51 protein-coding genes and 1 tRNA gene (2 of these 52 running past the window's edge) are annotated in these 57671 nt (G+C 51.6%); 36 read left to right on the top strand and 16 right to left on the bottom strand.

What is annotated here, in order from left to right:
• Positions 1-115 carry the start of a 4'-phosphopantetheinyl transferase family protein gene (locus tag G5306_RS04965; protein WP_158112381.1) on the bottom strand. 605 nt of this gene lie to the left of the window's left edge, so the window shows 115 of its 720 coding nt (coding positions 1-115); the start codon lies at positions 113-115; its stop codon lies beyond the left edge, outside the window.
• A gap of 275 nt (positions 116-390) precedes the next feature.
• Between G5306_RS04965 and G5306_RS04970 the strand changes: the two genes are divergently transcribed.
• The 4 genes from G5306_RS04970 to G5306_RS04985 all read left to right on the top strand — a co-directional run bounded on the left by G5306_RS04970 (position 391) and on the right by G5306_RS04985 (position 4631).
• Positions 391-879 carry a C40 family peptidase gene (locus G5306_RS04970; RefSeq protein ID WP_421172010.1) on the top strand — a complete coding sequence of 163 codons (489 nt, stop codon included), beginning with the start codon at positions 391-393 and terminating at the stop codon, positions 877-879.
• 148 nt (positions 880-1027) lie between these two features.
• Entirely contained in the window at positions 1028-1999 is a 972-nt protein-coding gene (rlmF, locus tag G5306_RS04975) for a 23S rRNA (adenine(1618)-N(6))-methyltransferase RlmF (RefSeq protein ID WP_421312483.1), read from the top strand.
• Positions 2000-2244: 245 nt separating this feature from the next.
• On the top strand, positions 2245-2970 hold the full coding sequence (locus G5306_RS04980) for a MaoC family dehydratase (RefSeq protein WP_204483864.1): 726 nt from the start codon (positions 2245-2247) through the stop codon (positions 2968-2970).
• Between the two features lie 245 nt (positions 2971-3215).
• Entirely contained in the window at positions 3216-4631 is a 1416-nt protein-coding gene (locus G5306_RS04985) for an SLC13 family permease (RefSeq protein ID WP_204481267.1), read from the top strand.
• A 66-nt stretch (positions 4632-4697) separates the two neighbouring features.
• Here the strand turns inward: G5306_RS04985 and G5306_RS04990 are convergent, their stop codons facing one another.
• Both G5306_RS04990 and G5306_RS04995 read right to left on the bottom strand, forming a co-directional pair.
• Entirely contained in the window at positions 4698-5687 is a 990-nt protein-coding gene (locus G5306_RS04990; protein WP_421172008.1) for a DUF481 domain-containing protein, read from the bottom strand.
• Positions 5688-5726: 39 nt separating this feature from the next.
• Entirely contained in the window at positions 5727-6683 is a 957-nt protein-coding gene (locus G5306_RS04995; protein WP_421222146.1) for a L,D-transpeptidase family protein, read from the bottom strand.
• Between the two features lie 391 nt (positions 6684-7074).
• On the opposite strand from G5306_RS04995, the gene G5306_RS05000 reads away from it, so the two are divergent.
• The 4 genes from G5306_RS05000 to tsgA all read left to right on the top strand — a co-directional run bounded on the left by G5306_RS05000 (position 7075) and on the right by tsgA (position 10356).
• A tRNA-Ser gene (locus tag G5306_RS05000) sits at positions 7075-7164 on the top strand.
• Positions 7165-7529: 365 nt separating this feature from the next.
• A complete protein-coding gene (locus G5306_RS05005) occupies positions 7530-8111 on the top strand; it encodes a DUF1349 domain-containing protein (protein ID WP_421205832.1) in 582 nt (193 codons plus the stop codon).
• Between the two features lie 326 nt (positions 8112-8437).
• On the top strand, positions 8438-9139 hold the full coding sequence (gene deoD / locus G5306_RS05010) for a purine-nucleoside phosphorylase (RefSeq protein ID WP_421205831.1): 702 nt from the start codon (positions 8438-8440) through the stop codon (positions 9137-9139).
• A gap of 53 nt (positions 9140-9192) precedes the next feature.
• A complete protein-coding gene (tsgA, locus tag G5306_RS05015; RefSeq protein ID WP_421312484.1) occupies positions 9193-10356 on the top strand; it encodes an MFS transporter TsgA in 1164 nt (387 codons plus the stop codon).
• A gap of 97 nt (positions 10357-10453) precedes the next feature.
• On the opposite strand, the gene G5306_RS05020 is transcribed toward tsgA, so the two are convergent.
• Positions 10454-11131 (bottom strand): Crp/Fnr family transcriptional regulator, encoded by a 678-nt coding sequence (locus tag G5306_RS05020; protein WP_216951704.1) that lies wholly within the window; start codon positions 11129-11131, stop codon positions 10454-10456.
• A gap of 163 nt (positions 11132-11294) precedes the next feature.
• A complete protein-coding gene (gene rimO, locus G5306_RS05025) occupies positions 11295-12623 on the bottom strand; it encodes a 30S ribosomal protein S12 methylthiotransferase RimO (protein WP_421312485.1) in 1329 nt (442 codons plus the stop codon).
• 293 nt (positions 12624-12916) lie between these two features.
• On the opposite strand from rimO, the gene G5306_RS05030 reads away from it, so the two are divergent.
• Positions 12917-14041: an HD domain-containing phosphohydrolase gene (locus G5306_RS05030; RefSeq protein WP_421312486.1), complete on the top strand. Its 1125-nt coding sequence runs from the start codon at positions 12917-12919 to the stop codon at positions 14039-14041.
• 163 nt (positions 14042-14204) lie between these two features.
• Here the strand turns inward: G5306_RS05030 and G5306_RS05035 are convergent, their stop codons facing one another.
• The 6 genes from G5306_RS05035 to G5306_RS05060 form a co-directional block, all read right to left on the bottom strand.
• A complete protein-coding gene (locus G5306_RS05035) occupies positions 14205-14390 on the bottom strand; it encodes a hypothetical protein (protein ID WP_421312487.1) in 186 nt (61 codons plus the stop codon).
• A 42-nt stretch (positions 14391-14432) separates the two neighbouring features.
• Positions 14433-15014, bottom strand: coding sequence for a NifB/NifX family molybdenum-iron cluster-binding protein (locus G5306_RS05040; protein ID WP_421312488.1), 582 nt, complete (start codon positions 15012-15014; stop codon positions 14433-14435).
• Entirely contained in the window at positions 15011-15325 is a 315-nt protein-coding gene (locus G5306_RS05045; RefSeq protein WP_076492301.1) for a DUF134 domain-containing protein, read from the bottom strand. Before G5306_RS05045 ends, G5306_RS05040 begins: the two co-directional genes overlap by 4 nt.
• Positions 15326-15548: 223 nt before the next feature.
• Positions 15549-16730 (bottom strand): dicarboxylate/amino acid:cation symporter, encoded by a 1182-nt coding sequence (locus G5306_RS05050; protein ID WP_005359180.1) that lies wholly within the window; start codon positions 16728-16730, stop codon positions 15549-15551.
• A 192-nt stretch (positions 16731-16922) separates the two neighbouring features.
• The gene (locus G5306_RS05055; protein ID WP_421208002.1) at positions 16923-17474 is read right to left on the bottom strand and encodes a hypothetical protein; all 552 of its coding nucleotides are present in this window, start codon (positions 17472-17474) and stop codon (positions 16923-16925) included.
• Between the two features lie 105 nt (positions 17475-17579).
• Positions 17580-18218, bottom strand: coding sequence for a TetR family transcriptional regulator (locus G5306_RS05060; RefSeq protein WP_421208003.1), 639 nt, complete (start codon positions 18216-18218; stop codon positions 17580-17582).
• 140 nt (positions 18219-18358) lie between these two features.
• On the opposite strand from G5306_RS05060, the gene G5306_RS05065 reads away from it, so the two are divergent.
• The 27 genes from G5306_RS05065 to G5306_RS05195 all read left to right on the top strand — a co-directional run bounded on the left by G5306_RS05065 (position 18359) and on the right by G5306_RS05195 (position 50842).
• Complete coding sequence (locus tag G5306_RS05065; protein WP_421312489.1) at positions 18359-19552, top strand: efflux RND transporter periplasmic adaptor subunit; 1194 nt, start codon at positions 18359-18361, stop codon at positions 19550-19552.
• A gap of 17 nt (positions 19553-19569) precedes the next feature.
• Positions 19570-22719, top strand: a complete 3150-nt coding sequence (locus tag G5306_RS05070) for an efflux RND transporter permease subunit (RefSeq protein ID WP_181222115.1) — start codon at positions 19570-19572, stop codon at positions 22717-22719.
• 589 nt (positions 22720-23308) lie between these two features.
• Positions 23309-24415 carry a dTDP-glucose 4,6-dehydratase gene (rfbB, locus tag G5306_RS05075; protein WP_421312490.1) on the top strand — a complete coding sequence of 369 codons (1107 nt, stop codon included), beginning with the start codon at positions 23309-23311 and terminating at the stop codon, positions 24413-24415.
• A complete protein-coding gene (gene rfbD, locus G5306_RS05080; RefSeq protein ID WP_421312491.1) occupies positions 24415-25302 on the top strand; it encodes a dTDP-4-dehydrorhamnose reductase in 888 nt (295 codons plus the stop codon). The genes rfbB and rfbD overlap by 1 nt, the downstream gene beginning before the upstream one ends.
• A gap of 99 nt (positions 25303-25401) precedes the next feature.
• Positions 25402-26280, top strand: a complete 879-nt coding sequence (gene rfbA, locus G5306_RS05085; RefSeq protein ID WP_216954298.1) for a glucose-1-phosphate thymidylyltransferase RfbA — start codon at positions 25402-25404, stop codon at positions 26278-26280.
• 62 nt (positions 26281-26342) lie between these two features.
• Positions 26343-26888 (top strand): dTDP-4-dehydrorhamnose 3,5-epimerase, encoded by a 546-nt coding sequence (gene rfbC, locus G5306_RS05090; RefSeq protein ID WP_421312492.1) that lies wholly within the window; start codon positions 26343-26345, stop codon positions 26886-26888.
• 38 nt (positions 26889-26926) lie between these two features.
• Positions 26927-28324, top strand: a complete 1398-nt coding sequence (locus G5306_RS05095) for a mannose-1-phosphate guanylyltransferase/mannose-6-phosphate isomerase (protein ID WP_108540002.1) — start codon at positions 26927-26929, stop codon at positions 28322-28324.
• On the top strand, positions 28305-29714 hold the full coding sequence (locus tag G5306_RS05100) for a phosphomannomutase CpsG (protein ID WP_302055988.1): 1410 nt from the start codon (positions 28305-28307) through the stop codon (positions 29712-29714). Before G5306_RS05095 ends, G5306_RS05100 begins: the two co-directional genes overlap by 20 nt.
• 14 nt (positions 29715-29728) lie before the next feature.
• Positions 29729-30850, top strand: coding sequence for a GDP-mannose 4,6-dehydratase (gmd, locus tag G5306_RS05105; RefSeq protein WP_108540000.1), 1122 nt, complete (start codon positions 29729-29731; stop codon positions 30848-30850).
• A 2-nt stretch (positions 30851-30852) separates the two neighbouring features.
• Positions 30853-31941, top strand: coding sequence for a DegT/DnrJ/EryC1/StrS family aminotransferase (locus tag G5306_RS05110; protein ID WP_421208008.1), 1089 nt, complete (start codon positions 30853-30855; stop codon positions 31939-31941).
• Between the two features lie 63 nt (positions 31942-32004).
• The gene (locus tag G5306_RS05115) at positions 32005-32790 is read left to right on the top strand and encodes an ABC transporter permease (protein WP_213386863.1); all 786 of its coding nucleotides are present in this window, start codon (positions 32005-32007) and stop codon (positions 32788-32790) included.
• Positions 32787-33542, top strand: a complete 756-nt coding sequence (locus tag G5306_RS05120) for an ABC transporter ATP-binding protein (protein WP_421312493.1) — start codon at positions 32787-32789, stop codon at positions 33540-33542. The genes G5306_RS05115 and G5306_RS05120 overlap by 4 nt, the downstream gene beginning before the upstream one ends.
• Positions 33539-34795, top strand: a complete 1257-nt coding sequence (locus G5306_RS05125; RefSeq protein WP_421222168.1) for a glycosyltransferase — start codon at positions 33539-33541, stop codon at positions 34793-34795. Before G5306_RS05120 ends, G5306_RS05125 begins: the two co-directional genes overlap by 4 nt.
• Positions 34795-36432 (top strand): glycosyltransferase, encoded by a 1638-nt coding sequence (locus tag G5306_RS05130; RefSeq protein ID WP_421312541.1) that lies wholly within the window; start codon positions 34795-34797, stop codon positions 36430-36432. The genes G5306_RS05125 and G5306_RS05130 overlap by 1 nt, the downstream gene beginning before the upstream one ends.
• 1 nt (position 36433) lies before the next feature.
• On the top strand, positions 36434-37054 hold the full coding sequence (locus G5306_RS05135; protein WP_421312494.1) for an acetyltransferase: 621 nt from the start codon (positions 36434-36436) through the stop codon (positions 37052-37054).
• A 16-nt stretch (positions 37055-37070) separates the two neighbouring features.
• A complete protein-coding gene (locus G5306_RS05140) occupies positions 37071-37559 on the top strand; it encodes a GDP-mannose mannosyl hydrolase (protein ID WP_421255282.1) in 489 nt (162 codons plus the stop codon).
• The gene (locus G5306_RS05145; protein WP_421208013.1) at positions 37537-38661 is read left to right on the top strand and encodes a glycosyltransferase family 4 protein; all 1125 of its coding nucleotides are present in this window, start codon (positions 37537-37539) and stop codon (positions 38659-38661) included. The genes G5306_RS05140 and G5306_RS05145 overlap by 23 nt, the downstream gene beginning before the upstream one ends.
• Before the next feature lie 19 nt (positions 38662-38680).
• Positions 38681-39631: a UDP-glucose 4-epimerase family protein gene (locus tag G5306_RS05150; RefSeq protein ID WP_421312542.1), complete on the top strand. Its 951-nt coding sequence runs from the start codon at positions 38681-38683 to the stop codon at positions 39629-39631.
• Positions 39631-40656, top strand: a complete 1026-nt coding sequence (locus G5306_RS05155) for an MraY family glycosyltransferase (RefSeq protein WP_216954282.1) — start codon at positions 39631-39633, stop codon at positions 40654-40656. Before G5306_RS05150 ends, G5306_RS05155 begins: the two co-directional genes overlap by 1 nt.
• On the top strand, positions 40653-42635 hold the full coding sequence (locus tag G5306_RS05160; protein ID WP_421312495.1) for a polysaccharide biosynthesis protein: 1983 nt from the start codon (positions 40653-40655) through the stop codon (positions 42633-42635). The genes G5306_RS05155 and G5306_RS05160 overlap by 4 nt, the downstream gene beginning before the upstream one ends.
• Positions 42636-42665: 30 nt before the next feature.
• Positions 42666-43922, top strand: a complete 1257-nt coding sequence (locus tag G5306_RS05165; RefSeq protein WP_421312496.1) for a lipopolysaccharide biosynthesis protein — start codon at positions 42666-42668, stop codon at positions 43920-43922.
• 8 nt (positions 43923-43930) lie between these two features.
• Entirely contained in the window at positions 43931-44698 is a 768-nt protein-coding gene (locus G5306_RS05170) for a glycosyltransferase family A protein (RefSeq protein ID WP_421222175.1), read from the top strand.
• Between the two features lies 1 nt (position 44699).
• The gene (locus G5306_RS05175; protein WP_227340921.1) at positions 44700-45794 is read left to right on the top strand and encodes a glycosyltransferase; all 1095 of its coding nucleotides are present in this window, start codon (positions 44700-44702) and stop codon (positions 45792-45794) included.
• The gene (locus G5306_RS05180) at positions 45791-46924 is read left to right on the top strand and encodes a glycosyltransferase family 4 protein (RefSeq protein ID WP_227340920.1); all 1134 of its coding nucleotides are present in this window, start codon (positions 45791-45793) and stop codon (positions 46922-46924) included. Before G5306_RS05175 ends, G5306_RS05180 begins: the two co-directional genes overlap by 4 nt.
• Positions 46925-46942: 18 nt before the next feature.
• On the top strand, positions 46943-48223 hold the full coding sequence (locus tag G5306_RS05185) for a sugar transferase (RefSeq protein ID WP_421312497.1): 1281 nt from the start codon (positions 46943-46945) through the stop codon (positions 48221-48223).
• A gap of 17 nt (positions 48224-48240) precedes the next feature.
• Positions 48241-49968: a Wzy polymerase domain-containing protein gene (locus tag G5306_RS05190; RefSeq protein ID WP_421312498.1), complete on the top strand. Its 1728-nt coding sequence runs from the start codon at positions 48241-48243 to the stop codon at positions 49966-49968.
• A gap of 463 nt (positions 49969-50431) precedes the next feature.
• A complete protein-coding gene (locus tag G5306_RS05195) occupies positions 50432-50842 on the top strand; it encodes an H-NS family nucleoid-associated regulatory protein (protein WP_216954269.1) in 411 nt (136 codons plus the stop codon).
• Positions 50843-51404: 562 nt separating this feature from the next.
• On the opposite strand, the gene G5306_RS05200 is transcribed toward G5306_RS05195, so the two are convergent.
• The 5 genes from G5306_RS05200 to recN all read right to left on the bottom strand — a co-directional run.
• Positions 51405-52769, bottom strand: coding sequence for an efflux transporter outer membrane subunit (locus G5306_RS05200; RefSeq protein ID WP_421312499.1), 1365 nt, complete (start codon positions 52767-52769; stop codon positions 51405-51407).
• Between the two features lie 2 nt (positions 52770-52771).
• The gene (locus G5306_RS05205) at positions 52772-54745 is read right to left on the bottom strand and encodes a MacB family efflux pump subunit (RefSeq protein ID WP_421312500.1); all 1974 of its coding nucleotides are present in this window, start codon (positions 54743-54745) and stop codon (positions 52772-52774) included.
• On the bottom strand, positions 54742-55905 hold the full coding sequence (macA, locus tag G5306_RS05210; RefSeq protein ID WP_421258157.1) for a macrolide transporter subunit MacA: 1164 nt from the start codon (positions 55903-55905) through the stop codon (positions 54742-54744). Before macA ends, G5306_RS05205 begins: the two co-directional genes overlap by 4 nt.
• 250 nt (positions 55906-56155) lie before the next feature.
• Positions 56156-57046 (bottom strand): manganese-dependent inorganic pyrophosphatase, encoded by an 891-nt coding sequence (locus G5306_RS05215; protein ID WP_323874835.1) that lies wholly within the window; start codon positions 57044-57046, stop codon positions 56156-56158.
• A 348-nt stretch (positions 57047-57394) separates the two neighbouring features.
• Positions 57395-57671, bottom strand: partial view of a DNA repair protein RecN gene (gene recN / locus G5306_RS05220; RefSeq protein ID WP_421235746.1) — the final stretch only. It continues 1388 nt past the right edge of the window; 277 of the gene's 1665 nt are visible here — the last part of the coding sequence; its start codon lies beyond the right edge, outside the window — the gene reads right to left on this strand; it ends in the stop codon at positions 57395-57397.

Below are 57671 nucleotides of genomic sequence, written 5' to 3' on the forward strand. Positions count from 1 at the left end.
GGGTCATGGTTTGCCAGATATGCAGCTCATCGGTTGACAGCCATTCAGGCAATTGAGCAAGCAGTGCCTGGCATACCCTGGCTGGTTTTAACAAAAAAAGATCGGTTTCGATCATGATTTTTCACTTTAAAAAGGTGCTGAAGCAGGGATAAAAGCCAGTTATCTATGAGGCCAAAGGTCCTTTTTGCGATTGTATATTGTTTGGGCATGATCACATTAATTATGAAAAATCGTGCATTTCCTTGCAAAAATGTGAGCTTGATAGGGATTTTCACTTGCCTCGATAGAATTCTTGGATATAGTCGGGTGCTGTTGCCTTATAAATTGCCCTTTGGGGCCGTATTTTAACAAGATTTACTATTTTGCGGGGATAAAGGATTGCGCTACCTGATGCTACTGCTGGTCGCGCTCGGAATGGCGGGTTGTGCTTCGGCACCCCAACCCGAGGTCGCGAGCAAGATCGAAGTTTCCATGATGGAACCCGTTATTGAACCGGAAGCTTCGCAGACACCCGATGTGAATGAAATCCTGACAGTATACAAAGAGTGGCGCGGTACCCCTTACCGCTACGGTGGTACAACCGAACGTGGTATCGATTGTTCCGCCTTCGCCCGTGAAGTGTTTCGCAATGCGGTCGGTATTGAACTTCCCCGCGATACCCGCTCTCAAGTTCACGAAGGGACGCGCGTTTCCAAGCAGGATCTGGTCGAAGGTGATCTGGTCTTCTTCAAAATCAATCGTCGTCTCAACCACGTTGGTATCTATGTCGGGAATGGCGAATTCATTCACGCCTCGACTCGAGCCGGTGTGACCCGCTCCAAGCTGGACAGCCAATACTGGCGCAGCAAGTTCTGGCAAGCTCGCCGGATCGATATCTGAGTCAGGCTGGACAAACGGCTCGCAGTACGGACTGTTTTTCCAACCTCACTTGAACCGGGCTCGATAGCCCGGTTTTTTATTGCCCTCGTTTAGACTTTCCCGAGTCAAATCACTATAGTGTGGGCCCGTTTTCTTCGGCAGGCTCAGCATGAAACCCCGCATCCCATCAGCTGGTGGCCCCAAGTCGGGCGACCGTAAATCCGGACTTCACTCCCGTAATCGCCATGAGGCGGGTTACGACTTTGAGGCGCTCTGCCTGCGAACTCCCGAGTTGGCCGTCCACGTATTTATCAATGACTACGGTACCCGCACCATCGATTTTGCCAATCCCGATGCAGTGAAGTCCCTCAATCGCGCCCTGCTGGCCCATCACTACGGGATTGCCCATTGGGACTTGCCTACCGGTTACCTCTGCCCGCCTATCCCGGGACGGGTGGACTACCTGCACTGGGCGGCCGATCTGTTGGCCGAGAGCGCAGGCCAGCTCCCTACCGGCAAGGGGGTGAGGGTGCTGGATATCGGGGTGGGGGCAAACTGCATCTATCCGTTGCTGGGGGCCCGCGAATATGGCTGGCGTTTTGTGGGATCGGATATCGATCCGGTCTCGGTCAAGGCGGCCACCCTGCTGGCCAAGAGCAACGGACTCGGCAACCAGATTGAGTGTCGCCTGCAGGGCAACCCCAACCATGTGTTTCGCGGCATCATAGGGCCAAAGGAGCGCTTTGCCCTGACGCTGTGCAATCCGCCGTTCCACGCGTCGCTGGAAGAGGCGAGCAAGGGGACGGAGCGCAAGCTGCGCAATCTGGGCAAGGAGGTGACAGGCGCTCCTGTGCTTAATTTTGGCGGCCAGAAGGCCGAGCTCTGGTGCGAAGGGGGCGAGGCGGCGTTTCTGGCCAACATGATTGCCCAGAGCAAGGAGTTTGCCACTCAGTGCCTCTGGTTCAGCTCGCTGGTGTCGAAAAAAGAGAACCTGCCGGGGGCGAAAAAGGCGTTGAGCCGGGTGGGGGCGCGTCAGGTACGGGTGATCGACATGGCGCAGGGCAACAAGGTGAGCCGGATCCTCGCCTGGTCCTTTCTGGATGAAGAGGGATTGCGTCGCGGCTGGTCGAGCGCGCGCTGAGTCCCCACCACAAGGCCCGATGAGGGCCTTTTTTCATGATGAGCCCCGCGAATTTCCCCTGCTGGCGGCATCTTTGGCAATCGATTTCCTCATTGGCAGATCGTGCTGGTTTACATGGTGTAAGTAGTTACTTCCGCCTTGGTACAGGTGTACGCCGAGATTTTTTTGCACTTACAGCTGAAACTTTAATAAAATAGGACTGGTTAGACCTCTTTACAGGCAATGAATCACATAGGGATCGGAACATGAAAGTTGTCGATTTTCTGAAGCGCAAGCGCGAAATTTTGGCGCAGCACCCCTTTGAGCTCAAGGATTGGCTCTCACCGGCGATCCGCGACTACTGGCGTGAGTTTCAGCAAAAGGCACATCTTCACCCTTTGCTGGGTCGTGTACTGGACTTGCAAACCGAGACCCAGAGCGAGCAGCAACAGGATGCAGCAACCGTGGCACGGGTGGCCAACGGTCAGCCTGCCGTGGCTCAGGAACCCGCTGTGGAGCTGGGAGCCGAGGCTGCCGAGCTCTATGCCGCCCTGCAGGCTCGCATTGGTGAAGAGACCCATGTGGGCGAGTGGCTGCACGTCAGCCAGCAGATGATCGATCAGTTTGCTGCCGTGACCGGGGATCATCAGTGGATCCACACCGATCCGGAGCGCGCGGCCGCCGAGTCGCCTTTCAAGACCACCATCGCCCACGGCTTCCTGACCCTGGCGCTGCTGCCGCAGCTGACCGGCTCGGTCGATGAGGCCACCCCCGAGTTCCCGACCGCCCGCATGGTGGTGAACTTTGGGCTGGATCAGGTACGTTTCCCGTACCCCATCAAGGTGGACAGCAACATCCGCGCCCGCACCAAGCTGGCCCGGGTCACCCCCATCAAGGGTGGGCTGGAGTTGCTCAAAGAGATCAAGGTCGAGATTGAAGGGATCCGCCGCCCGGGTTGCGTCATCGAGTCGGTGACCCGCATCTACTTCTGAGCTCTCTCATCGGCATGAATGGTGAAACGGGCCCGCTGTCGTGTGCAACGAACAGCGGGCCCGTTTTTTTGCCTGTTTGTTGCAAGGGTTGAGGCGTCAGCCATAGCGCGCCGACCCCAGCTTGATATGACTCACAAAACGGTGCGCCGTGCAGTTAGCCAGCTCTCATTTTGGCGAGTTGGCCGCGTGAGGCGATAGCATGTTATGCCACTATTGGCTTCTTACTCCCGATCCTGGAGACAATAGTGCCCATCAATAACAAGATTATTCTGCCACTGCTGCTGAGCCTCACCATCCTGCTGATCCCGACCCACTGGATCCCGCTGGAGGGGATCACCGTCATCGAGCAGCGGGTCGTGGCCATTTTCGTGCTGGCCGCCCTCTGCTGGATCCTGGAGCCCATCCCTATCTTTGCTACCTCGGTGCTGATTATCGTGCTTGAGCTGCTGCTGCTCTCCGACAAGGGGCTCTGGTTCATGACTGCCGACAAGGCTGAACCGGGGTTTGGTGAGCTGCTCAAGTCCACCGAGGTGATGGCGACCTTTGCCTCGCCGGTTATCATGCTGTTTCTCGGTGGTTTTTTCCTCGCCATTGCGGCGACCAAGTACCATCTGGACGTCAATCTGGCGCGGGTGCTGCTGCGCCCGTTCGGTCAGGATCCCCGGATCGTCATGCTGGGGCTGATGTTGATCACCGCCACCTTCTCCATGTTTATGAGCAATACCGCCACCACCGCCATGATGCTGGCCATCCTTACCCCTGTGCTGGCGGCATTTCCCGACAAGGACCCGGCCAAAATCGGCTTTGTGCTGGCCATTCCGCTGGCGGCCAACCTCGGCGGGATCGGCACTCCCATCGGTACTCCGCCCAACGCAGTGGCCCTCAAATACCTGACCGGCGAGCATGCCATCTCGTTCGGTCAGTGGATGGGATTTGCGGTGCCCTTTGTGGTGTTGCTGTTGCTGCTTGGCTGGTTCCTGCTGGGGCGCTTCTTCCCGAGTTCCCTCAAGCGGATGGATCTCAAGATTGAGGGGCGCTTTATGCAGACCCCCCGCGCCTGGGTGGTCTACCTCACCTTTATCACCACCATAGTACTCTGGCTGCTGGGGGATCTGCACGGCATGAGCTCCTACGTGGTCGCCATGATCCCGGTGGCAGTGTTCCTGACCACCGGCATCATCACCAAGGACGATCTGCACAAGATCTCCCTCGATGTGCTCTGGCTGGTCTCGGGTGGTATCGCGCTGGGGCTGGCGCTGGAGGACTCCGGGTTGGCCGAGCGGCTCATCACCCACATTCCGTTCCACGAATACTCCACGCTGGCGGTGCTGATTGGTGCCTGTCTGCTGGCAGTGGTGATGGCCAACTTCATGTCCAACACCGCAACCGCCAATCTGTTGCTGCCACTGGTGGCGGCACTGGCGGTCAGCATGCCGGAGCTGGCCGAGTGGGGCGGCAGCCACACCTTGATCCTGGCGGTCACCATTTCGGTTTCGCTCGGGATGTCGCTGCCCATCAGTACCCCGCCCAATGCGCTGGCCCACGCCACCGGTCTGGTGGAGAGTCACCAGATGGTGCGCATCGGCGTCATCATGGGGTTGGTCGGCACCCTGCTGGCGATGGTATGGATCTACCAGATTGCCGCCTGGGGGCTGATCTAGCGAGCCTGTCTGCCTAAAGCAAAGAGGAGCCGAATTGGCTCCTCTTTGCGTGTTGGGGATCCGGGGCTAGAAACTGACGCCAAGGCTGAGCAGGTGTCTTAATTCGCTCTCGCGGGGTTCCGGGCTGCCTGTATCGACAAGGATGTCAGCATCTTCCCAATTCAGCTCACTCGACCAGGAGAGGCGCAGATGGTCATTGAAGTAGTAGCGCAACCCTATGCTGCCTTTCAGGTCCTGATTACGGGTGACATAGGGGGAGGGTTGTGCCAGATATTTCAGATAGCGCCCCTGGCTGAACAGTTCCATTTTCTCCTGCCAGAGGGAGAAAGGTTGGCGATAATCCCAGTTCAGGCCAGCGAAGGGGTAGTCTATGACCCGTTCACCCAGAAAAACGCCGGTGATCTTGCTATCTTCACGGAAGTAGAGCCGACTTAGCCCCCCTTGGGCCATCAGCTCCAGTCGGCGGCGCTTGTCGTTCCAAAAGCGATAGCCAGGCCCCGAGCCATAGTCCATGTAGAGATAGCGATCTTTATCCAGCATGTCATATTCGGCATCGAGTGAGGTACGCAAGAACCACTGCTGGTTGAAGAAGTAGTCCAGCGTAGGGTTGAGCTGATAATCATGGCTGTCGGTGACGTTGTCAGCGGTCTCATAGGTGTATTCACCGGAGAAGCTGTAACGCCAGTCCAGATTGGCCAGCTCGCTTTTCCACTTGAGGTTGACGTTGTTGGTCTGCTTGTCATTCTGTTTGAGTTTGACATTGAGATCGCCGCTGCCGGTCCAGAGCCAGGCGTTGCGTTCATCCTGGTCATCCTCGAACAGCTTGAGCCCACCCTTTGCCGTCGCCTTGGGTTTGTCCTCTTTATCGATACGCCAGCGTTTGATGGCCTCTCGCTGGACGGTGACTGCGCCGCTGTAGGGAAGGGCGATGCGCACCGACTGTTTGGTCACCTCCTCGATGTTGCCGGTCAGACGATCGCCATTGTTCATCCAGAGAATGTCCTTGGCCCACAAGGAGTGACAGACCAACAGGAGCAGGAGGGGCAGGAATTTCATGAGGTAAGGTGACTCCGGTGCGACTCGGGCGCTGGTGACTTAACCACTGACAAGTTGGCTGCTGATGGGGCGGGGCAGGCCATTTTTGCTCTCCAGCGCCGCCGTCACCTCATCCTGCATCACGTCAGGTGCACTGATAAAGCTCTCTATGGCCGGAGATAGCACCAGCGGGGCGCCATTTTCAAGCTCCTCTTCGGTGCGGGAGAGCGGGGAGTGCACCTCCAGCCAGCGCCTACCATCCGGTTCGATGGCGACCTTGACCGGTTGATTGATGACCCGTACCGGCGTGCCGATCGGCACAATCTTGAACAGGGCCTCAATATCGTCAGGTCGCAGCCGGATGCAGCCTGCACTTACCCGCAGGCCAACGCCAAAATCCTTGTTGGTGCCGTGGATCAGGTAGTCGCGCTTGCCATAGCCAAGGCGCATGGCGAACTTGCCGAGGGGATTCTCCGGGCCGGGGGGCACCACGGCGGGCAGGGTGATCCCTTTTTGCTCCAGCCAGGATTTGCGCACCATGGGGCCGGGAACCCAGGTCGGGTTGGGATTCTTCTCGATGACGGTGGTGGTCATCTCGGGTGTTTCGCGGCCGATATCGCCAATCCCGATGGGCAGCACGATGACCTCGTTCTTCCCTTTGGGGAAGTAGTAGAGGCGCAGTTCGGGCAGATTGATGACGATCCCCTCGCGAGGCACATCAGGCAGCAGCATCTGGGTGGGCAGCGTCAAGCGGGTGCCCGGCTTGGGTAAATAGGGGTCTACACCCGGATTTGCTTCAAGCAGCGCCAAAAATCCAATTTGTGTATTTTTGCCAACCAGCTCCAGATGTTCATTCTGCTGGATGATGTAATCCTCCAGCTCACCGATAAGGCGACTCCCGGCTGGTGGCAGCGGGTAGCGTTTGGCCTCTGCCGGCGCGGCGCAGAGCAGGATGGCTGCCAGCAGCAGGGAAAGGGCGGGCGTTAAGGGTAGGGGCTTGAGTTTCGGCAATCGCATAAGAAGATCCATCAGTTCAATCGGGGCGGAACATCATCAATACAGCCGCCAGGATGGCGCGATTGTTCCTCAATCAGCCCATGATTACCAGCTTGCCGCGCACCCGCAATGATTTGGGGATACATAGGAAACCAGCCAAAATCGGCATCACCCATGAATTTGAGTGCCAAGCAGGAAAAAGAGGCGCCTGATGGCAATGGGGGAATATCACGACGTGGATAATGGCCGGGTGTGCGAGCGGGTGGATACAGAGCCATACAAGAGTGGCCTCGCAACGCAGGCCGTGCGTGAAGCATTGTGAGCCTGCTCCCAGATAGCTGATTCAGCCATTTGATATCTAAGAAATTTTTATTGCATCCTCGGTCCAGCTCGGGTAAAAATCTCATCCCACGGAGAGATGCCGGAGTGGCCGAACGGGATTGACTCGAAATCAATTGTGGCAGCAATGCCACCCAGGGTTCGAATCCCTGTCTCTCCGCCACATACCAAGCCCAAGCAATTAAATTGCTTGGGCTTTTTCGTTTCGTGTGATGCCTGATATGCCATCTGATGTTGGCGGGCTTGAAGCGTCCCCTCTATCGACCACCTGTTAGTCGACTCGAGCCCATATCGAGATGTCTTATCGTCGTGCAATAGGGGCCCCCTTTTACTTGCCCGATCGCCTATCGGTTGCAAGGTTGGCCCCAACGGCTTGCTCGCCAGTCATGATGGCGACACAATGGAGTCCCTTTGGTTGGCCGCTCGCAGCTGGGGCTCGTGGCCGAATGGCCAGCGATAGTATGAGCGCGCCCGAGTGTTATGGGCCGGTGACAACGGGAAACATGGCGAGAACAGGAGCAAAAGAGGATGAGGGAAGGGCTTGAATGGTTCTGGCTCAATGAACCGGCCGAATGGCACAAAACAAGCGACGGCTTGCTGGTGGTAACGGACAAGCAGACCGATTTTTGGCGCAGCACCTGGTATGGTTTCGAGCGCCACAGTGGGCATCTCTATGGCTGTGAGGTCGAGGGGGAATTTACCTTTCAGGTCTGTGTCGAAGGGGAGTTCACGACCCTCTACGATCAGGCGGGGCTGATGTTGCTGCAAGACGAGGCGCACTGGCTCAAAGCGGGGATAGAGTACAACGATGCCCAACCGATGATCGGCAGCGTGCTCACCAATCAGCGATCTGACTGGGCCACCGGTATTTTCAGCGGCAATCCGCGCCGTTTCTGGCTGCGCCTGACCCGGCTGGCCGATTGTCTGCGTCTGCAATACTCCACCGATGGTGAGGTGTGGCCACTGCTGCGGCTCGCTCCGTTCCCGCCAGGCGAGCGCTGCTTTATCGGGGTGATGTGCTGCACCCCCGAGCGGCAGGGGTTGGTGGTGCGTTTTTCGGATCTGCGCCTCACGCCGCCCCTGGGCAAGGCACTGCATGATTTGAGCTAGCCAGCCCATGGCTGGCATTGCGTGTCAACCGGCAGAGTGAACAATGCCGTCGGCCTGTAGCGTCATTCGCAGGGTCTATCGAGCGGGAGGGGCGTTGCCCTCCCTCTTTTTTACACCGGTAGGTCGGGAATGGCGGGTGGCTGTGATGGGCAAGCCTTGGCAAGCAACGTCGAAAAGCATGCGGTATGCGATGTAGCAGACACAAGTTACCGGAACTGGGATCTCGATCGGGACAACAGGACTTTTGTCCTGCAAGGGGAGGTGGGGTGGCGGCTAGGATGGCCACATCAAAACAATAAAACGAGTCAAACTGGAGCACAACAACCATGACCGCTCATATCAATGCCAACCCGGGCGATTTCGCCGAGACCGTCATTATGCCGGGGGACCCGCTGCGGGCCCGCTATATCGCCGAGACCTTTCTGACCAATGCACGCGAGGTGACCAATGTGCGCAATATGCTGGGCTACACCGGCTATTACAACGGCCAGCGCATCTCGGTGATGGGCCACGGCATGGGGATCCCCTCCATGGTGCTCTACGCCCACGAGCTGGTGAACGACTTCGGGGTCAAGCGCATCATCCGCATCGGCAGTCTGGGAGCGACCCAGCGCCACGTGCAGATGCGCGACGTCATTCTGGCGCAGGCGGCGGGCACAGATTCCCCGACCAATGCCAAGCGCAGCGCCGGTTACCAGATGGCGACCTCGGCCGACTTTGCCCTGCTGCACAAGGCGTTTACCAAGGCGCAGGAGAAGGCGATTCCGGTCAAGGTGGGCAATATCTTCACCGGCGACCTCTATTACGATCCGGACGAAAACCTCATTCCGGCGCTGGAGAAGTTTGGAGTGCTTGGCATCGACATGGAGGTGGCCGGTCTCTACGGGCTGGCCCATCAGCAGGGGATAGAGGCGCTCGCCATCCTGACTGTCTCCGACCACTGCCTGACCGGTGAAGAGACCACTGCCGAAGAGCGGCAACTCTCCTTCAACCAGATGATCGAGCTGGCGCTGCACACCGCGCTGTAAGCGCCGCAGTCCGCCCACCCCTGCACGCACCCTGACCCCAAGAGAGATCCAATATGAACAATAAGCTCTCCCTCACTGCCATCAGCTTCCTGGCCAACTTTGTGATGGCCGGTTTTGCGACCCAGTTCGGCATGCTGATCGACCCCATCGCCGCCAAGTTCGGCGCCGACGTCAATCAGGTGGCCTCCATCTTCTCCCTGCTCAACGGCGGGGCGCTGGCGGGCACCATTGCCGCCTTCTTCCTTATCGAGAAGGTGGGGCTCAAGCGGATGACCCTGCTCTGCTACGGCCTGATCGCGCTGGCGGCGGCTTCGCTCCATCTGACTGGCTCGCTCTATGTGGTGATGGCTGCCATGACGGTGATCGGCCTGTGTGGCGGGGTGGGACTCTGCATTGCAGGGACGCTGGTGGTGAGCGTCTGGCAGGCGCGGATGCAGAGCACCATGCTGGTGGTGCAGGATGCCACCTTCAACGTGGCCGGGGTGGTCTTCCCGCTTATCACCACCTACACCCTGACTCACGCCATGGCGTGGAGCTGGAGCTATCTGGCGGTGGGCGTGGTGGCGCTGGCGACCATGCTGGTGGCGGTGCTGACCAACTTCCGCAGCTGCGAGGCGGGTGGCGAGAGCGCAGGCAACGAGCACTCGGAGTGGAACCTCGGCATCATCAGCGGCGGGTTGGGGCTCTTTCTAGGCATGCTGGCGCTCTACACCTTCCTCACCTGGGCGCCCATGTTCGTGAAGAATAAGTTCGGCATCCCCTTCGAGGAGGCGGGCAACATCATCACCCAATACTGGACGGCTGCCCTGCTCGGCGCACTGGTCTCCACCGCCATCGTGACCCGCATTGCGATCCGAACCTTCCTGCTGGTGATCATCACCCTAGCGATGGGGATGACGGCGCTCATCGTTACCACCGATAACCTGAGCCAGTTGCCATACCTCACCTATGGTTACGGCTTTGTCTGCGCGGCGCTCTACAACGCCTTTATCGCCTACGGGGTGTCGTTTGTGCGCCAGGCGTCGAGCAAGAACGTCTCCTACATCCTCATCAGCGGCAGCGCGGGGGCCATGTTCAGCCCGGCCATCAGCGCCATGTTCGAGCAGGTGATCGGCTTGCAGGCGGTGATGTACGCCATCCCGCTTATCTACGCCGTGATCCTCGCCATGCTGGTAGCCTCGCTGCGCATGGCCCGGCCTCAGCCCTGTCTCGCCTGAGCGGGGGAGTAAACAGCAAGAGGGGCGGTATAAACCGCCCCTCTTTTTTGTTGCTGTTCCGCTTGTTGCTGCTCAGTCGGCAACTGAGGCCTGCGACTTATGGCTGCTCCAGAAAGGCCTTGAGCCCCGCCAGATCGCGGATCTGCAATCCCTCTTCGCCGCGCTCCACCAGTCCCTTCTCCATCAGCTCTTTCACCGCCCGCCGGTAGACCCGGTCGGTCGTGCCGAAGCGTTCCGCCTCCTGATACCCCTTGCGAAAGCCGCTCACCGGGTTGTGGTGGCAGTGGCTGTGATAGAGGTCGAGGGCGATGTTGTAGCTGATGGGGTAGAGCATGCGGCAGGTGAAGATATCCACCGTGTCCTGATAGTCGATGGCAATGGCGGTGGCAAAGAAGAGCGCCACCTTGGGGTGGGCGACCAGCGCCTGCTCCAGCTGCTCGCCGTCGATGCGGGCCACTTCCAGCGGCTCCTCGGCGATGATGTCGAGCTGGCAGCGGTAGCCGGTGAAGAACTCCATCTCGCCAAACAGCTGGTTGTCGCACTCCAGGGTGCCGAGCTGAAAGCGGCGGCCATTCATGGCGGTGTGGCCCATGGCGATGCGGCCGCCCGGTACCAGCACCAGATCCCGCAATAGCTCCCCCTGACGCATCAGGGGCTCCCCCTCGGGGATCAGATGCTGCTCCGTGATGCAGGATTGCACTACCTGCACGATAAGATCATGACTGGCCTGCCAGTGGGGCTGAAAGCGTCCCTTGAGAAGGGGTTTGAGTTGCATGGGATTTCGAGTCGTCGCCAAACAGAAACGACTATTACACACCCTTGCATACGGATATGCCAGTTTTGTACCGCAAAGTGGGGCTTACTGGTGTAGAAGTGCAATCTGGAAGCATAAAAAAGCGCCCGAAGGCGCTTTTTCATTGAGCGGTGGTCAGCAAGGGTTAGCTAATCAGGCTGGCCCACAGGTCATATTCGTCGGATTCGTCGATCCGCACCTTGACCATGTCGCCCGGCTTGAGGCCGGTTTCGCCGTTGAGGTAGACCAGACCGTCGATCTCCGGCGCATCGGCGAAGGAGCGGCCAGTGGCACCCTCTTCGTCCACTTCGTCGATGATAACGGTCATCTCCTGACCCACTTTGCGGGCCAGCTTGCGGATGGAGACCTGCTGTTGCAGCTCCATAAAGCGCTGGAAGCGCTCTTCCTGAATCGCTTCCGGCACCGGGTCCGGCAGCTCGTTGGCCAGCGCCCCTTCGACCGGGCTGTATTTGAAGCAGCCGACCCGATCCAGCTCCGCCTTGTCGATAAAGTCCAGCAGCATCTGGAAATCTTCCTCGGTCTCGCCCGGGAAGCCAACGATAAAGGTGGAGCGCAGGGTGATCTGCGGGCAGATTTCGCGCCACTTCTGGATCCGCTCCAGAGTGCGCTCGACAGTACCCGGGCGTTTCATCAGTTTCAGGATGCGCGGGCTGGCGTGCTGCAACGGAATATCGAGGTAGGGCAGTACCTTGCCATCGCGCATCAGCGGGATGACGTCATCTACGTGTGGGTAGGGGTAGACGTAGTGCAGACGTACCCAGATATCGAGCTTGGCCAGCTCTTCGCACAGGGCGACCATGCTGGTCTTGACCGGCATACCGTCGTAGAAACCGGTGCGGTGTTTCACATCGACGCCGTAGGCGGAGGTGTCCTGGGAGATCACCAGCAGCTCCTTCACGCCCGCCTCTTTCAGGCGCTTGGCTTCTGCCAGCACGTCGCCGATGGGGCGGCTCACCAGATCCCCGCGCATGGAGGGGATGATGCAGAAGGTGCAGCGGTGGTTGCACCCCTCGGAAATCTTCAGATAGGCGTAGTGGCGAGGGGTCAGCTTGACGCCGTGGGCCGGTACCAGACTGGTGAAGGGGTTGTGCTGCGGCTTCTCCACATATTTGTGGACGTGACCCAGCACCTCTTCATAGGCGTGGGGGCCGGTGATCTCGAGCACCTTGGGGTGGATCTCGCGGATCTGGTTCTCTTTGGCGCCAAGGCAGCCGGTGACGATCACCTTGCCGTTCTCGGCCAGCGCTTCGCCGATCGCTTCCAGCGACTCTTGCACCGCGCTGTCGATAAAGCCGCAGGTGTTGACGACGACCAGCTCGGCATCGTCATAGCTGGGCACCACATCGTACCCTTCGGTACGCAGCTGGGTCAGGATGCGTTCTGAATCGACCAGGTTTTTGGGGCAACCCAAGGAGACGAATCCTACTTTGGGGGCCTGTTTTATGTTGGACATCGCTCAATCACTCTTAGGTGGCTCTTCTTTAAGGGCGCGGATTTTACCGGAATGGTTAACCAAAAACTATACAGCCAGCATGGCAGAACCTAACAATATCTCCGAGTGGGCAGGATTGGGCCGTGCGAATAGCGGCTGATGGTGGAGCCCTGACTGGCGCGCAGTCCCTGCTGCACAGGTTTGTGACTGGTAATATGCGTTGCTGACTTATTAGTCAATTTCGCGGTCTGTGGCTGGGAACCCTGTCACGGGTACCCCTATACTCCCATCATGGTGATCCGGTGGAGAAGGCAATGGAAAGTTCATTTGGCGAAAGAATGCAGAATCTGCACGCTACGCTGCGCGAGCGTTTTGACAAGCTGAGTCGGGTGGCCATTGCGATTTACGATCCCCATACCGATCAGCTCAAGACCTTCGCCCACAGCACCGAGGGGCCCTCGCCGCTGGTGCAGTATGAGGTGAAGCTGAGCGATGTTCCATCCTTGCGCTATCTGGCGGAGCACAAGCACCCCCGGGTGCTTGGCAATCTCGATGCCCTGCGTGGTTCCGCGTCGGAACACAGCCGCAAGCTGCTGGAGGCGGGCTATGCCTCCAGCTATACCGAGCCGCTGTTGTTCAACAGCAAGCTGTTTGGTTTTCTGTTTTGCGATGCCATGGAGCCGGGATATTTCGATGAGTCGATCCAAAGCGAGCTGTCGGCCTATGCCCAGATGTTGTCCGCCATCATTGCGGTGGAGTTCTTCTCTATTCAGACCCTCGGCGGCGCGCTGACCACGGCACGTGAGTTCAGTCGCTATCGGGATGAGGAGACCGCCAACCATCTGCATCGGATGTCGGCCTACTCCCGACTGATCGCCAAGACGCTGGCCCCGACTTGCGGGCTGAGCGACGAGGAGGTGGAGTTTGTCTACCTCTTCTCCGAGCTGCACGACATCGGCAAGATCGCGGTGCCGGATGCCATTTTACTCAAGCCGGGCAAGCTGACCCCGGAAGAGTTCGAGATCATGAAGGTTCACACCAGCAAGGGGCGAGAGATGATCAGCCTGATGATCAATGAGTTTGGCCTCGATGGCATTCACCACACCGATATGCTGACCAACATCATCGCAGGCCATCATGAGCGTTTTGATGGTACCGGTTATCCGCTGGGGCTGGCGGGGGAGGCGATCCCGCTGGCGGCGCGTATCGTGACGGTGGCTGATGTTTTTGATGCCCTGACCAGCGAGCGCCCCTACAAGCAGGCCTGGCCGTTCGAGATGGCGTTTGCCTATCTGGAGGAGCATGCCGGCAGCCAGTTTGATCCCGCCTGTGTCGCTGCGGCCCTGCACAACAAGGCCGAGTTTTATGCCATCTATCAGCAGTATCAGGATCCCGCCAGTTCATCAGGTGTGGCGGCCAGTGGCGCAGAGCCGGGTTGAGCGCGTGTGATGAGCGTAAGGGGGAAAGAGGCGGTTCAAGCATGACGAGGAATGAATAGAGAGGGGGCACCAGCAGGTGCCCCCTCTCTTTTATGCGCTTATCGATTTCACGCGCCCTTATTTTGCCGACCTTGTATCTGCGGCTATGGCGTTTGCGCTCAGGTTACTTTTTGGGCGTCGGCTCGCTGATCTGATAGAGGTGATCCGCGCAGGCGCTGGAGCAGCCACAGGGGCGCACCTCTTTATCTTCCCGTTTCTGGGCAAGCTGGTATTGGCGCCACCAGATGATGGAGCCCATAGCCAGGATCAGCACGAATGAGGCGAGCAGGCTCAATAACCAGATGGACATGATCTCTTCTCCCTGATGGTGATGACATGCACTGCGATGGCATCAGTGATGATAGCAGCAACCGCCCTGCTGGTTGGCGCCCTCACTGCCGTGGCAACAAGTATGGCCTTGTCGTGAGCTCTCTGCCTGATTGCCACCACTGGCGCAGCAGTGATCGGATCCACTGTTGCACCCACCGTGACAATGGGCATGACTCTGGCCTGCGCCGAGGGGCTGGATGACACGGATCGCGGCCTTGCTCTGATGACGGCGAGATGGACGGCCCTGACTTGCCTCGGTGAGAGGTTGTAGATTAGCGGGGGCCAGCAGCGCGGGCAGCGGCAAGCGGGCAGAGCGGCACTGCAGCACCCGGATATTGACCGCCAGCAGGCGCCCCAGCATTCGCTCGCCGATATTGCGCACCACCACCTGACCCACTTGATGATGGGCGAGGGCGTCGAGCAGCGCTTGCTTGCCGTGGCAGCCTTCGGCGGTGGCCGGGTTAGCCAGGGTGGCGATAACGTTCCCTTCGGGGTTAAGAATTTGCAGCTGCTCGGCACGGGTAAAGTGGCCAGCCAGCAACCCCTGACTCAGCATCAGGGCGCTGTTGCAGAGGGTGGTGGTCATGGTTGTGACAGCATTCATGTCGGCTCTTCTCCACTGGTTGGGTGGTCGGGCTCGGCGGGTTGCATCATCAATGCCTTGCCCAGACTCAGACACTCCACCACCTTGTAGCGCCCTTTTTTCAGGATATTGGCCAGGGTCTGGCGGGAGACCCCCATCACCAGGGCGGCCTCCTGCTGCTGCATTCCTTGAAGGTCGACGAGGCGGAGTGCCTCGAACTCGTCAGGGGCCAGCGTGACCTGTTCCAGCTGATGCATGGGGCGGCCGTTGGGTTTGAAGCAGCTGTTGGCGGGGTGGCCACAGATCTGGCGGGCAATCTTGGGTCTTGGCATGGTGGCTCCTAATTGGCATAAGCCATTTATACGCTCATATGTAGCATATGCCAATAATTTTGTCGGGTGTAGAGAGCTGTGCCAGTGCTGTTTACGGCAGAGAGGGGTAAAGAGGGGGAGGGGGAATACGTACAAAAGCAGTGAAGGTGGCAGAAACGACGCAGGCCCGAACATGGTTCGGGCCTGCGTTTTTGCAGAGGATGGTTGAGCTATCCCGGCGAGCTTACGCCTGTTCGGCCTCGGCCACGGGGGCTGCGCTCTCGCTACCGTTGGCGAAGCGATCCGCCCACAGGGCAATCACGCCGTCACCGGTGACGTTGCAGGCGGTGCCGAAGCTGTCTTGCGCCAGATAGAGGGCGATCATCAGGGCGATGGAGGCTTCACCGAAACCGAGCATGGAGGTGAGCAGGCCCAGTGCCGACATCACGCCACCACCCGGGGCGCCCGGGGCGGCGATCATGATCACCCCCAGCATCATGATGAAGGGGAGCATGGTCTCGATGCCCGGAATGGCCAGATGCTCGGAGAGGAACATCACCGCGGTGGCGCAGGTGACCAGGGTAATGGTGGAGCCACAGAGGTGAATGGTGGCACACAGCGGCACGGTGAAGTTGGCGATACCGTCGCTCACCCCGTTGTTCTTGCTCGATTGCAGGGCGACCGGAATGGTGGCGGCGCTCGACATGGTCCCCAGCGCGGTGAAGTAGGCGGGCAGCATGTTCTTGATGAGCTGGGCCGGTGAGCGGCCAAGGGCCAGACCGGTACCCACGAACAGTACGGAGAGCCAGATCCAGTGCATCAGGATCGCCATCACCAGCACCACGCCGAAGGTTTTCAGAGTGGCGAATACGGTGCCTTCTACCGTCATCTCGACAAAGACGCCCGCGATATAGAACGGCAGCAGCGGAATGATCACCTTGGCCAGCAGGCGGTCGATGATGTCACGGCCCTGATCGGCGACCCGGCGCAGATCGGTGGCCTGGGTGGCGCTGATGCCGATGCCAAACACGAAGGCGGCGGCCAGTGCCGACATCACGCCAAACAGCGGCGGGATCTCCAGATTGACGTAGGAGGCGAGCTTGATGGCCGTGGCCGTGGTGGGCTCGGCGGCGGTGGTGAACTGCGGGATCAGGTGGCTCGCCACGGTAAAGGCGAATAGCCCTGCCAGAATGGTGGAGCAGTAGGAGAGGGCCACGGTTTTGCCCAGCAGCTTGCCGGAGTTTTTCGGCAGGCTGGCGATGCCGCTCATGATAAAGAACAGAATGATGAGCGGAATGGTGAAGGTGATCAGCTGACCTATCACTGTCTTGGCCGTAAACAGCACGCGCGCCACCCACTCAGGGGCGTAGAGACCGAGCAAGAGACCGGCAAGGATGCCAGCAATGAGTTTCAGGACAAGTTTCATAAGGAAATCCGGAGTTGGTTGTATTGTCTGTTTTGTTATTAAATTTTGATATTAATCGAACTTTTTAACACGTAAGCCGTGTTATGTCTGCCTTTTATGCGTTAATGCCGAGTTAAATATTGTCGATAGCCAAGATCGCCGACTAGCAGCCGGCTTAGCATTGAATGGGAAAATCCGTGATGAATTAGCCCGTTAGGTGGCCTGATGATCGCCGCGCAGCAACATGACGTACTGGTTGGCATATTGACTTGCGGAGTCTGAGGTGCTGGCTGATACGGTTTCCATCGGCGCCAGTTGCAGCGCTATCCCGGATGTGGTGACCAGTTGCTGTAGCTCATCGTGACTTATCTTGCCGCTTGGCTGTAGGGGGAAACAGAGCGGTGCGCCCGTTTTGAGCAGGGTCGCCAGCTGTTGCAACAGGGGGACAAGAGTGGCTTCGTCGCTATCAAGTGGGCGACTCAGCCAGATGCCATCGTAAGGGAGCACCGAGTGCATCTTCGCCAGCGAGCAGACCCGCACTGCTTGCCCGGATTGCTGTGAGGCAACTCTGGCGTCGGCCAGTATCGCTTCGCAGGCGGTGACCACATACCCTTCTGCACGCAGCCAGCAGAGATCCTCCCCCGTACCGCACTGACCATTGAGCAGGTGAGCGCCGGGTTTGAGGCGCGCCACAAAGGCAGCTCGAGCGTGGGCATGCTGGTCGTTCAATGGCCGGGAAGCGGGGATGGCGTCAGAGTGTGGCACAGGGGTTACCTCAAGCAGGGGGCGCACAGGGTAACAAATCGGGGCCTGACTGCCAAAGCGCGCGGTCAGGCCCCGATTTGGATGGGTGGGAGTTACCGGAGCCGGTTAGCGGCCGCAGGCAGGCCCGTGGGGGTGGGCCAGCATGGTAAACATGCTCTCTATCAGGAAGGCTGATTCGCCCTGCAGGTCGATCCGCTCCGGAAAGTGGAGCCAGTTGATGATGTAACCATCCAGGGTGCAGTGGAGCAGGGTGGCGGCGCGCTGCAGGTTGAGGTTGGCGGGCAGTTGGCCCCGCCGTACCGCATTGGCCAGGGTGGTCTCCAGGTCCCGGAAAAAGTTGGCTGACTCGCTGCGGATATGTTCGCGCAGTGAGATTGCCTCCCCCTCCAGCGATTCGAGATTGAACAGTATGGTGAACATCTGCCGCTGGGCCGGATTGTGAATGAAGCTGTGGAGTACCCCTTCGAAGAAGAGGCGCAGTTGCCCCAGCGGATCCGGCTCATCTGGATTGAGGCAGGCATCGAGCTGGTGGGCGAGGGGGCTGCAGAGCTCCTGCCAGAGCGAAATGAAGAGTTCATCCTTGTTCTTGAAGTGCCAATAGATGGCCCCGCGGGTCAGGTCTGCCGCCCTGGCGATGTCAGTCAGGCTGGTCTTGGCCAAGCCCTGGGAGCAGAACAGATCCAGCGCCGTGCTCATGATGTGGCAGCGGGTTTGCTGCGCCTCTTCTTTGGTTCGTCTGGCCATCGAAATTTGTGCCTCATGCAAGTAAAAAGTCACTTACATACATTTATGAATGTATGTATATTGCCTCATCTTTCGACTATTTACCAACAGGGCCCATGCGGCCCTGATTGTTCATTGACTGGCAAAGGCTCAGGTGTTTCATGCATAAACATATTCTTGCTCGTTCAGTTGGTCTTGCCTTGCTGGCTACAGGCTTGCTGGCAGGTTGTGGTGACAAGGGGGGCGCACCTCAGGGACAGGGCGACATGCCCCCCGCGGCGGTCAACGTGGTGACCCTGCAGAGCGGTCCGCTGATGTTGACCACCGAGTTGACCGGCCGCAGCGCCCCGTTGCGGGTGGCCGAAGTGCGTCCGCAAGTGAGCGGCATCATCCTCAAGCGCCTCTTTACCGAGGGAAGTGATGTGAAGGCGGGCGATCTGCTCTATCAGATCGATCCAGCTGTTTATCAGGCGGCAGTCGCCAGCGCCAAAGCCAATCTGGCCAAGGCCGAGGCTAACGAGCAGAGTGCCCGCCTCAAGGCGCAGCGCTATCAGGAGCTGCTCAAAGTCAAATCCATCAGCCGTCAGGACTATGACGACGCCGATGCCAGCTGGAAGCAGGCCAAAGCGGAGATCATGGCGAGCAAGGCGGCCCTGCGCACTGCCGAGATCAATCTCGGTTACACCCGCATCACCGCCCCCATCAGTGGCCGCATCGGTAAATCCGCGGTGACAGAGGGGGCGCTGGTGACTGCCCAGCAGGCTGACAGCCTGACTGCCATTCAGCAGCTCGATCCCATGTATGTGGATGTGCGTCAGTCCACCGCCGATCTGCTGCGCCTCAAGCGACTGGTCGCCGAGGGCAAGTTGACCCAGGACGAGCAGAAGGGAGCCAAGGTGACCTTCCAGCTGGAAGATGGCTCCACTTATGGCGAAGAGGGCTCGCTGCAGTTCTCCGATGTGACAGTGGATGAGACCTCCGGCATGGTGACCCTGCGGGTGATTGTGCCCAACCCTCATCAGCTGCTGCTGCCCGGCATGTTTATGCGCGCCACCCTGCAGGAGGGTGAGCGGGCACAAGGGCTGCTGGTGCCGCAAACTGCGGTGACTCGCACCCCCAATGGCGGCGCCACCGTGATGGTGGTGACGGCTGACAACAAGGTGGAGCTGCGCAACGTGCAGCTGAGCCGTGTCGTTGGCAGCAACTGGGTGGTGGAGTCAGGGCTGACCTCCGGCGAGCGGGTGATCGTGGCTGGCTTGCAGAAAGTACGACCGGGTGCCGTGGTCAATCCCGCCGAGCAGGATGCTGATGCAGCGTCTGCTCAAGCTGCGTCCAACACCCCGGCCAACAAGTAGGATGGAGTAGTCGCTTCATGGCTCGATTTTTTATAGACAGACCCATTTTTGCCTGGGTGATCGCGCTGGTGATCATGCTGGCGGGCAGCCTGGCCATCATCAAATTGCCAGTCGCCCAGTATCCGAGCATTGCGCCGCCCGCTGTCGGTATTTCTGCCAGCTATCCGGGCGCATCCGCCAAAACGGTGGAAGACTCGGTAACCCAGATCATCGAACAGAACATGACCGGGCTGGATCACCTGCTCTACATGTCCTCCCAGTCTGACTCCGCGGGGCGGGTGTCGGTGACCCTCACCTTCCAGCCGGGGACCGATCCCGATATTGCCCAGGTGCAGGTGCAGAACAAGCTGCAACAAGCGATGTCGCTGCTGCCGCAAGAGGTGCAGCAGCAGGGGATCCGGGTCCAGAAGACCTCCAGCAGCTTCCTGATGGTCGCGGCCTTCATCTCCAGCGATGGCAGCATGAACAACGACGACCTAGCGGACTATGTGGTCTCCAACATCAAGGAGCCCCTGAGTCGTCTGGACGGGGTAGGGGACATCACCTTGTTCGGCAGCCAGTACTCCATGCGGGTCTGGCTCGATCCCAACAAGCTCAACCGAGTGCAGATGACCCCGGGAGATGTGCAGGCGGCCATCAAGGCGCAGAACGCCCAGGTGGCGTTTGGCAAGCTGGGTGGCACACCATCGGTGGAAGATCAGCAGTTCACCGCCACCATCATGGGGCAGACCCGTCTCTCTACCGTCGAGCAGTTCAACGATATCCTGCTGCGGGTGAATCAGGATGGCTCCAAGGTACGGCTGAAAGATGTGGCCCGGGTCGAGCTGGCGGGCGAAAGCTATGACGCCGATGCGCTCTACAACGGCCAGTCTACCGCCGCGGTCGCCATCAAGCTGGCGACCGGCGCCAATGCGCTGGATACCGCCGAGAAGGTGCGTGCCAAGCTCAATGAGCTGTCGGATTACTTCCCGGCCAATATGGAGATCGTCTACCCCTACGACACCACGCCGTTTGTGAAGATCTCCATCGAGGAGGTGGTGCAGACCCTGATCGAGGCGATCTTCCTGGTGTTCTGCGTCATGTATCTGTTCCTGCAGAACTTCCGCGCCACCCTGATCCCGACCATTGCGGTGCCTGTGGTACTGCTCGGTACCTTCGGGGTGATGGCGGCGTTCGGCTTCTCCATCAACACCCTCACCATGTTCGGTATGGTGCTCGCCATCGGCCTGCTGGTGGATGACGCTATCGTGGTGGTGGAGAACGTGGAGCGACTGATGAGCGAGGAGGATCTCTCCCCGCTGGAAGCGACCCGCAAGTCGATGACCCAGATCACCGGCGCGCTGGTGGGGATCGCCTTGGTGCTCTCCGCCGTGTTCGTGCCGATGGCGTTTTTCGGCGGCTCGACCGGTGCCATCTATCGCCAGTTCTCATTGACCATCGTCTCGGCCATGGTGCTGTCGGTGCTGGTGGCGTTGATCCTGACTCCGGCGCTCTGTGCCACCCTGCTCAAGCCGATGAAACATGGCGAGTTTGGTGCCAAGCGTGGCTTCTTTGGCTGGTTCAACCGCGCCTTTGATGCCGGTACCAATCGCTATCAGAGCGGCGTGCGCAAGGTGATCAAGCAGGGTGTGCGCTACAGCCTGATCTACGGTGCCATGCTGGCGGTGTTGGCAGTGCTCTTTATGCGGATGCCCACCTCCTTCCTGCCGGAAGAGGATCAGGGGGTCATCATGTCCATGGTGCAACTGCCGGTGGGGGCGACCAAGCAGCGCACCGAGGTGGTACTGGCGGATATGCGCGACTACTTCCTGAAAAACGAGAAGGATAACGTTGACTCCGTTCTGACCGTATCCGGCTTCAGCTTCGCCGGTAGTGGCCAGAACGCGGGTATGGCCTTTATCAAGCTCAAGGACTGGAGCGAGCGCAAGAGCCCGGATCGCAGCGCCAATGCCATCATCGGCCGTGCCATGGGTTACCTGTTCAGCATCAAGGAGGCGCAAGTGTTCGCCTTTAACCTGCCTCCGATCCCGGAGCTGGGGACGGCGACCGGTTTTGACTTCTTCCTGCAGGATCGCGGCGGTATCGGTCACGACAAGCTGATGGCGGCGCGTAACCAGCTGCTCGGCATGGCGGCGCAGGATCCCACTCTGGTGCGGGTACGCCCGAACGGGATGGAAGATACGCCGCAACTCGATATCAAGATCGACTACGAGAAGGCGCTGGCGCAGGGGCTATCCATCGCGGATATCAACAACACCCTGGCTACTGCCTGGGGTTCCTCCTACGTCAATGATTTCGTTGACCGTGGCCGGATCAAGAAGGTCTACATGCAGGCGGATGCCCCCTTCCGGATGAACCCGGAAGATCTGAAACTCTGGTATGTGCGCAACAGTGCCGGTCAGATGGTGCCCTTCTCTGCCTTTGCCAGCACCGAGTGGAGCTTCGGCTCGCCGCGTCTTGAGCGTTACAACGGTGTGCCAGCGATGGAGATCGTCGGTGAAGCTGCGCCCGGCAAGAGTACCGGTGATGCAATGGCTGCCATCGAACAGATGGTGAAACAGCTGCCGGAAGGGGTGGGCATCGAGTGGACCGGGCTCTCCTTCCAGGAGCGTCAGGCCGGTTCACAGGCACCAGCGCTCTACGCCATCTCCTTGCTGGTGGTGTTCCTCTGTCTGGCAGCCCTCTACGAGAGCTGGAGCATTCCGTTCTCGGTGATGCTGGTAGTACCGCTCGGGGTTCTGGGGGCCATTGTGGCTGCCACCCTGCGCGGATTGGAGAACGACGTCTACTTCCAGGTTGGTCTGCTCACCACCATCGGCTTGTCGGCGAAAAACGCGATTTTGATCGTGGAATTTGCCAAAGAGCTCTACGACAAAGGGATGGGCTTGGGTGAGGCGGTGGTGGAGGCGGCACGCCTGCGTCTGCGCCCGATCCTGATGACCTCGCTCGCCTTTATCCTCGGGGTATTGCCGCTGGTTATCAGCTCCGGCGCGGGCGCCAGCAGCCGTAACGCCATCGGTACCGGCGTAATGGGGGGGATGATCAGCGCCACCGTGCTGGCCATCTTCTTCGTCCCGCTCTTCTTCGTGCTGGTGATGCGTTACTTCACTAGCCACAAAAGTAAAGAGGCGCGCATGGTTGCAGCAGTTGAGTCAAAAGGTGACTGAGCAAAGTAACCCCTGAAGTTCTGGGTGGCAGATCACAATAAGACAAATACATCAGGTATGACTGAGTAATAAATAGAGCGACTTGGAAAGTCGCTCTATTTTTTTTCCGTAAAAACGGTAACTTAAGCGTAATTATTAAGTTAATACTGCTTCTTTTCGAGAAATTATGTCGCCGTGAGGTGGTTTTCTATCGACTCCTTTTCAGAGGTGAGGGGCAAGTCAGTTTCTGCTGTGCAGCTCGGCTGGAAACAAGATAGAATCTGCGTCTTATAGGGTTGGATAGGTAGTGTCCGCTCTTTCTTGGTCTTGGGCCATAAAGCTGTGCTACACACCATCAAGACAGCAAAATGCTGGAGGACATGATGACCAACAGCAGACCTAATTTGGTTAAAAGCAGCAAACTGGGGGCTGTAACCCAAGGGCGGTAGCCTTGAGATTATTCAGCGATTTGCACAAATAATGTTCATTTATTGTTTTGCTGCTGTTGGCGCTGGTTAAATTGCAGTCTATTGGGTGTTTCAATAACGCATCAGTGGATAGCCAGCCTCTCTCTGATGTCATATCAACGCCTCGCAAGAGATACATATTTATGAAAATCCTCGTGACCGGTGGTGCCGGCTTTATCGGCTCTGCCGTGGTGCGCCATATTATCCGTGATACCCAAGATTCCGTTATCAATCTCGATAAACTCACCTATGCCGGCAATCTGGAATCCTTGGCCGATGTATCGTCAAGCGAGCGTTATGTGTTTGAGCAGGTGGATATTTGCAATCGCGCCGAGCTGGATCGGGTGTTTGCCTTGCACCAGCCGGATGCCGTGATGCATCTGGCCGCCGAGAGCCATGTTGACCGCTCCATTACAGGGCCGGCTGACTTTATCGAGACCAATATCGTCGGCACCTATATGTTGCTGGAAGCGGCTCGCGCTTACTGGAACGGTCTGGACGAGGTACGCAAGGCGGCCTTCCGCTTCCACCATATCTCCACCGACGAGGTGTATGGTGATCTGCCTCATCCGGATGAAGTGGCTGCCGGTGAACCATTGCCGCTCTTTACCGAGACCACCCCCTACGCCCCCAGCAGCCCCTATTCTGCCTCCAAGGCTTCCAGCGACCATCTGGTGCGCGCTTGGCGCCGCACCTACGGTCTGCCGACCATCGTCACCAACTGCTCCAACAACTACGGCCCGTACCACTTCCCCGAGAAGCTGATCCCGTTGGTCATTCTTAACGCGCTGGATGGCAAGCCGTTACCTGTCTATGGCAAGGGCGACCAGGTCCGTGACTGGCTCTACGTGGAAGATCACGCGCGTGCGCTCTACAAGGTAGCAACCACAGGCGTGGTCGGTGAGACCTACAACATCGGCGGTCATAACGAGAAGCAGAATCTGGAGGTGGTACACACCATCTGCGATCTGCTGGACGAGATGGTGCCGAAGGTGGGCTCTTATCGTGAGCAAATCACCTATGTGGCGGATCGCCCTGGCCACGATCGCCGCTATGCCATCGATGCGACCAAGATGAGCGCAGAGCTGGATTGGCAACCGCAAGAGACCTTTGAATCCGGTATTCGCAAAACTCTGCAGTGGTATCTGGATAACCAGCAGTGGGTCAGCAACGTCAAGAGCGGTGCCTACCAGTCCTGGATTGAGCAACACTATTCCTCGATTGAACAGAATGATGGGGAGCGTGCCTGATGCATATTCTGCTGTTTGGCAAAAACGGCCAGGTAGGCTGGGAGCTGCAACGCGCACTGGCGCCGCTGGGGCGCATCACTGCCGTTGATTTTGACTCCACCGACTATTGCGGCGATTTCAGCAACCCGGCAGGGGTGGCCGACACTGTACGTCTGGTCAAGCCGGATGTGATTGTCAACGCTGCGGCCCACACCGCAGTCGACAAGGCGGAGAGCGAGCGTGAATTTGCCGAGCTGCTCAACGCGACCAGCGTGGCAGCGATAGCCAAAGAAGCGGAAGCATTGGGTGCCTGGTTGGTGCATTACTCCACCGACTATGTATTTGATGGCAGCGGTGAGCGCCCCTGGGGGGAAACCGATGCAACCGCCCCGCTCAACGTCTATGGCGAAACCAAGCTTGCGGGTGAGCAAGGGGCCGCACTTTGTTCCCGTCACCTGATCTTCCGCACCAGCTGGGTTTACGCCGCCCGCGGAGCCAATTTTGCCAAGACCATGCTGCGCTTTGGCAAAGAGCGTAGCGAGATGTCAGTGATCAATGACCAGTTTGGCGCTCCGACCGGCGCCGAGTTGCTGGCCGATTGCACCGCCCATGCTCTCCGCGTGGCGCAGCGCAAACCCGAGGTCGCCGGGCTGTACCATCTGATTGCCTCCGGTACCACCACCTGGTTTGACTACGCCCAGCTGGTGTTTGCCAAAGCCAGAGAGGCTGGCGTTGAACTGGCGGTGACACAACTCAATGCCGTGCCGACCAGCGCCTTCCCTACCCCGGCCAAACGCCCCCATAACTCCCGCCTGGATACCGGCAAATTCCAGCGCACCTTCGATCTGGTGCTGCCGGAGTGGACAGTCGGTGTGGAGCGGATGTTGACCGAGATCCTTGGCAAGTAAATTACTGGCCAGGGATGTAGTGACTGCCTCCATGGCTGGCAGGGATAAAACGGAAAGGTGGCCTAAAGCCATGCTTCCTCTATATAAGAAACAAGCATCATGACCAAACGTAAAGGCATTATTCTGGCCGGCGGTTCAGGCACCCGTCTCTATCCGGTAACCATGGCAGTGAGCAAGCAGCTGTTGCCTATCTATGACAAGCCGATGATCTACTATCCTCTCAGCACCCTGATGCTGGCGGGAATTCGCGATATTTTGATCATCAGCACGCCGCAAGATACCCCCCGTTTTGAGCAACTGCTAGGTGATGGCAGTCAGTGGGGCCTGAGTTTGCAATACAAGGTTCAACCAAGCCCGGACGGGTTGGCACAAGCCTTTATTCTGGGTGCAGAGTTTATCGGTTCAGACCCCTGTGCACTGGTGTTGGGGGACAACATCTTCTACGGCCACGACTTGCAGAAACAGTTGGAGGCGGCAGTGGCCAAAGAGAGCGGTGCTACCGTCTTTGCCTACCATGTGCATGACCCCGAGCGTTATGGGGTGGTTGAATTTGATAAAGAGGGCACCGCGATCTCTCTGGAGGAGAAGCCACTGGAGCCCAAGAGCAACTATGCGGTAACCGGCCTCTATTTCTACGACAACAGCGTGGTCAAGATCGCCAAGAGTCTGACGCCGTCGCCCCGTGGCGAGCTGGAGATAACCGATGTAAACCGTATCTACCTGGAACAAGGTAATCTGTCGGTGGCCATGATGGGCCGTGGTTATGCTTGGCTTGATACCGGTACCCACGAGAGCATGATTGAAGCGAGCAACTTTATTCAGACCATCGAGACTCGTCAGGGGTTGAAAGTCGCTTGTCCTGAAGAGATCGCCTATCGCAAGAAATTCATTGATGCAGAGCAAGTAAAAACGTTGGCGACACCACTTGCGAAAAATGCTTATGGACAATACCTGTTAAAGATGGTTTCGAAAGTATGAGTTGGAGTTAAGGGTGTGCACCCGTTCCTGCAAAATAAACTAAATAAAATATGGATATGAAGATGAATGTAATCGATACCACGATACCTGATGTACTTATTTTTGAGCCAAAAATATTTGGTGATGAGCGTGGCTTTTTCTTTGAGAGTTTCAACCATAAACTGTTCGAAGAAGCAGTAGGATACCCTGTTACTTTTGTTCAAGATAATCATTCTAAATCCTCGAAAAACGTGTTGCGTGGACTGCATTATCAATCATCACCACACGCCCAGGGAAAGCTGGTGCGATGTGTTGTGGGAGAAGTATTTGATGTAGCAGTGGATATTCGTGAAAATTCGCCGACCTTTGGAAAATGGGTCGGTGTTCATCTATCAGCTGAGAATAAGCGGCAATTGTGGATTCCGAAAGGGTTCGCCCATGGTTTTATAACTAGAACAGAAACAGCAGAAGTTTTATATAAAGCAACCAATTATTATAGACCTGATTTTGAACATACAATATGTTGGAATGACCAGCAACTAGGAATAGAGTGGGAGAGTGATATGCTCCCTATATTATCTCTTAAAGATAAAAATGCAAAGCCATTTATGGCAGCTAAACATTTCTGAAAATCATATCAACACATTAAATACATTATGGTGTATCTATGACTGTCTTAATTCCTGCTATTATGTGTGGTGGAAGCGGTTCAAGATTATGGCCTGTTTCACGTGAACAACATCCCAAGCCATTCATTAAACTATCGGATAATCAAAGTTTTTTACAAAAAGCATTTTTACGTGGAGCAAAATTATCAGATGTCAGTGAAGTATTAACTATTACTAATCGAGACCTTTATTTCAAAACACTAGATTCATTTAAAGAAGTTAATAGTAATGAAATTCAGACTTCATTTATTCTTGAACCTTATGGCCGTAACACTGCAGCAGCAGTAGCATCTGCAGCAATTTATGCTCGCGATACATATGGCGATGATGCGGTCTTGTTGGTCTTGGCTGCTGATCACTTGATCACAGAGCAAGTTGCATTCGATGATGCTGTTTCCTGCGCTATTGAATTAGCAAAAGCAGGACGGTTAGTCACATTTGGTATTAAACCCACAATACCTGAAACAGGTTATGGTTACATTGAAGCTCTTGGTACAGAGGTTTTGCGCTTTGTTGAAAAGCCAACATTGGATAAGGCAATTGAGTACGTTGAAAGCGGTCGCTTCTTCTGGAATTCAGGTATGTTTTGCTTTAAAGCAAGTACAATGATTGCAGAGATGGACTTGCATTGTCCGGAAGTATTGATAGCAACAAAAGCTTGCCTTGACAAGTCCGATTCGGTTCAAAGTAAAAAGGTCAAGCATATTGATCTGGACCCTGACACATTTATCCATGTTCCAGACATCTCGATAGATTATGCCGTGATGGAAAAATCAGGAAATGTTTCAGTAGTTCCATGTGACATAGGCTGGAGTGATATTGGGTCTTGGGCTGCAATAAGTGAACTACATCAAGCTGATGACGATGGAAACACCGTTCAGGGGCATGCAATTTTACATGCTACCTCAAATTGTTATATTTCGAGCGAGGATCGGGTTATTGGTGCTGTAGGTGTAGAAAACCTAGTAATTGTTGATACTGCTGATGCTCTATTGGTCGCTCACAAAGAAAGTAGTCAGGATGTAAAATTAATTTATAATCACCTTAAGACGATAAATAATGATGCATATAAAATACATCGTACAGTCTATTGTCCATGGGGACGTTATACGTTACTTGAGGTGGGAGAGCGTTTTAAAATAAAAAGACTTGAAGTTAAACCTGGGGCTAGCTTAACGATGCAAATGCATCATCATAGAAATGAACACTGGGTGGTATTATCTGGTGTTGCAGAGGTTTTCTATGAAGATCAAATTGCCTTGCTAACTGCTAACCAATCTACATATATTCCTGCTGGGCATCGTCACCAATTAAAAAATCCAGGTCTCATCGATTTAGTTATGCTAGAGGTGCAAACGGGTGAATATTTAGGTGAAGATGACATCATTGATTATTGAAAAGGAATTTAATTTAGGGGGCATCATGAATCTTACCTGTTTTAAAGCTTACGATATTCGCGGCAAACTGGGTGATGAGCTGAACACTGAGATTGCATACCGTATTGGCCGTGCAACTGCACAGTATCTAAATGCAACGACAATTGCTGTTGGAGGCGATGTTAGGCTCACGAGCGAAAGCCTAAAGCAAGCACTTGCAAGAGGGATTCTTGATGCCGGTTGTGATGTCATCGACTTAGGGACTACGGGGACTGAAGAAACCTATTTTGCAGCATTTACGTTAGACATTGATGGTGCTATAGAAGTGACGGCCAGTCATAATCCTATGGATTACAATGGCATGAAACTGGTTGGTCGTGATGCTTGTCCAATTAGTGGTGATAGTGGTTTGAATGATATTCGAGCATTGGCTGAAAAGGGTGACTTCATTGCATCCTCCCGGCAAGGAACATTGATTAAAAAATCGATACTAGATGCTTATGTCGATCATTTGCTGACGTATATAAAGCCGCATCAATTACGTCCACTCAAGCTAGTTGTGAATGCCGGTAACGGGGCGGCAGGGCATGTGCTTGATGTCATCGAGCGACGTTTCAATACCCTCAATGTTCCTGTTGAGTTTATAAAAATTCATCATGAGGAAGATGGTAACTTTCCCAATGGTATTCCTAACCCATTGCTTCCTGAAAATAGAAGTGCTACATCGGAAGCGGTAAAGTTCTATCATGCTGATATGGGTATTGCTTGGGATGGTGATTTTGATCGCTGTTTTCTGTTTGATGAAAATGGTGATTTCATCGAAGGATACTATATTGTTGGATTATTAGCAGAGGCATTTTTAGTAGATAATCCTCATGAGAAAATCATTCATGATCCGCGCTTGACATGGAATACTATTGATATCGTTGAAAAGTCTGGTGGTACACCAGTACAAAGCAAAACTGGTCACGCATTTATTAAAGAACGGATGCGCAGTGAGAATGCAATATATGGTGGTGAAATGAGTGCCCATCACTATTTCCGTGACTTTGGTTACTGTGATAGCGGTATGATTCCTTGGTTACTAGTAATTAACTTGCTATCACTAAAAAAATCCACATTGTCTAGTTTAGTTGCTGAACGTGTTAAAGCCTATCCATGCAGTGGTGAGATAAATTATAGAGTTGATAATGCTCTTGAGATAATAAAGAAGCTGGAAGAGGTCTATGCGCCACTTGCTGTCAAGGTAGAATATGTAGATGGTCTTAGTATTGAAATGAATGATTGGCGATTTAATGTTCGCATTTCAAACACAGAACCATTACTAAGGCTTAATGTTGAAAGCAAAAACGATATAAGCAAGTTAACGTCTGGTTTGAATTCATTACATAAAATGATCAACAACTTATAAGGAGAGTACTAAAAATGTCCAAGAAAGTAGCGTTAATTACTGGGGTGACTGGTCAGGATGGTTCATATCTGGCTGAGTTTCTATTAGAGAAGGGGTATGAAGTCCATGGTATTAAGCGCCGCGCATCTCAGTTTAATACACAACGTGTAGACCACATTTATAAAGACCCTCATGAAGAGAACGTTGATTTTAAACTACATTATGGTGACTTAACGGATTCATCAAATCTAACGAGAATTATAGCCGAAGTTCAACCAGATGAAGTTTATAATCTTGGTGCTCAATCTCATGTCGCTGTTAGTTTTGATTCCCCAGAATATACTGCGGATGTTGATGCGATAGGTACTTTACGCTTATTGGAAGCTATTCGTTTCTTGGGACTGACAAAAAAAACTCGTTTTTATCAGGCATCGACATCCGAACTATACGGCCTCGTGCAAGAAATTCCGCAGCGAGAGACAACACCTTTTTATCCGCGCAGCCCTTATGCTGTTGCAAAAATGTATGCGTACTGGATTACGGTGAATTATCGTGAGGCATATGGTATGTATGCTTGTAATGGTATTTTGTTTAATCATGAGTCACCCCGTCGTGGAGAAACATTTGTCACTAGAAAAATTACTCGAGGTTTGTCAAATATTGCTCAAGGCCTCGAAAAGTGCCTGTATATGGGAAACATGGACTCATTGCGTGATTGGGGACATGCAAGAGACTATGTCAAGATGCAATGGATGATGTTGCAACAAGAGCAGCCAGAGGACTTTGTCATTGCAACTGGAGTGCAATATAGTGTCCGTGAATTTATAAAAATGGCCGCTGCTGAGTTAGGTATTGAATTGAACTTTGTTGGAAGCGGCGTCGAGGAAAAAGCTGTCGTTTCGGCGATTTATGGAGATAAGGCGCCGGCATTGAAGGTCGGTGATATTATCGTATGTGTTGATCCACGTTATTTCAGACCGGCCGAGGTAGAGACTCTTCTTGGTGACCCATCTAATGCAAAAAATAAGCTGGGTTGGGAGCCGGAAACGACACTCGCAGAAATGGTAAGTGAGATGGTTGCATATGATTTGCAGCAAGCTCGCCAGCATGCCTTGCTGAAATCTCATGGCTTTGATGTTAATGTCAGTGTGGAGTGACTATGATTCCAGTATATCAACCAAGATTATCTGGTAATGAAAAAAAATATGTTAATGAATGCCTTGATTCAACATGGATCTCTTCAAAAGGTGAGTTTATTAACAGATTTGAATCTGCATTTTCAAAGTATATTGGTGCAGAAAATTGTACAACAGTGAGTAATGGTACTGTAGCACTTCATTTGGCGTTGGCTGCTTTAGGTATTGGTCCTGGTGATGAGGTTATTGTTCCTTCATTCACATATATTGCCTCAGTGAATACAATCATTCAGACCGGTGCAAAAGCAGTCTATGTTGACTCGCTACCAGATACATGGAACATCGATGTCAATGATGTAATAGCAAAAATCACAACAAAGACCAAGGCTGTCATGGCTGTGCATCTTTATGGTTTACCATGTGATATGGATGCGTTAGTCGATGTTTGTAAGAAACATAACTTGTTTTTGATAGAAGACTGTGCGGAGGCGTTCGGTACTCTTTATAAGAATAAGCATGTTGGTACATTTGGTGATGTGGCAACATTCAGTTTCTTTGGAAATAAGACAATAACTACCGGCGAAGGTGGCATGGTTGTTTCAAAGGATAAAAATGTCCATGACTTGGCATGCCACTTGAAGAGCCAAGGTGTTTCGAAGGTTAAAGAGTATTGGCATGATGCGTTGGCATTTAATTATCGCATGACAAATATATGTGCTGCGATTGGCCTGGCACAATTAGAGCAAGCAGACGAGATAATTGCAAAAAAAAGAGAGATTGCCAGTTGGTATCAGCGTCGATTAAACCATTTGCCGATAACATTCCACAAAGAGATTGAGAATACCAGGCATTCATTTTGGATGTGCTCGATCCTAGTCGAGAATGCACAAGATAGAGACTTGCTCAGAACAGTTCTAAAGAGTCATGATGTTGAGACAAGGCCATTGTTTCCTTTAGCTAATACGATGCCACATGTATTTACGGAACATAAATTTCCTGTTGCTGAAGATATCAGCTCAAGAGGAATGAATTTACCAAGCTACCCTGAATTATTGGAAAAAGATGTTGATTATATCTGCAACGTAATTTCTGATTTTTATTTAAATAAGTAATGTTAAATAAATAACCCTTCATCTTTCGTTGGTGAAGGGTTATTTTAAGTTGGTGGGAGTTTTATGAGTCTTTCTTATGTTAGGGGTATTTGGGATGCTAGATATTTTTGGCAGCATCTCGCTTTATCGGATCTACGCTCTCGTTGGCGGCGGTCTTTTTTCGGTGTATTATGGTCATTTATTCAACCTTTAGGTATGACATTATTAATATCTATAGTTTTTAGTAAAATGTTTAATACGGACATAGTGACGTATGCACCCTATATTTTGTCAGGAATTATAGTCTGGGATTTTGTAGTAGCCAATACCATTGGTGGTTCACTTGCGTTTGTGCAAGCAGATGCCTACATTAAACAATGCAAGCATCCATTAGCAATATATACATTACGAACTGTTTTGAGCAGCATTATAGTACTTGCACTTGCCAGTTTGGCTCTATTTGCTTGGTCAATAGTTGTATTGCCACAAAATATAAATATAACCTGGCTAGCCACCTTAACTGTTTTCCCAATATTGGCACTTATAGCATGGCCATTATCAACATTGCTAGCCTATATCGGGGTTAGATTTAGAGATGTACCACATGCGATGGGATTAGTCATGCAAGCGATATGGTTTATCTCTCCGGTATATTTCGAAGAACGTATGTTCCGTTCTGGCGGATTGGATTGGTTAGTCGATTACAATCCTGTGTATCATGTATTGCAAATTATAAGAGCACCACTACTAAAAGGTGAATGGCCGAGTCTGGAGAACTATACATTTAGTCTAATAACTGCTGCTTTCCTATTTTTGCTTGCGTGGCTGATTGGCCGAAATGCAGAGAAAAAAGTGATCTTCTACCTATGAAAAAGAATAAAATTAAACTTGAGAGTGTTAACCTTCATTATGCATCAGTAGCTTACAAAGAGCGGTCACTAAAGTCTCTTTTCTCTGCTGCTTTTAAAAAAGGAAAAGCAGAGCGTTCTGTCTCTGATATTCATGCATTAAAAAATATTACGCTAGAAATAAATAATGGAGAGAGGGTCGGGCTCTTAGGGCATAATGGTGCAGGAAAAAGTACATTTCTTAAAACGGTGGCAGGTCTCTATCCTATATCTAGTGGTAAATTAATTGTTGAAGGGCAAGTTCGTTCTCTTTTTGATTTGAGTCTAGGTTTTGAACCTGATGCAACAGGCCGAGAGAATATTCTCTATCGTGGTCTTCTGCTTGGCCTCTCTCCGACTTTTATGAAAGAGAAAGAAAATGAGATCGTAGAGTTTGCTGGTTTGGGTGAGTTTATTGATTATCCAATTAAAACTTACTCTGCAGGCATGCAGGTAAGACTAGCATTTGCCATATCAACAACTGTAGGAGGTGATATATTACTCCTTGATGAGGTTATAGGTGCGGGTGATGCAAACTTTATGGCCAAAGCTAAAAGCAGAATATCTCAACTTATTGAAAATGCAGAAATTTTGATTCTAGCATCTCATGATTTTGGTGCGTTGAAAGAAATTTGTCATAGAGGAGTAGTATTTCATCATGGAGAGATTGTGTTCGATGGTGATATGCCCAATGCAATTGAATACTATAGATCTATAAATGGACTGTTTTTATGACTTTTGATAGTCAAGGTTATGGGTGTCATGTAATGGAAAGTGAAGTTAAGCCAGCATACTTGATTAAACCGTTAAGGGTTGCAGTTATTGTACCTATCCCATACAGAGGAGGGAGTTTAAGAGCTGCAAAGTTACTTGTAGAGGCGTTTTATCTTGGAAGCAAAGCTGATAAAGATAATGTTGAGATTATTTTTCTTCATCCTGATCTTGAATATCTTGAAGCGGAAGGTGAGCTTGATGACTTACCAAGGTCAACAGTAAAGCGCTCATTTAAATGGATGACTATATCTCCCGCTGAAGCTAGAAGAGCTATGTGTTATAGTGGAAATGCTACATGGGAGCCTGATAATTGTGATTATTTTGTGCCAAACGATGGGATTCAGAATTTATGTGATTGCGATGTTTGGGTAATCGTGTCTGACCGATTGGAACATCCCATACTTCCTATTAGACCAGTTGTTGCAGTTATCTACGATTATTTACAGCGTTATCGAAAAATCATCAATGAAGATATTAATATGTCATTCTTATCTGTTGCGAGACGAGCTGATAAGGTTATTGTTACCACAAAATTCACTTATGATGATGCTCTTCAGTATGCTGGATTAGATAAGTCAAAGTTGAGCCTACTTCCTATGTTGGCACCAGATTTCTCGTCTTCTGTTGAACTTATTGACATTCATGATAAGTATTTTGTATGGACAACTAATAAAGCCATTCATAAAAATCATCTAAATGCAGTTAGAGCTTTGAAGCATTATTATGAGGTTCTTGGTGGTAATTTAAAATGTATAGTTACAGGTGTGGACTCTCATGCGGTGTTCGAATCGGATCCTTCCAATTTTAACGCAGATATTTTGAGAGTACTGTCATCATCATTATTATTGTCACAAAATTTAGTTTTAAAGGGTGAGCTTTCGACATCTGCATACAAGAAGCTTTTAGCGAATGCTGAGTTTTTATGGCATCCAGCTTCTATTGATAATGGGACATTTTCTGTTATAGAGGCTGCATATTTGAAAACGCCGGGGCTTTCTAGCAATTATCCTGCAATGAGAGAAATTAATGAGCAGTTCAATCTTTCCTTGAAATGGATGGACTCATCGGATCCATATGATATGGCAGATAAGTTGCTTTTTATGCAAGAAAATGCGGCCAAAATTACGTTGCCGTCTGGTGATGAATTAATGCGGAATAATGTGGCTAACTATTCGGAGTGCTATTGGCTTGCAATTAAGGAACTATTAAAGTGATGAAGAAAAACTATGGTATTTTTTTGTCGTATGCACCAAATGTGGATTTGAGAAGTGAAGGTCTAGGGCGCTATTTGGCTTCGTTTATGAAGGGAGCTATCTCTCGAAATGAAGTGCAGTTTACAATAGTGTGTCCTAGTTGGTCAAAAAGTGGTTTATATGCATTATTTGAAAGTGAAAATGTTCCATTAGATAAGTTTGTTATTCAGTCGCCAGATTCGAAGCCATTAATATTGTCTATTTACGAGAAGTATATTTCATATAAAAAGAATCGAAGAAATAAATATAGAATTCTGTCAAACGCAAAGGAATATCTACGTCATCTTACTGATCGGTATTTAAACCGGGTTGAATCTTATCTGATATCCGCCGTTTCTCTTCGGGATATTATTCCAATACTTTTTGAAGTTGCGATTATTGGCATTCTTTTAATAGGTTTGGCTCCTGTATTCATAGCTCTTCTTATGTTTGTCGCGTTGCTTATTAAAATATCAAGTGTAGTTAAGGGAACATTACTTAAATTCTTCATAAAGTATTTGATACGAATGTCCAGTATAATATCATCACCCAAAAACGATGGGCTAGTGATAAGTCTATACAATAAACTTGAAGCCGCTGAGTCTAAAAGGATGCTAAATCTGGTTGACTCATTGAGCGATATATCTGCTTGGTATTGCCCTACTGCCTTTTGGCCTGAATTTAATAAAATACATGCACCTCGTTTGCTATGTGTGCCTGATGTTGTCTTGACGGAGTTTCCAGTCGGATTTTGCAATGTTGGAGGAGAGCGTTTTCTTCAAACGTTCAGAAAAATTGAGTCAACTATTCGTGATGGAGATCATTTTGTTACCTATAGTAATAAAGTTAAATGGGATACTTTAGTTGAACGTTATAAAGTAAACCCTGCTCACATATCAGTGATTCATCATGCTCCAAACACGCTAGACAGGACTATCTCACCTGATGGTAAAAGTCTTCAATGTGAAGAAGTTAATTTGCAGGCTCGTTCAGACTTTATGAATGCGCTTAAAAAATCTAATAAAACTAGGTATATATCTGGTTTTAGTAATGATGAGGTGAAATTTATATTTTATGCGAGTCAGACTAGACCTAATAAAAATATGCTAAGCCTTTTTAAGGCATATAATTATTTATTAAGAGAGCGTTTTTTATCATGTAAGTTGATTGTGACAGGGAGTCAGAGTGAGATATCAGAAATAGCTACATTTATCAAAGAACAGGAATTAGAGTTGGATGTTCTGTTTTTGCATGGCTTGTCTGTTCCAGAATTAGCTGCTTGTTATCATCTTGCTGAACTAGCTGTCAATCCAAGTCTAAGTGAAGGTGGGTGTCCATTTACATTTACTGAGGCGTTATCTGTTAATACTCCAGTTGTTATGGCACGTATTCCTGTAACTGAAGAAATTCTTACTGACCCTGAGTTACAGGAAATGACATTTTTTGATCCATATGATTGGAGAGATATGGCTAAGAGAATAGAATGGGCACTCCACCATAAGGACATCTTACTACGAAAACAGTTGCAGATATACGATCAGTTATCAATGCGTACATGGTCTGATGTTGTAAATGAGCATATCGATATACTTGAGCGTATTAGTTGCTTGGAGAAATAATGTGGTAGATTCAAAGAAGTTGGCCATTTTAGGATGTGGTGGACATGCAAGAAGTGTGGCTGATGTAGCATTATCGTTAGGATTTTCAACGTTATGCTTTATTGATGATAATGCAAAACCTGGCGAGAGTATTTTGGGTTATCCAGTTTTTCCTTCATGGGATGTAATCTCTCCCGATGAGTGGATTTTTTTTTCTGCAGTAGGTGATAATCATAAAAGAAAGTTACAGTTAGAGATATTGGGGAAAATGGGGTGGCAAGTTGCCACCTTGATTTCTGCCACAGCCACGATTGGTATTAACTCTATCATAGGTAAAGGAACATTCGTCGGTCATCATGGGCACATTGGTCCTTCAGTTAAAATTGGTGAGGGATGCATTATCAATTCAGGTGCAATAATTGAACATGACGTCTGTGTTGATGAATTTACGCATGTATCGGTCAACAGTACAGTGGCAGGTTCAGTTAATATTGGGACGTTATGTTTTATAGGTGCTGGCGCGACTATAATCAACAATATTACTGTTCGCGACGAGATTACTGTTGGTGCAGGTGCGTGTGTTGTAAACACTATAGATCAGCCCGGAATTTATGTGGGTGTGCCAGCAAAGAAATATAAATAACATCTTGGGGCGAGATATGCATCTTACGGATGATGATTTTTTAAAAACAATAAAAAACACCCCCTTAATCTCGATTGATCTGGTGATTTCTGATAGTTCAGGGCGATATCTTCTCGGTCTCAGAAGAAATAGACCTGCAGCCGATCATTGGTTTGTTTTGGGGGGCAGGATAAAAAAGGGAGAAGCTATATTAGATGCCTTTAAAAGAGTTGCTGAGAATGAGCTTGGTGTGACGTTACAGAGTTCGAAAGCTAAATTTATTGGAGTCTACGAGCATTTTTATAAAGATTCTTTTTATGACGTTATGACTCCAACTCACTATGTTGTTTTAGCGTATTCAATAGAACTAGACCATGATATAAATTCATTCTCTGTTGCTCAGCATTCAAAGTATAAATGGTTTGATATAGTAGACCTTCTTGCATCACCAGATGTTCATCAATACACAAAGAACTATTTTTTAGATAAGGGCTTGGAAGATAATGAAAATTCTTCATTTTTTTAAAACATATTATCCAGATGCTTACGGTGGTGTGCAACAAGTCATATATCAGCTTGCGGAAGGTGCAGTAAAAAGAGGGCATGAGGTCGATGTATTATGTTTAAGTGCTGAGAATGCTGGTCGAAATTTTAACATCGCTAATCATAGTGTGCATGCTGCAAAAGAAGATTTTTATATAGCTTCGACTGGTTTTTCATGGTCTGCGATTGTCGAATTCAGGCGACTGGCTGAGAAAGCTGATATTATTCATTATCATTTTCCGTGGCCCTATATGGATCTCGTTCATTTTTGGGTTAATCCTAAAAAGCCGACAGTGGTCAGTTACCATTCTGACATTGTCAAACAAAAATACCTGCTACAACTTTATAAGCCATTGATGATGTCTTTTCTAAATAAAGTTGATGCTGTGGTCGCTTCTTCACCCAATTATGTCAAGACCAGCCCTGTTCTCTCTAGCCTAAAAAAGGATGTTGAGGTGATACCATTCGGTCTGGAAAAGGTATCTCCAAGTTATGCAGAACTATCGTTATCGAATAAATGGAATGATAAAATAAAAGGGCGTTTTTTTCTTTTTATCGGATTTTTACGATATTATAAGGGGTTGTCATTTGTCCTTGATGCTATGCGTGGACTTGATTATCCTTTGATAATAATTGGTGAAGGCCCATGTGAAAAGGAGTTGAAGTCTCAGGCGGATAAGTTAGGATTAAAAAATACGTTGTTTGTTGGTCCAGTAAGTGACGCTGAAAAAAATATTTTACTGGAGTTATGTTACGCTGTGGTATTTCCATCTCATCTGCGTTCTGAAGCGTTTGGTATGACTTTGTTAGAGGCATCAATGTATGGTAAGCCAATGATTACTTGCGAAATTGGTACAGGCACTACATATATAAATCTGCATGGTGAAACCGGCTTGGCAGTTGAGCCAGCAAATAGTGAGGCTCTCTCATCTGCAATGAAAAAGTTATGGGATGATCAAGATGAAGCTGAGCGTATGGGGAAAAATGCAAAGGCTAGATTTGAACATAACTTTACTGCCGACGTCATGATTGATAAATATATGACGTTATATGAAAAGGTTATCTCAAATTATTATTCATCTTGAAATGCCTATCTCAAACTGTATGTCCATACCTAGAATTCTTGTCACAGGTGCCAACGGATTTGTAGGCAAGGCGGTCTGTGAACACTTGCTGGCTCTGGGGGCGAATGTTAAAGGAGCGGTGCGAAGTCACCCGCTGGCTTCTTACCATCTTCATGCTCCCTCTCTGACTGCGGATGCCAACTGGACAGCCCAATTGCAACAGGTGGATGTGGTTGTTCACTGTGCTGCCAGGGTGCACGTGATGTCGGATACCGCGACAGATCCCCTGGCAGCATTTCGAGCGGTGAATACAGAGGGCACCCTAACGCTTGCTCGACAAGCGGCTGAGGCTGGGGTGAAGCGCTTCATCTTTATCAGTTCGATAAAAGTGAATGGCGAGCAGACCGAGCCTGGCAAGCCATTTGATGAGAATGTGCAAAGTCCGCCAGAAGATCCCTATGGACGCTCGAAGTATGAGGCGGAACAGGGGCTGATGGCACTCGCGAAAGAGTGTGGTATGGCTGTAACCATCATTCGTCCTCCTCTTATCTATGGAGAAGGAGTGAAGGCTAACTTTGCCAGCATGATGACCTGGGTGCGCAAAGGGATCCCGCTCCCTTTTGCCCGTTTGACCAATGCGCGTAGCCTGTTGGCGTTACCTAATCTGTGTGACTTTATTGCCCATGCGATGGCGCACCCGGCTGCAGTGAATCAGGTCTTTTTAGTCGCAGATCCTGTCGCAGTGTCGACGTCTCAGTTGTTGGCGGCGATTGCAGAAGCAGAAGGCGTTAGCTGTCGGCTCTTTTATCTCCCACCAGGAGTAATAAGAGGGCTTGGACGCTGTTTGGGGATTGATGCCAAGCTACAACGGATTTATGGCTCTCTGGAAATGAATACCCGCAAGGCTCAGAGCCGATTACAATGGTCGGCACCCTATTCGCTCTCTCAGACCTTATCTCTGATGGCGTCAATCCATAGTGAGTCGTCTTGATGCTGGCATTTGTTTTGTTGTCGATATTTTGTCTTTTTCTTTCAATTACCATGACCGGCCTGCTCAGGCGCTACGCCCAGACCCGCTTGCTTGACCAACCCAATCATCGCAGTTCGCATCAGGTGCCTACCCCGAGAGGCGGTGGCATGGCTATCGTGGCGACCTTTCTGCTGGCAGCCCCGTTGTTTGTTACCCTGATCCCACTGCCCGCCGGCATATCCCAGAGCAGCTTTGCATTGATATGGGCTGCGGCGCTGGGCATTGCATTGGTTGGTTTTATCGATGACCACATCTCTCTCAAGCCTCGAACCCGCCTGATTGTGCAGAGCATGGCGGCCGCTTTGGTGGTTTCTGCGGTTAATGGTTTGCCAGCGCTGACCTTCTTTGGTTGGCAGCTCGATCTGGCCTGGTTTGGTTACCTGCTGGTCTGGCTGGGGGTGATCTGGTTTATCAATCTCTACAACTTTATGGATGGCATCGATGGCTTGGCGGCAGGTGAAGCCGTTGTCGTCTGTCTGTTCATGACGTTATTTCACTATCTGGTTGGGGGGGAGTGGTCGTCTGCCAGTTTGATCCTGCTACTGGGGATTTCGGCGGCTGGCTTCTTGTGCTGGAATTTTCCGCCCGCCAGGATCTTTATGGGGGATGGTGGCAGCGGTTTTCTTGGCTTGATGCTGGCTTCCCTGATGCTGCTGGATGCCGCTTCTGCGCCTCAATTCCTGTGGGCATGGCTCGTCATGCTCGGAGTCTTTGTGGTTGATGCGACCTGGACGTTACTGAATCGCTATCGTCTGAAATGTCGTCTGAGCGAGGCGCATCGTACTCATGGCTATCAATATCTGGCGAGACGTTGGCAAAGTCATCGAAACGTGACCTTGGCTGTGCTTGTTTTAAATAGCCTCTGGCTTGCGCCGATCGCTGTCATGATTGTATTGGGCCAGCTCGATGGTGTGATCGGTCTGGTCATTGCCTACTTGCCGTTAGCCTTTCTTGCGTATCACCTGAATGCAGGAGTACCAGAATGAGAAATGAGCTTTTACCCGGAGGGGGCTGGCTACTGAGTTGCCTGGGCTCCCTATCACGAGCCAGTAAGCGTGTCATCTCTGTCGCCGTTGATATGCTCTTGATCACCATGACCTATTGGGGAGCGTACTGGATCCGGCTTGAACATAACTGGCCCATCGATAGCCCTCATCACTGGGCACTCCTTGGCGCAATTATCGTTGTCAGCATCAGTTTGTTTGTACGGCTGGGGCTCTATCGCGCAGTACTCCGATATGTCAGCTTTCGGGTCTTATGGACAATCTCGCTAGGCGCATTTCTTTCAACCTGTTTCTTTGTTCTCTCTGCATTTTACTTTGATATCTTTCTGCCCAGAACGGTATCTGTTATCTATCTCTCCTTTTTGGTGCTGCTGGTCGGTGGTGTGCGGCTGTTTTTCCGGGCGCTGCTCAATACCACCCGTCTGGCTCGTACCCAGGTGTTGATCTATGGCGCGGGTTCTTCGGGTCGACAGCTTCAAATGGCCTTGTTGCAAGGTAATGAGTTTTATCCCGTCGCCTTTATTGATGACGATCCCGCCAAACAGGGATGCGTGATCCAGGGCTGTACCGTTTATCACAGTGCTCAGTTGCCAGCCCTGATTGACCACCATGGGGTACAGAAGATCTTGCTGGCTATGCCGAGCAGCACCAGAGCGCGTCGTCAGGAGGTGATCAATGCACTTGAGCCCCTCTCTTGCGAAGTACTCTCTATCCCGGGAATGGCCGATCTGGTCAATGGCTCGGCTCGCATAGATCAGCTCAATGAGGTTTCCATCGACGATCTGTTGGGCAGAGATCCGGTAGAGCCGGTGACAAAATTAATGGAAGCCAATATCACAGGCAAAGCGGTCATGGTAACCGGTGCCGGTGGCTCCATTGGTTCTGAGTTATGTCGCCAGATCTTGCGGTGCCGACCGTCCACCTTGGTTCTGTTCGAGCTATCTGAATATGCTCTCTATGCCTTAAATAAGAATCTGCGTGAACAGTGTCAGCGCGAGCAGATCGAAACAGAGCTGGTGCCGTTATTGGGTTCAGTACAGCGCCAGCATCGTCTAAAAACGGTGATGCAGAGCTTCAGGATCCAGACCGTCTACCATACCGCGGCTTACAAACATGTCCCGCTGGTCGAGTTCAATATCATTGAAGGAGTACGTAACAACGTATTCGGCACTCTTTATGCGGCACAGGCGGCCATTGAGGCAGGGGTGGAAACATTTGTGCTGATCTCTACCGATAAAGCCGTGCGGCCAACCAATACCATGGGGGCCAGCAAGCGTCTGGCCGAATTGATCTTGCAAGCCTTGACCCGCGAGAAGCACAGCACCCGTTTTTGTATGGTGCGCTTTGGCAATGTTCTTGGATCTTCCGGCTCAGTGGTGCCGTTATTCAGACAGCAGATAGATAAGGGGGGGCCTATCACCCTGACTCACCCCGATATCATCCGTTACTTCATGACGATACCTGAGGCTGCCCAGTTGGTGATCCAGGCCGGCGCCATGGGGGAGGGGGGCGACGTCTTTGTGCTCGATATGGGGCAACCGGTACGGATCATGGAGCTGGCCAAGCGCATGATACGCCTCAGCGGCCTGACACTGCGTGATGAGCAGCGTCCCGATGGTGATATCGCCATAGAGGTGACGGGGTTGCGGCCGGGCGAAAAGCTCTACGAAGAGTTACTGATTGGTGATGATGCCAGAGGAACCGAACACCCCAGGATCATGGTGGCACAAGAGAGCTGGCTGCCCTGGTCCCGACTGCGCCCCTTGCTGGCCTCGCTGGATGATGCTTGTCACCGTTTTGATCAACAGCAAGTGCGCGAGATCCTGATGCATGCTCCTGCTGCATTCGAACCGACGGATGGTATCTGTGATCTGGTGTGGCTAGCGAAGCAGCATACAATAACGGAGAACATCGTGAAGCTACCAGTACACAATGTTAATTTTTTGCTGGCTAGAAATTGAGTTACCTGTTTCTATAATGAGGCAACTTGGATGCGATTAGGCCTGGTTGTGGCATTTTATCGAGAATATGCCGCAATTATTACTAATGTTAGTATTCTATTATTTGAAAAAATGGTGACCATTGGGTTGGTTTTTTTTTGCGAGGGGGTAATTAGTCATCTACTCGGTGTGTCATTATATGGGAAATGGCTATATTCGCTCAATGCCGTCATTTTATTGTCATCAGTTACATTGATTGCCGGCTCGGAAGTTGTTGTTCCGGCATTAGTTCGGCATCCTCATTTGCGTTGGAAGATACTATCTTCAGTATTTGTTTTTCGTCTACTTTTCGCTTTGGTTGCTTTGCTTGTCACATTAGTCTACGCAAATTTTATTGTCGCAGATCAAGATGTAAGATTAATGCTGATGCTATTGGCACTGGCGCTCATTTTTAATGAACCATTTTCAGTAATAGCCAATTACTATCAAGCTACCACAAATATAGGTATTGTTGTAGCGATTCGTCTTGCAATTTTATTATTAAGGGTGCTTTTGGTAAGCCTCGCTCTTTTACTTTCATCTTATTTCATCATCTATTCAAGCAGGGCAATAGAAGCAATGTTTTTAGCTATGTCACTGTGTTGTGTTATTTATTTTAGAGGTGGCATCTGGGACTGGCATAAAAAAGTGGCAGTGGTAATGTTAAGTCGAGGTGGGGCGCTCTGGGTCCCATTAATGCTTATGCTGATTTATATGAGAATTGATCGCTTTTTCATCGAGCATTACTTAGGGTATGAACAACTAGCCATGTATGGTGTAGCTAGTCAAATGCTAGAGCAGGGCGTACTTGTACTTGGTATAGTTGTGCAGTCTATAGCCCCAATGATGTTATATGGGCGCAGAGTAAAAAAAATACATACGGTCTGTTTAGGGCTGTTATTAGTTGCATGTATCTTGCAATTAATGGGTTGGTTATGGCTACATGAAATTGTCTATTTTATCTTTGGAAAAGATTATGAGTTAGCAGCAGAATTAGCCATTATGATGTTGCCTGCGCTTTCTTTTTTCGCTGTGGATAGCGTTTTAATGCAACGGTTATACCGTGACAAAAAATATTTTTTGATAATGTGCAAGTGGTTCTTTCTCTTAATTATAAGCATGTTCAACTATTGGTTGTTGCTAAAAGTATTTCGTTCCGGTGACATTTACATCGTTTACATAACTAATGCTTTTTTGATGATGGCTGCGACGATGTCGATATACTTCATTCATCAATATAAAGGTTGCTTGTGTAAGGTCGTGCAATGATAACAATAATGACGCCAACTTATAACAGAGCATATGTTTTACCAAGGTTGTATGACAGTTTGTGTCAGCAGACAAGGCGGGACTTTGAATGGCTTGTAATCGATGACGGTAGCACTGATGGTACCGCCGAGCTTATTTTTGATTATAGAGTTAAATCTGACTTTCCAATCAATTATTTTTATAAAGAAAATGGAGGGAAGCATCGCGCTATAAATGAAGGTGTGGTTCATGCGACCGGTGATTGGATTATCATTGTGGATAGTGATGACTTATTAACTGGTGATGCTGTTGCCAAGCTATATGATGTTATGAATCATATTGGCTCGGAATTTGTTGGGATGTGTTTTAGAAAAGCAACATTATCTGGTCATATGATTGGTATCTCCGACACCGCATGGAGCAAGTCAATGGTAATGCAGCCCATCATGGCAGGGCATATATTACAAGGTGACCTGGCTTATGTTTTTCGCACTAATGTTATGCGTGAGTTTCCTTTTCCTCAGTTCCCGGGCGAAAAGTTTGTACCAGAGTTATATATATGGAATAAAATTGCCGATATAGGTAAGATAGTTTTTTATGTAGACCAAGTAATATACTTGTGTGAATATCTTCCTGATGGCTACACCTCAAATTTTAAAAAAAATCTAAGAAGTAATCCATGTGGTTTTGGTTTGTTTTATCGAGACCAAGTGATCCGAGATACTCGATTGTTCGGCAAGGTCAAAGCATGTGTCAGAAGTCTCCAGTGCATTCTTTACTGTTGGTTGAAGAAATAGCATGAAAATTGCGATGGTAATCACAGGCCTTGGTATGGGGGGCGCTGAACGACAAGTGTGCGATTTGGCAGATCAATTTATTAGGTTGGGCCACCATATATTAATTATCTCGATGACCGGTGAAATTAGCAATCGCCCACATTCGACTGCAGCAAACATCGTTTCACTGCAGATGAGGAAAACTCCATTTAGTGTTTTCAAAGCATACTGGCAGGCGATCAGGTTACTTAATCAATATAAACCGGATGTGGTGCATAGCCATATGGTGCATGCAAATATTTTTGCTCGGTTATTACGATTGTTTGTATCATTTCCGAAGCTTATCTGCTCTGCACATAGTGTTAATGAGGGAAGAGGGTGGCGGATATTGGCATACCGGCTTACCGAAAGGTTATGTGATCTTAACACAAACGTAAGCCAAGAAGCAGTTGAGGCTTTTATTAAACAAGGTGCGGTATCTGCCGGGCGAATGAAAGTCATGTATAATGGTATTGATACGGAGCGTTTTTATTTTAACGCCACAGTCAGAAATAAATTACGCTCTCAGCTTGGGATTGATGACAATAACATATTGTTAATTTCAGTAGGCAGACTGACCGCTGCCAAGGACTATACAAATTTGCTTGTTGCATTTGCGATGTTATCTTCGAGATCCAATAATGTTAAGTTGGTCATCATAGGTGAGGGTGAGGAAAAAGAATACTTAACCACAATCGCTAGCGCACAAGGGATTAGCGAGCGAGTTCATTTCTTGGGGCTGCGCTATGATGTTGAAGATTGGATGAGTGCAGCAGATATATTTGTGTTGTCATCAGCTTGGGAGGGGTTTGGTTTAGTTGTGGCTGAGGCTATGGCTACTGAGCGGGTAGTGGTTGCCACCGATTGTGGTGGAGTGAGGGAAGTGGTTGGCTCTGCTGGATTGCTTGTCCCCTCTAAAAATAGTCAGCAGCTATTTACCGCGATTGAGCAGGCTATGATGCTTTCGCCGCTTGAGAGAGAGGTGATGACTAGGGAGGCTCGGATTCGGGTTATTAGCCATTATTCAATAGAGACTATCTGTCTGCGTTGGTTAAATTTGTACCAGGACTACACATGAGCAAACATCTTTGTATGGTGAGCAATACAGCGTGGTCAATGTGGAATTTTCGCCGCGGATTATTATCTGCACTTATACAACATGGATATCGCATAACCATTGTTGCTCCACCTGATAATACAGTTTTTTCGCTCTGTGATTTGGGGTGTTCATTTATACCGTTGGCACTATCCCCTAAAGGAGTCAATCCAATTGTTGAACTAAAATTAATATTTGATTTCGTAAGAATATATAGAAAAATTAATGCGGATTTAATTATCCATTATACGGTAAAACCAAATATATATGGTTCTTTTGCTGCACATCTTTGTCGCACACCTGCCTTGGCTATAACCACTGGGTTAGGATATGCCTTTATGAATGATGGTTGGGTGCCCAAAGTAGTAAGGTTGCTTTATAAATTCGCTTTTAAATATCCTAAGCTAGTCATTTTCTTAAATGAAGATGATCGCCTTGAATTTGTATCAAGACAGTTGGTAGATAAAAGAAAGACTCTGTTACTGCCTGGCGAGGGCGTTGATTTGAGTTTTTTTTATCCTTCAGAAAAATTTGCTGAAGATGACTCGGTTAGTTTTTTGCTCATTGCGCGGTTGTTATGGGATAAGGGGATTGGAGAATATGTAGCAGCCGCAAAGCAGATTCATATTCGTCATCCAAACATAAAGTTTAAATTGCTAGGCGATGTTCAGGCTGATAACCCACGAGCGATCGGATATGCACAGTTGCATGAATGGATCAATGACGGTGTGCTGGAATATCTCGGTACTACACATGATGTTAGGCCTATCATAATGGAAAGTGATTGTATTGTGTTACCTTCTTATCGCGAAGGATTGCCAAGAACTATGATCGAAGCTGCTGCAATGGCAAAGCCAATTATTGTTACCGATGTTCCTGGATGTAGAGATGTACTGCTACATGAGAAAACCGGGTTACTCTGTCAAGCTAGAAATGTTTCATCATTGGCTGATGCGATGATGACATTCATACGAATGACTACAGCTCAAAGAACCTTGATGGGTAATGCTGGGAGGCAATTAGTTAGTGCCAGATTCGATGAGAAAAAAATCATTGGCATATATTTTGACATATTGGCTCAGCATATCGATGGCGCTCAGCCCTGTGGTTGATAACTGAATGAGTTTTTCATGATAAATAATAGCTATTATCCATATGGTGGTCGTTGGTATGACCTTGTACGGTTTAATTATACAATAATGTTCTTTTTTACATCCTTGGTATCAACATTATTACCTGCATTTTTGTTTTGGGGCGAGGACTTTTGGAATTTCCTTGATGATGTAAAAATAAATTCACTTTTAGGAATCTTTATAACATGTATTACTGCTGGTTTTTTCCTGAGTCGAGTGCTTTGCTATCCTGGAGTTAATGCTTTATCTTATATGATTCCAACAGTAACCGCTGTGTATGGAATATTATTCGGTGTGTTGCTGCTGTTTCGTCTTGAGTATAGTAGGCCAGTAATTATAAGCTCGTATATATTGGTTTTAGTATCTTGCTGGCTTATTTATTACTTAGGGGCACGATCTGGCAAGGTTAAGTATTCTATCATCCCGGTTGGTAATTATCAGAAACTGTGTGCCTTGACTGCTGTTGAATGGAATATTCTTCACAAACCCGATTTTTCTCTGTTTTGTGGTAATGCCGTAGTTGCTGACTTTCACTCATCTGATTTGACGAGTGAATGGCAAAGGTTATTAACTGATTTCGTTTTGTTAGGGATACCAATCTATCACAGCAAAACTATATATGCATCATTAACAGGCCGAGTGAGCGTTGAGCAATTATATGAAAATGACTTGGGTTCCGCTATTCCCTCGTTGTTTTATTTCTTTTTAAAAAGACTAGCTGATCTTTTGGTTGTTATAATTGCACTCCCCTTTTTTATGCCGATGTTACTTATAACAGCAATATTAATAAAGCTGGAAAGCCCTGGCCCTGTTTTCTTTAAGCAAAAGAGAGTTGGGCTGGGTAATAAAGATTTTGTAATATATAAATTTCGTAGTATGCATGACAGTTCATCATCAGACAATGCATATTTTGCTCAGGAGGTTGACAAACGGATTACTCGTGTTGGTCATTTTATTCGTAAATATAGAATTGATGAGCTCCCGCAATTCTTTAATGTTCTTAAAGGGGATATGAGCTTGATTGGTCCACGGCCTGAACAGCGTTTTTTTGTGGAGAGGTTTGAGTCTGAATTACCATTCTATATGTATCGTCATATGGTTCGTCCTGGTATAAGTGGATGGGCTCAGGTGATGCATGGCTACTCAGCTGATACAGATAGTACTCGTATAAAATTAGAATATGATTTTTATTATATTAGAAACTTTTCGCTTTGGCTTGATCTATTAATAGTAATCAAAACTATTAAAACAATGCTGACAGGGTTTGGGGCTCGTTGAGTATACGGAAATAATATATGAGCAGCTTGTATTGGATTTTATCTTCATTATACTGGTTACTTGGAGTGCATTTTTTTATGCACAACCCGGGAGGAGCAGGGCTATACCTGCCCTTTAACGCATGGGGATGGGTGTTTGCCTCGCTGGCTATTGGATTAGGATTGTGGCAAGTGACGTTACGCCAGCGTCTGCTCTTTTCTCCATTACAAGCGGGCTTATGGATAGGGGCACTCTTGCTACTGCTGCCGATGTTCTATCCAAGTTTTGCACTCAGGGATTATGCCATTCCCAGATTATTGGGGCTTTTTGCTGGTCTGCTGTTTTTATTCGGGCTCTATCAATGGCGCTTCAATCGGTTGCAGCGAGATCGCTTGCTCTATATCGTCCTGATAGCGATCGCGATGGAGGCTTTGCTCGGTCTGATACAGTTCTATCTGTTGACACCCGGTAACTGGATTGGCTACGACACTAAAACCAATCGTCCTTACGGGATCTTTCAACAGCCAAACGTGATGGCAACCTTTATGGCAACTGGTCTTGCCCTTGCTATTTGGCTGGAATTACGCCGAGAGGGTGGTCGTTTGCTGATGGCTCTGCGCTATGGCGTCATTCTATCAGCAACACTGTTGCTGGTTGTTTTGCAATCCCGAGTGGGTCAACTTGGCGGTCTGCTAGCTCTGTTTTTATTGATACCGCAACTCCATCGCCATCGATTGCTATGGCGTATGTTGGCGCTGGTTATTTTTGCGGTGGCCCTTGGCCTGCTATCACAGTACTGGATGGCAGGAGCAAAGCGCGGGTTGGAGATTTATCAATCTGGTGGTATGCGATCTATTTATTGGCCTTATGCAGCCAAGCTGATTGCCGAAGCACCATGGAGTGGTTGGGGATACGGCAGTTTTGAATCTGTTTTTCTCCATCACTACATGGCTGATAAGGCGCTGAATCCATCTATGGTGCAGATTGAGTACAATCTTGACCATCCCCACAACGAATTCCTTTATTGGGCTGTTGAGGGAGGGGTGGCTCCCATGGTTGGTATGGTGATCATGGGGGGCGCATTATTGTGGTGCCTGACGAAGGTGCGTTGGGTAAATGCCATGGCACTGCTTGCCCTGGTGACACCGATATTGCTCCACACTCAGACGGAATATCCCCTTTACCATGCAATCGTGTTGTGGTGGTTGTTGCTGACGCTGATCTATGTCGTTGACACCGAGATTGAAGAAACCCGTTTCGTGAGTTGCGGTAGCCCATCGTGGTTGGACATTGAGTATCGCCCCTGGTTGTTGCTCCGATTTATGGCAATAGCTATCCCTCTATTGGTTGTCCCATTTATGCTGACAGCCCTTCATACTGCCTGGGTCGTCACCAAATACGAGCGGGGAGGTTATAAGGAGCCGACGCTCTTGCTGGAGATTATCAATCCTATGGCATGGCTGACACGAGTTGAATTTGATGTGAACTCGGTTCGTCTGATGGTCGGTTTGCAGACAAACAACAAGGCTGAACTGGAAGCTTATCTGGAGTGGGGGCAGGACTTCGTACTTCATACACCACGAGCTAATATATACGCCAATATGGTGACAGCACTTAACGCTCTGGGTCGCAAAGAGGCAGCCGATGCGATGCGTCTGGAAGCGCTCAGACTCTATCCTGCGGAACCTCTGCTGAGTGGCTCTGTAGCTATACCGGTGATCAGTGGTGTTGATCAATCTGCACAAAGTAATGCTCGCGCAAATTAGCGTAATTTAACAACCGGGTAAGATCGGTTATGTTAAAAAACAGATTGTTTATTTGTCTTTAGATATATGGATTGGCGTTGTAAGTTCTTGATTTTTATGGATAAAAATTATGGCCTTTTAAGTCGTCGTTGCTGAGGAATTGCTTTGTGGCTTTTTTATTTCACCTTGCTTGATGGGTAACTGGGCGGGGGGGGAGGGCATATCGGGTGTCACTATAAAGAGAATCTTCTGACTGCATGTAGTGGGATATTAATGAGCCCTGTAATATCTGAGATCATCATCTGTCAGATTGTATAGCAATCACAACTGAGCATTGATTTGTTATCACGCTTCGCGTCAAGAGAGTATGGTGAGTGAAAAATAAAAAAAAAGGAGTGTAAATACAGAAAACGGTATGTTGTTATCAATTGTCCATGCTATTCTGACACGGTAATCCCTGTGACCGACTTTTTGTGAGGAAATAATGAACGAGTTTCTGAAAGTTCTGCTGAACATTCGCAGTCTGCGTGCGGCTGTTCGTGAGCTGCCGTTTGAGCAACTGCTGGAAGCTAAAGAGAAGTTTGACCTGGTTTACCAAGAGCGCGCCGATTCTGTTGAACAGGAGCGTGCTGAACAGGAAGAGCGTCAGCGCAAGCTGAATGAATTCACCGAAATGCTGCAGCAGGCTGGTATTGATCCTCGTGAGCTACTGGCGACTGCCGCTGCTCCGGCTGCTGCAACTGGCGCTGCCAAGAGCAAGCGAGCTCCGCGTCCGGCTAAATACAAGTACGAAGAAGATGGCCAGGAAAAAACCTGGACCGGTCAAGGCCGTATGCCGAAAGCCATTGCTGCTCAAGTAGCATTGGGTAAAGACCTGAACGATTTCCTGATCTAATTCGTCAGGTTCAGAGATTGAATAATGCCGCCCTCGGGCGGCATTATTTTTGCCGTATTACTCGTGGTTATCCAACCAGTATTTCCACCTCATTGTTATCTGCATTCCTCGTTTGTATCCTTTCTCTCTCGCCTTACCCGCAGTTCCTTTACTCAATATCATTCGTTGTTTACGATTAATTTTGTCCTGTGGCTCACCAACGCGATATCGCTATTTGTATGCGTTGTGCTGATACGAGCTTCGGATATGTTTCTCACGATTCACGATTCACGATTCACGATTCACGATTCACGGTGCGTCGCTCGGCAAGAGTAGAGCTCTCTGCTGATGGAATATCCGGTAATCGTTATCTCCGGTCAGGGGGCGTTAGGTATAGAGAGAGCCGCAAGGTATGGCCGGTATATTCAGGGTCGCCGATGCATGTAATTGGCTGCGCTGCCATGACTGCCCCTGATAATGGGCAATGAAGTTCGGCTGCAGTGTGGGAGAGGAAATTCTGTATGGTCTATGGCGATGATATTCCCCACTCTGTAGGCAGAGTGGGGGATAGCCAGGTGAAGCGCTATCGGGGCGTCACGCTATCGCTGCCACCCAGGGCGCGATAGATTTTGGCTGTGGTGGTGAGCTGCTCTTTTTGCTGTGCCAGCAGGCTCTGCTGGGCATCCCACAGTCGGTTCTGCTCATCAAGCCAAGCTTGCACGCCGGTCGCACCCGCCTGGAAGCGAGCCTTGGCCAGTCGTTCGGCCTCCCGGGCATAACTCAGCTGCTCCTGCAGATAATCGAGTCGCTGCTGGCCATAGTGGCGGGCGGCCAGATTGTCTTCCACTTCCACCAGTGCAGTGTAGAGCTGCTTGCGAAACTCGGTTTCGGCGATCTGGTAATCCAGCTCCGAGCTTTCAATGGCGAGCTGGGTGCGGTTGTATTCAAGGAAGGGGAGGGCAAGGCTGGCTCCCAGCGTACCGACCGGATTTTGCAGCACTTGCGCCAATCTATCGGATGCGGTGCTGGCGCTGCCGGTCAGGGTCAGGCTGGGGTAGAAGCTGGTGCGGATCTCATCCCCTTTAGCCAGCGTCTTGCGCAGCCGCAATTCGGCCGCTTTGACATCGGGGCGGCGGGCCAGCACATCGGCCGGAATACCCACCGCAAGTTCAGGAATGGCCTGCTTTGCAAGGGAAGCGGGTGCATACTCCAGCGGCCCGCTGCTGCGGCCCAGCAACAGACGCAGGGCATTGCGAGCCTGTTCCTGCTGCGCCTTGAGGGAGGCCAGCTCAGCCTGCTTGCCTGCCAGTTGCTGGCGTGCCTGCGCCAGATCGAGTCGGGTGATGGCGCCTGCCTGGTATTTGGTTTGGGTCAGCAGCTCGGTTCGCGTCAGGTTGGCCAGCTGCTGTTCTCCGAGTGTGATGGCAGAGCCGAGATAGCCGAGCTGCCAATACTGCTCCAGAGTATTGCCAATCAGCAGGAGTCGGGTGCTGGCGAGATCCTGCTCGCTTGCCGCCGCCTCCCAGCTTGCCTGATCTCGCACCGAGGCAAGCTTGCCCCACAAATCCACTTCGTAACTGAGGCTCAGCGAGGGGCCCAGACTGTTGGTGCCTTTGCCGCTTTTCAGATCCTTGTTGCCACTGGCTGCGATAGTGCCATTGACCGAGGGGGTGAGGTTGGTATCGGCCTGCTCGGCGCCCAGTCTGGCGCTTTTGAGCTTGAGGGCCGCCACATGCATGTCCGGGTTGGCGGCTAGAACCGCCTCGACCAATTTGTCGAGTTGGGGATCATGAAATTCCCGCCACCAGAGGCCAGCCTGCGCAGCCAGTTGGGCGCCCTCGGCCTGTTGCCATGCAGGGGCGATCGCCAGCTCGGGTCTTTGATAGCTGCTGTGCTGACTACAGCCGCTGAGGGCCATGCAGAGAGCCAGCCAGGAGAGTTTGTACATTGTTATTCCCTCGCCAGTGCGACAACAGGGTCGAGCCGCGCCGCATTGCGTGCCGGCAAGTAACCAAACAGGATCCCGATGAGTGACGAGCAGCCAAAGGCCATCAGGATGGAGAAGAGCGAGAACTGCATCTTGATGGAGTCCACCAGCAGTGAAAAGAGCGCGCCAATACCGAGCGAGATGCCGACGCCAAATATCCCCCCCAGCAGGCTCACCATCACAGCTTCAATCAGGAATTGCTGCAGGATATCCGACTGGCGGGCGCCCACGGCCATGCGAATGCCGATCTCGCGGGTGCGCTCGACCACCGACACCAGCATGATGTTCATCACGCCCACCCCGCCGACGATCAGCGAGATCACCGCGATGGCCGAGACCATCAGGGTCATGGTGGCGGTGGTTTTTTCCACCGATTTGATGATGCTGTCGCTGCTGAAGGTGAAGAAATCCTTCACCCCGTGGCGCTTGGTGATCAGCTCGATCACCGCCTGCTCGGCCAGTGCTGGTTGTACCCCGTCTTTGACCCGGATGGTGATCTGGCTGAAGTGGTGCTGCGAGATGAGGCGACTCATCACCGCGCTGTAGGGTAGCCAGATATTGACCGACTGGCTGGTGGGGCCAAAGCCGGTCTCCTGCGAGACCACACCGACAATCCGCACCGGCAAGGTGCCGACCAGTACCACCTTGCCGACCGGATCCTCCTTGCCAAGCAGGCTGGTGATGCTCTTCTTGTCCACTACGGCGACGGCGGCACGCTGCTGGATATCTTGCCACTCCAGTAAGCGACCACTGACCAGCGTCATCCCCTTCACCTTGAAATAGTCGTTACCGACCCCGGTCACGTTGCCGCTGTTGGTCTTGTTGCGGTAGCGCAACTGGCCTGAGCTGCCGATCTCGGGGCTGGCGCCCGCAAGATAGGGTTGCCCCAACAGGGCATCGAGATCCCCCTTGTTGAGGGTCTGGATACTGGCCATCTTCTCATCGCCCCATCCTTTACCCGGGAAGATTTCGATGGTGTTGGTGCCCATCGCATTGATCTGGTCGATCACCTTGGCGCGCGCCCCCTGACCAAGAGCGACCACGCTCACCACGGCGGCGATACCGATGATGATGCCGAGCATGGTGAGGAAGGTGCGCATCCGGTGGGCGAGCATGGCATGGATCGCCATCCGTCCCGCTTCCCGATAACGATCCCAGTCGTGGCCCTTGGCGCCTGTAGTGGGCTCTATTTTTTGAGGGGCTACAGCGGTGGCTGGAGCCAACACGGCCGTTTGGCAGGGGCCGCTATCTTGTTCAATCCGACCATCCTTGAGAGTGATGATCCGGTCGGCATGGCTGGCCACGTTCATATCGTGGGTGACCAGAATGATGGTATGGCCTTGAGCGTGCAGCTCCTTGAGGATCGCCATCACCTCCTTGCCGCTCTGGCTATCCAGTGCGCCGGTCGGTTCATCGGCGAGGATCACTTCGCCGCCATTGGCCAGCGCCCGGGCGATACTGACCCGCTGCTGCTGACCGCCGGAGAGTTGGCCCGGGGTATGGTGGCTGCGATCGGCCAGACCCAGTCTGCCCAGCAGCTGACGCGCACGTGCCTGGCGATCCGGGCGACTGGTGCCAGCATAGACGGCTGGGATCTCCACGTTGGCGGCGGCATCGAGGTGGGGCAGCAGGTGGTAGCGCTGAAAGATAAAGCCGAAGTGGTGGCAGCGCAGTCGGGCCAGCGCCAACGCATCCATGGTGGCTGTGTCCTGACCGCGAAACAGGTACTGGCCGCCGCTCGGGCTATCCAGACAACCCAGCAGGTTCATCAGGGTCGACTTACCGGAGCCGGACGCGCCGACAATGGCGATCATCTCTCCTGCCGTGATGGTGAGGTCAAGAGGGTGGAGCACGGTGACTTCGCTGTCGCCGCTCTGGTAGCGTCGCTCGACCCCTTTCAGCTGGATCAACGGCAGCTGGTTCAGGGGCTCACTCATAGCATCACCGCCATCTCATCATTGTCGGCGGGGGCTCCGTGATTGAGCTGCACCTCCTCCTTCTCACTCAGCCCGCTGATCACTTCAATGCGGATCTCGTCCTTCATACCGGTCTTGATATGACGGGTTTCGGTTGTCTCATCGTCATTGATCACGGTGACTTCATACTCGTTGTCACCCAGCGACTTGCCGAGGGCGGTTTGCGGCACAGTAAGCACCTGCTTGCGCTCGCCGAGCACAATGGTCACCTGGGTGGTCATTGCCACCCGCAGGGTATGATCGGGATTGGGCACATCGAACAGGGCGTAGTAGTAAACGGCCGCATTGCTGGTGGTGGTACCTGTGGTGGCCTGATCGTTAATATTGGTAGGCGCTAACTCCACGGCGCGAAGGGTACCCTGATAGCGGGTATCCGGATCGCCGATCAGGGTGAAATAGACCGGCATGCCGGCTTTGACCTTGGTGACATCAGCTTCGGAGATCTGCGCCTTGACCGTCATGGTCTCGAGGTTGGCCAGCTTGAGCACGGTCGGCACCGTCTGGCTGGCAGCCAGGGTCTGGCCCTGACGGGTCACAATGCTGATGACGGTGCCATCCATCGGCGCCAGGATCTTGGTGTAGCCCAGCTCGGTCTTGGCCCGATCAACCTTGATCAGGGCATTGTCGATATTGGCCTGGCTGTTTTGCAGTTCGGCGCGGGTGACCGCCAGCAGTGCTTCGGCACTCTCCAGATCGGCCCGTGAGCTCGCCTCCTGCTTGAACATCTGCTGCTGGCGCCGCCAGGCGAGCTCGTTCTGTTTGAGTTGTGCCTGCTTGATCTTGAGCTGGGCGCGGTTGCTGGCAAGCTCCGCCTCGGCCGTCTTGAGGTTGTTCTGGGCAATCAGGGGATCGATCTCGGCCAGCAGGTCTCCCTGCTTGACCTGATCACCAGCCTCGACGGCCAGCTTGGTAACCTGACCGGAGACCTGGGCCCCCACATCCACCTGCTCCACGGCCTGCAGCACACCACTGGCCAGCACGGTCTGGGCAATATCCTCGCGGGTCACCTGAGCGGTTAGCATCGCCTTGGGTGGTTGACTGGGCCAGAGCAGCCAGCCGATGAGTACCACGGCGATCAGCATGGTGATGGCCAGGGTTCTCTGCTTGGGGGTTATGTTCATCGATCACCTGAATGGAAACGGAAAAGGTTGTGCGCGGCGATTATCCTGCAGCAAAGCCCTGATAAATAACAGCCGCAAATATGTAAGCAAAGTTATGGCGTTAACTGTCAATAAGCCGAGAAAGGAGTAAGCGATAGACCGCAGTCGTGAGCAAGATGGTCAACAAGAGGGTGGGGAGTGCGGCTGGCGGTGGCGATGAAAAAGCCCTGCGCAGAGGCAGGGCTTTGGAATAGGTGATGGCGAGGGAGGATCAGGCCTTGGCCAGCAGATCCATCACCCAGGGCAGACCCTGCTTCTTGCGGCTGACAAAGCCCGGGTGGTAGCTGGACTCTGCCGGTACTTTCGGGTGTGCAGTAAAGTAGATGCGGCTGGCTGCGGCCGTCAGGTCAGTCACCATCAGCACGAAGAAGTCGAGCCCTTCGCCTTCAACACGGTGTGCCATCTCTTGCAGCAGAGTGTCAATCTGGTCGGCAAGCTGTTGTTCGCTGCCCACTTCAATCTGGCTCATGATGAAGTTCAGACCTTCGGCCTGGAATGCTTTCTCATCCTGCTGCAGCAACTGCGCAGGAGTGAGGCCGCTCAGGTCGGTTTTTGCCATCAGCAGCTGTTGACCGAACTCGGCCAGCGATACTTCGGCCAGCGGTGCCAGACGCTCACAAGCGATCTTGTCCTGCTCGGTGGTGGTCGGCGAGGTGAGACAGAGGGTGTCGCTCATGATGGCACCCAGCATCAGGCGAGCCTGGCTGCGGGTCACGGTGCCTTGCTGGCTCAGCAGATCGAAGGCGATGGTGCAGGTGCAGCCGACGGCCCGGATCCAGGCATCCAGCGGAGACTGGGTGACCAGAGTGCCGAGACGGTGGTGATCCACCAGACCCAATACATTGGCTTGTGCCAGTGTGGCGGGGCCCTGTTCCAGATCACTGAAATCCACCAGCCAGACGTTTTCACCGGTCAGATCTTTGGTCAGCAACTCGGGTTCGCTGACGCCAGCCTGCTCCAGAATAAAACGGGTTTCGGTGCGCAGGTCACCCAAACGCCATGGGGTGGCCTGACGGCCCTGGCCATTGAGCCAGTCGGTGATAACCAGCGCACTGCAGATACTGTCGCTATCAGGATTCTTGTGACCAAAAACGTGGATCATAGACAAAGCCTCACAATTGGATACCCATAAAGGGGGGCAACACTATGCGAAATCCGCCACATGAAGGCAACCGGATCCACGCCCATGTTGCTGCCAGCTTCGCCTAACTCGCCATTTTATTGATCTGAGTCGGTAATCCTGACGCGAGTTCGGTTCTCACAGTTGGCTATTGGCTATTGGCTATTGGCTATTGGCTATTGGCTATTGGCTATTGGCTATTGGCTATTGGCTATTGGCTATTGCTGACTGCGCAGGCCATAGCTCTCGCCTGTGCCTGTGCCTGCGCAGTCAGCATGTTCTGTCAGCGCTATCAGTCGCCATCGCTGCAAATGGGCTTTATTGCCTGATTCAGCGGCGCAGCAGCTCGCGGGCATTGGCCAGGGTGTTGTCGGTGATCTGGTCGCCACCGAGCAGGCGTGCCAGCTCATTGAGACGGGCATTCTGGTCGAGCGCATCCATCCGAGTTTCGGTGGTTTTGCCATCGGTATGTTTGCTCACCACCATATGCTGGTGGCCGTTGCCTGCCACCTGAGGCAAGTGAGTGACCACCATCACCTGAGTGGACTCCCCGAGCTGGCGCAGCAGGCGACCTACCACGGCGGCGGTCGGGCCGCTGATCCCCACA

This window comes from Aeromonas sp. 603404 (genome assembly GCF_049171775.1).
In the GTDB taxonomy this organism is placed as follows: domain Bacteria; phylum Pseudomonadota; class Gammaproteobacteria; order Enterobacterales; family Aeromonadaceae; genus Aeromonas; species Aeromonas veronii_A.

Excerpts from the sequence above, each read along its gene's own strand:
- G5306_RS04970 (WP_421172010.1), top strand. The coding sequence starts at position 391 with ATGCTACTGCTGGTCGCGCTCGGAATGGCGGGTTGTGCTTCGGCACCC.
- G5306_RS05040 (WP_421312488.1), bottom strand. The coding sequence starts at position 15,014 with ATGAATGCTGTCACAACCATGACCACCACCCTCTGCAACAGCGCCCTG.
- G5306_RS05200 (WP_421312499.1), bottom strand. The coding sequence starts at position 52,769 with ATGTACAAACTCTCCTGGCTGGCTCTCTGCATGGCCCTCAGCGGCTGT.
- G5306_RS05185 (WP_421312497.1), top strand. The coding sequence starts at position 46,943 with ATGATAAATAATAGCTATTATCCATATGGTGGTCGTTGGTATGACCTT.
- G5306_RS05030 (WP_421312486.1), top strand. The coding sequence starts at position 12,917 with ATGGAAAGTTCATTTGGCGAAAGAATGCAGAATCTGCACGCTACGCTG.
- G5306_RS04980 (WP_204483864.1), top strand. The coding sequence starts at position 2,245 with ATGAAAGTTGTCGATTTTCTGAAGCGCAAGCGCGAAATTTTGGCGCAG.
- G5306_RS05005 (WP_421205832.1), top strand. The coding sequence starts at position 7,530 with ATGAGGGAAGGGCTTGAATGGTTCTGGCTCAATGAACCGGCCGAATGG.
- G5306_RS05145 (WP_421208013.1), top strand. The coding sequence starts at position 37,537 with ATGAAAATTCTTCATTTTTTTAAAACATATTATCCAGATGCTTACGGT.
- G5306_RS05215 (WP_323874835.1), bottom strand. The coding sequence starts at position 57,046 with ATGATCCACGTTTTTGGTCACAAGAATCCTGATAGCGACAGTATCTGC.
- rfbD (WP_421312491.1), top strand. The coding sequence starts at position 24,415 with ATGCATATTCTGCTGTTTGGCAAAAACGGCCAGGTAGGCTGGGAGCTG.
- rfbC (WP_421312492.1), top strand. The coding sequence starts at position 26,343 with ATGAATGTAATCGATACCACGATACCTGATGTACTTATTTTTGAGCCA.
- G5306_RS05165 (WP_421312496.1), top strand. The coding sequence starts at position 42,666 with ATGCGATTAGGCCTGGTTGTGGCATTTTATCGAGAATATGCCGCAATT.
- G5306_RS05060 (WP_421208003.1), bottom strand. The coding sequence starts at position 18,218 with ATGGCCAGACGAACCAAAGAAGAGGCGCAGCAAACCCGCTGCCACATC.
- G5306_RS05140 (WP_421255282.1), top strand. The coding sequence starts at position 37,071 with ATGCATCTTACGGATGATGATTTTTTAAAAACAATAAAAAACACCCCC.
- rimO (WP_421312485.1), bottom strand. The coding sequence starts at position 12,623 with ATGTCCAACATAAAACAGGCCCCCAAAGTAGGATTCGTCTCCTTGGGT.
- G5306_RS05110 (WP_421208008.1), top strand. The coding sequence starts at position 30,853 with ATGATTCCAGTATATCAACCAAGATTATCTGGTAATGAAAAAAAATAT.
- G5306_RS05095 (WP_108540002.1), top strand. The coding sequence starts at position 26,927 with ATGACTGTCTTAATTCCTGCTATTATGTGTGGTGGAAGCGGTTCAAGA.
- G5306_RS05150 (WP_421312542.1), top strand. The coding sequence starts at position 38,681 with ATGTCCATACCTAGAATTCTTGTCACAGGTGCCAACGGATTTGTAGGC.
- G5306_RS05190 (WP_421312498.1), top strand. The coding sequence starts at position 48,241 with ATGAGCAGCTTGTATTGGATTTTATCTTCATTATACTGGTTACTTGGA.
- rfbA (WP_216954298.1), top strand. The coding sequence starts at position 25,402 with ATGACCAAACGTAAAGGCATTATTCTGGCCGGCGGTTCAGGCACCCGT.
- G5306_RS04995 (WP_421222146.1), bottom strand. The coding sequence starts at position 6,683 with ATGCGATTGCCGAAACTCAAGCCCCTACCCTTAACGCCCGCCCTTTCC.
- deoD (WP_421205831.1), top strand. The coding sequence starts at position 8,438 with ATGACCGCTCATATCAATGCCAACCCGGGCGATTTCGCCGAGACCGTC.
- G5306_RS05155 (WP_216954282.1), top strand. The coding sequence starts at position 39,631 with ATGCTGGCATTTGTTTTGTTGTCGATATTTTGTCTTTTTCTTTCAATT.
- gmd (WP_108540000.1), top strand. The coding sequence starts at position 29,729 with ATGTCCAAGAAAGTAGCGTTAATTACTGGGGTGACTGGTCAGGATGGT.
- G5306_RS05070 (WP_181222115.1), top strand. The coding sequence starts at position 19,570 with ATGGCTCGATTTTTTATAGACAGACCCATTTTTGCCTGGGTGATCGCG.
- G5306_RS05035 (WP_421312487.1), bottom strand. The coding sequence starts at position 14,390 with ATGTCCATCTGGTTATTGAGCCTGCTCGCCTCATTCGTGCTGATCCTG.
- macA (WP_421258157.1), bottom strand. The coding sequence starts at position 55,905 with ATGAACATAACCCCCAAGCAGAGAACCCTGGCCATCACCATGCTGATC.
- G5306_RS05115 (WP_213386863.1), top strand. The coding sequence starts at position 32,005 with ATGAGTCTTTCTTATGTTAGGGGTATTTGGGATGCTAGATATTTTTGG.
- G5306_RS05195 (WP_216954269.1), top strand. The coding sequence starts at position 50,432 with ATGAACGAGTTTCTGAAAGTTCTGCTGAACATTCGCAGTCTGCGTGCG.
- G5306_RS05180 (WP_227340920.1), top strand. The coding sequence starts at position 45,791 with ATGAGCAAACATCTTTGTATGGTGAGCAATACAGCGTGGTCAATGTGG.
- G5306_RS05120 (WP_421312493.1), top strand. The coding sequence starts at position 32,787 with ATGAAAAAGAATAAAATTAAACTTGAGAGTGTTAACCTTCATTATGCA.
- G5306_RS05050 (WP_005359180.1), bottom strand. The coding sequence starts at position 16,730 with ATGAAACTTGTCCTGAAACTCATTGCTGGCATCCTTGCCGGTCTCTTG.
- G5306_RS05175 (WP_227340921.1), top strand. The coding sequence starts at position 44,700 with ATGAAAATTGCGATGGTAATCACAGGCCTTGGTATGGGGGGCGCTGAA.
- G5306_RS04990 (WP_421172008.1), bottom strand. The coding sequence starts at position 5,687 with ATGAAATTCCTGCCCCTCCTGCTCCTGTTGGTCTGTCACTCCTTGTGG.
- rlmF (WP_421312483.1), top strand. The coding sequence starts at position 1,028 with ATGAAACCCCGCATCCCATCAGCTGGTGGCCCCAAGTCGGGCGACCGT.
- G5306_RS05160 (WP_421312495.1), top strand. The coding sequence starts at position 40,653 with ATGAGAAATGAGCTTTTACCCGGAGGGGGCTGGCTACTGAGTTGCCTG.
- tsgA (WP_421312484.1), top strand. The coding sequence starts at position 9,193 with ATGAACAATAAGCTCTCCCTCACTGCCATCAGCTTCCTGGCCAACTTT.
- G5306_RS05170 (WP_421222175.1), top strand. The coding sequence starts at position 43,931 with ATGACGCCAACTTATAACAGAGCATATGTTTTACCAAGGTTGTATGAC.
- G5306_RS05205 (WP_421312500.1), bottom strand. The coding sequence starts at position 54,745 with ATGAGTGAGCCCCTGAACCAGCTGCCGTTGATCCAGCTGAAAGGGGTC.
- G5306_RS05020 (WP_216951704.1), bottom strand. The coding sequence starts at position 11,131 with ATGCAACTCAAACCCCTTCTCAAGGGACGCTTTCAGCCCCACTGGCAG.
- rfbB (WP_421312490.1), top strand. The coding sequence starts at position 23,309 with ATGAAAATCCTCGTGACCGGTGGTGCCGGCTTTATCGGCTCTGCCGTG.
- G5306_RS05125 (WP_421222168.1), top strand. The coding sequence starts at position 33,539 with ATGACTTTTGATAGTCAAGGTTATGGGTGTCATGTAATGGAAAGTGAA.
- G5306_RS05045 (WP_076492301.1), bottom strand. The coding sequence starts at position 15,325 with ATGCCAAGACCCAAGATTGCCCGCCAGATCTGTGGCCACCCCGCCAAC.
- G5306_RS05130 (WP_421312541.1), top strand. The coding sequence starts at position 34,795 with ATGAAGAAAAACTATGGTATTTTTTTGTCGTATGCACCAAATGTGGAT.
- G5306_RS05100 (WP_302055988.1), top strand. The coding sequence starts at position 28,305 with ATGACATCATTGATTATTGAAAAGGAATTTAATTTAGGGGGCATCATG.
- G5306_RS05065 (WP_421312489.1), top strand. The coding sequence starts at position 18,359 with ATGCATAAACATATTCTTGCTCGTTCAGTTGGTCTTGCCTTGCTGGCT.